The sequence below is a fragment of the Marinomonas sp. ef1 genome (assembly GCF_002806845.1).
GTDB classification, from domain to species: domain Bacteria; phylum Pseudomonadota; class Gammaproteobacteria; order Pseudomonadales; family Marinomonadaceae; genus Marinomonas; species Marinomonas polaris.
On sequence record NZ_NHTT01000024.1, the window covers coordinates 1 to 40,397 of the forward strand.

Annotated in this window: 41 protein-coding genes; 29 read left to right on the forward strand and 12 right to left on the reverse strand. The window is 42.0% G+C overall.

Features of this window, described 5'->3' with window-relative positions; translation table 11 throughout:
- The first annotated feature begins 109 nt into the window (after nucleotides 1-109).
- Both CCS02_RS21040 and CCS02_RS21045 read left to right on the forward strand, forming a co-directional pair.
- On the forward strand, nucleotides 110-970 hold the full coding sequence (locus CCS02_RS21040; RefSeq protein WP_100186014.1) for an efflux RND transporter periplasmic adaptor subunit: 861 nt from the start codon (nucleotides 110-112) through the stop codon (nucleotides 968-970).
- A 19-nt stretch (nucleotides 971-989) separates the two neighbouring features.
- The gene (locus CCS02_RS21045) at nucleotides 990-3,029 is read left to right on the forward strand and encodes an FUSC family protein (protein WP_232728942.1); all 2,040 of its coding nucleotides are present in this window, start codon (nucleotides 990-992) and stop codon (nucleotides 3,027-3,029) included.
- 48 nt (nucleotides 3,030-3,077) lie between these two features.
- Here the strand turns inward: CCS02_RS21045 and CCS02_RS21050 are convergent, their stop codons facing one another.
- The gene (locus CCS02_RS21050; RefSeq protein ID WP_100186016.1) at nucleotides 3,078-3,758 is read right to left on the reverse strand and encodes an AAA family ATPase; all 681 of its coding nucleotides are present in this window, start codon (nucleotides 3,756-3,758) and stop codon (nucleotides 3,078-3,080) included.
- Between the two features lie 127 nt (nucleotides 3,759-3,885).
- Between CCS02_RS21050 and CCS02_RS21055 the strand changes: the two genes are divergently transcribed.
- Nucleotides 3,886-4,182, forward strand: coding sequence for a DUF6482 family protein (locus tag CCS02_RS21055; RefSeq protein ID WP_072839654.1), 297 nt, complete (start codon nucleotides 3,886-3,888; stop codon nucleotides 4,180-4,182).
- On the opposite strand, the gene CCS02_RS21060 is transcribed toward CCS02_RS21055, so the two are convergent.
- A complete protein-coding gene (locus CCS02_RS21060; RefSeq protein WP_100186017.1) occupies nucleotides 4,179-4,904 on the reverse strand; it encodes a GntR family transcriptional regulator in 726 nt (241 codons plus the stop codon). The two genes, CCS02_RS21055 and CCS02_RS21060, sit on opposite strands and share 4 nt — an antisense overlap.
- A gap of 238 nt (nucleotides 4,905-5,142) precedes the next feature.
- On the opposite strand from CCS02_RS21060, the gene CCS02_RS21065 reads away from it, so the two are divergent.
- The 13 genes from CCS02_RS21065 (at nucleotide 5,143) to rpoS (ending at nucleotide 17,565) form a co-directional block, all read left to right on the forward strand.
- Nucleotides 5,143-6,246 (forward strand): aromatic ring-hydroxylating dioxygenase subunit alpha, encoded by a 1,104-nt coding sequence (locus CCS02_RS21065; protein ID WP_100186018.1) that lies wholly within the window; start codon nucleotides 5,143-5,145, stop codon nucleotides 6,244-6,246.
- A gap of 71 nt (nucleotides 6,247-6,317) precedes the next feature.
- Nucleotides 6,318-7,274: a PDR/VanB family oxidoreductase gene (locus CCS02_RS21070; protein ID WP_100637626.1), complete on the forward strand. Its 957-nt coding sequence runs from the start codon at nucleotides 6,318-6,320 to the stop codon at nucleotides 7,272-7,274.
- Between the two features lie 197 nt (nucleotides 7,275-7,471).
- The gene (locus tag CCS02_RS21075) at nucleotides 7,472-9,106 is read left to right on the forward strand and encodes a CTP synthase (RefSeq protein WP_072839658.1); all 1,635 of its coding nucleotides are present in this window, start codon (nucleotides 7,472-7,474) and stop codon (nucleotides 9,104-9,106) included.
- Nucleotides 9,107-9,300: 194 nt separating this feature from the next.
- Nucleotides 9,301-10,602 carry a phosphopyruvate hydratase gene (eno, locus tag CCS02_RS21080; RefSeq protein ID WP_100637627.1) on the forward strand — a complete coding sequence of 434 codons (1,302 nt, stop codon included), beginning with the start codon at nucleotides 9,301-9,303 and terminating at the stop codon, nucleotides 10,600-10,602.
- 110 nt (nucleotides 10,603-10,712) lie between these two features.
- On the forward strand, nucleotides 10,713-10,991 hold the full coding sequence (locus tag CCS02_RS21085; protein ID WP_012069014.1) for a septum formation initiator family protein: 279 nt from the start codon (nucleotides 10,713-10,715) through the stop codon (nucleotides 10,989-10,991).
- Nucleotides 10,988-11,707: a 2-C-methyl-D-erythritol 4-phosphate cytidylyltransferase gene (gene ispD, locus CCS02_RS21090; RefSeq protein WP_100637628.1), complete on the forward strand. Its 720-nt coding sequence runs from the start codon at nucleotides 10,988-10,990 to the stop codon at nucleotides 11,705-11,707. Before CCS02_RS21085 ends, ispD begins: the two co-directional genes overlap by 4 nt.
- 16 nt (nucleotides 11,708-11,723) lie before the next feature.
- Entirely contained in the window at nucleotides 11,724-12,218 is a 495-nt protein-coding gene (ispF, locus tag CCS02_RS21095; protein WP_100637629.1) for a 2-C-methyl-D-erythritol 2,4-cyclodiphosphate synthase, read from the forward strand.
- A gap of 23 nt (nucleotides 12,219-12,241) precedes the next feature.
- On the forward strand, nucleotides 12,242-13,333 hold the full coding sequence (gene truD, locus CCS02_RS21100) for a tRNA pseudouridine(13) synthase TruD (protein WP_100637630.1): 1,092 nt from the start codon (nucleotides 12,242-12,244) through the stop codon (nucleotides 13,331-13,333).
- Nucleotides 13,314-14,060 carry a 5'/3'-nucleotidase SurE gene (surE, locus tag CCS02_RS21105; RefSeq protein ID WP_100186023.1) on the forward strand — a complete coding sequence of 249 codons (747 nt, stop codon included), beginning with the start codon at nucleotides 13,314-13,316 and terminating at the stop codon, nucleotides 14,058-14,060. The genes truD and surE overlap by 20 nt, the downstream gene beginning before the upstream one ends.
- On the forward strand, nucleotides 14,057-14,722 hold the full coding sequence (locus CCS02_RS21110; RefSeq protein ID WP_072839664.1) for a protein-L-isoaspartate(D-aspartate) O-methyltransferase: 666 nt from the start codon (nucleotides 14,057-14,059) through the stop codon (nucleotides 14,720-14,722). The genes surE and CCS02_RS21110 overlap by 4 nt, the downstream gene beginning before the upstream one ends.
- Complete coding sequence (locus CCS02_RS21115) at nucleotides 14,715-15,644, forward strand: DUF368 domain-containing protein (protein WP_100186025.1); 930 nt, start codon at nucleotides 14,715-14,717, stop codon at nucleotides 15,642-15,644. The genes CCS02_RS21110 and CCS02_RS21115 overlap by 8 nt, the downstream gene beginning before the upstream one ends.
- Before the next feature lie 109 nt (nucleotides 15,645-15,753).
- A complete protein-coding gene (locus tag CCS02_RS21120) occupies nucleotides 15,754-16,521 on the forward strand; it encodes a peptidoglycan DD-metalloendopeptidase family protein (RefSeq protein ID WP_232728940.1) in 768 nt (255 codons plus the stop codon).
- 27 nt (nucleotides 16,522-16,548) lie between these two features.
- A complete protein-coding gene (gene rpoS / locus CCS02_RS21125) occupies nucleotides 16,549-17,565 on the forward strand; it encodes an RNA polymerase sigma factor RpoS (protein WP_072839667.1) in 1,017 nt (338 codons plus the stop codon).
- Nucleotides 17,566-17,630: 65 nt separating this feature from the next.
- Here rpoS and CCS02_RS21130 read toward each other — a convergent pair whose 3' ends face one another.
- Nucleotides 17,631-19,073 carry an AhpA/YtjB family protein gene (locus CCS02_RS21130; RefSeq protein ID WP_100186027.1) on the reverse strand — a complete coding sequence of 481 codons (1,443 nt, stop codon included), beginning with the start codon at nucleotides 19,071-19,073 and terminating at the stop codon, nucleotides 17,631-17,633.
- 146 nt (nucleotides 19,074-19,219) lie between these two features.
- On the opposite strand from CCS02_RS21130, the gene serB reads away from it, so the two are divergent.
- Together serB and CCS02_RS21140 are read left to right on the forward strand one after the other, a co-directional pair.
- Nucleotides 19,220-20,131, forward strand: coding sequence for a phosphoserine phosphatase SerB (serB, locus tag CCS02_RS21135; RefSeq protein ID WP_072839669.1), 912 nt, complete (start codon nucleotides 19,220-19,222; stop codon nucleotides 20,129-20,131).
- Between the two features lie 100 nt (nucleotides 20,132-20,231).
- Nucleotides 20,232-21,197, forward strand: coding sequence for a LysR family transcriptional regulator (locus CCS02_RS21140; protein WP_100186028.1), 966 nt, complete (start codon nucleotides 20,232-20,234; stop codon nucleotides 21,195-21,197).
- Between the two features lie 19 nt (nucleotides 21,198-21,216).
- On the opposite strand, the gene CCS02_RS21145 is transcribed toward CCS02_RS21140, so the two are convergent.
- The 4 genes from CCS02_RS21145 to moaA all read right to left on the reverse strand — a co-directional run bounded on the left by CCS02_RS21145 (nucleotide 21,217) and on the right by moaA (nucleotide 24,538).
- The gene (locus tag CCS02_RS21145; RefSeq protein ID WP_072839670.1) at nucleotides 21,217-21,642 is read right to left on the reverse strand and encodes a HepT-like ribonuclease domain-containing protein; all 426 of its coding nucleotides are present in this window, start codon (nucleotides 21,640-21,642) and stop codon (nucleotides 21,217-21,219) included.
- 118 nt (nucleotides 21,643-21,760) lie between these two features.
- The gene (locus tag CCS02_RS21150) at nucleotides 21,761-22,954 is read right to left on the reverse strand and encodes a molybdopterin molybdotransferase MoeA (protein ID WP_100637632.1); all 1,194 of its coding nucleotides are present in this window, start codon (nucleotides 22,952-22,954) and stop codon (nucleotides 21,761-21,763) included.
- A 5-nt stretch (nucleotides 22,955-22,959) separates the two neighbouring features.
- Complete coding sequence (gene moaB, locus CCS02_RS21155) at nucleotides 22,960-23,499, reverse strand: molybdenum cofactor biosynthesis protein B (protein WP_072839672.1); 540 nt, start codon at nucleotides 23,497-23,499, stop codon at nucleotides 22,960-22,962.
- Nucleotides 23,500-23,512: 13 nt separating this feature from the next.
- Entirely contained in the window at nucleotides 23,513-24,538 is a 1,026-nt protein-coding gene (moaA, locus tag CCS02_RS21160) for a GTP 3',8-cyclase MoaA (protein ID WP_100637633.1), read from the reverse strand.
- A gap of 178 nt (nucleotides 24,539-24,716) precedes the next feature.
- Here moaA and CCS02_RS21165 point away from each other — a divergent pair, with 178 nt between their 5' ends.
- Entirely contained in the window at nucleotides 24,717-25,574 is an 858-nt protein-coding gene (locus tag CCS02_RS21165; protein WP_100637634.1) for an acyl-CoA thioesterase, read from the forward strand.
- 22 nt (nucleotides 25,575-25,596) lie between these two features.
- Here the strand turns inward: CCS02_RS21165 and queG are convergent, their stop codons facing one another.
- The gene (gene queG / locus CCS02_RS21170) at nucleotides 25,597-26,670 is read right to left on the reverse strand and encodes a tRNA epoxyqueuosine(34) reductase QueG (RefSeq protein ID WP_100637635.1); all 1,074 of its coding nucleotides are present in this window, start codon (nucleotides 26,668-26,670) and stop codon (nucleotides 25,597-25,599) included.
- A gap of 59 nt (nucleotides 26,671-26,729) precedes the next feature.
- Entirely contained in the window at nucleotides 26,730-26,990 is a 261-nt protein-coding gene (locus CCS02_RS21175) for a hypothetical protein (RefSeq protein WP_012069032.1), read from the reverse strand.
- A 438-nt stretch (nucleotides 26,991-27,428) separates the two neighbouring features.
- Here CCS02_RS21175 and CCS02_RS21180 point away from each other — a divergent pair, with 438 nt between their 5' ends.
- From CCS02_RS21180 to CCS02_RS21190, 3 genes are all read left to right on the forward strand, one after another.
- Nucleotides 27,429-29,141, forward strand: a complete 1,713-nt coding sequence (locus CCS02_RS21180; RefSeq protein WP_072839676.1) for an acetolactate synthase 3 large subunit — start codon at nucleotides 27,429-27,431, stop codon at nucleotides 29,139-29,141.
- A 1-nt stretch (nucleotide 29,142) separates the two neighbouring features.
- Complete coding sequence (gene ilvN / locus CCS02_RS21185; protein ID WP_012069034.1) at nucleotides 29,143-29,634, forward strand: acetolactate synthase small subunit; 492 nt, start codon at nucleotides 29,143-29,145, stop codon at nucleotides 29,632-29,634.
- 100 nt (nucleotides 29,635-29,734) lie between these two features.
- Nucleotides 29,735-30,181, forward strand: coding sequence for an Lrp/AsnC family transcriptional regulator (locus tag CCS02_RS21190; RefSeq protein ID WP_100637636.1), 447 nt, complete (start codon nucleotides 29,735-29,737; stop codon nucleotides 30,179-30,181).
- Here the strand turns inward: CCS02_RS21190 and CCS02_RS21195 are convergent.
- Entirely contained in the window at nucleotides 30,178-31,053 is an 876-nt protein-coding gene (locus tag CCS02_RS21195) for a DMT family transporter (RefSeq protein WP_100637637.1), read from the reverse strand. The two genes, CCS02_RS21190 and CCS02_RS21195, sit on opposite strands and share 4 nt — an antisense overlap.
- A 312-nt stretch (nucleotides 31,054-31,365) precedes the next feature.
- Between CCS02_RS21195 and CCS02_RS21200 the strand changes: the two genes are divergently transcribed.
- Nucleotides 31,366-32,001 (forward strand): LysE family translocator, encoded by a 636-nt coding sequence (locus CCS02_RS21200; protein ID WP_072839679.1) that lies wholly within the window; start codon nucleotides 31,366-31,368, stop codon nucleotides 31,999-32,001.
- A 90-nt stretch (nucleotides 32,002-32,091) separates the two neighbouring features.
- Here CCS02_RS21200 and luxS read toward each other — a convergent pair whose 3' ends face one another.
- A complete protein-coding gene (gene luxS / locus CCS02_RS21205) occupies nucleotides 32,092-32,604 on the reverse strand; it encodes an S-ribosylhomocysteine lyase (RefSeq protein WP_012069038.1) in 513 nt (170 codons plus the stop codon).
- 64 nt (nucleotides 32,605-32,668) lie between these two features.
- Complete coding sequence (yjeH, locus tag CCS02_RS21210) at nucleotides 32,669-33,946, reverse strand: L-methionine/branched-chain amino acid transporter (protein ID WP_100637638.1); 1,278 nt, start codon at nucleotides 33,944-33,946, stop codon at nucleotides 32,669-32,671.
- Between the two features lie 157 nt (nucleotides 33,947-34,103).
- On the opposite strand from yjeH, the gene CCS02_RS21215 reads away from it, so the two are divergent.
- The 6 genes from CCS02_RS21215 to CCS02_RS21240 all read left to right on the forward strand — a co-directional run bounded on the left by CCS02_RS21215 (nucleotide 34,104) and on the right by CCS02_RS21240 (nucleotide 40,281).
- Complete coding sequence (locus CCS02_RS21215; protein WP_100637639.1) at nucleotides 34,104-34,532, forward strand: Lrp/AsnC family transcriptional regulator; 429 nt, start codon at nucleotides 34,104-34,106, stop codon at nucleotides 34,530-34,532.
- 223 nt (nucleotides 34,533-34,755) lie between these two features.
- Complete coding sequence (locus CCS02_RS21220) at nucleotides 34,756-36,372, forward strand: chloride channel protein (protein ID WP_232728941.1); 1,617 nt, start codon at nucleotides 34,756-34,758, stop codon at nucleotides 36,370-36,372.
- A 125-nt stretch (nucleotides 36,373-36,497) separates the two neighbouring features.
- A complete protein-coding gene (hemL, locus tag CCS02_RS21225; protein WP_100637641.1) occupies nucleotides 36,498-37,781 on the forward strand; it encodes a glutamate-1-semialdehyde 2,1-aminomutase in 1,284 nt (427 codons plus the stop codon).
- Between the two features lie 28 nt (nucleotides 37,782-37,809).
- Nucleotides 37,810-38,580, forward strand: coding sequence for a CDP-diacylglycerol--serine O-phosphatidyltransferase (gene pssA, locus CCS02_RS21230; protein WP_072839685.1), 771 nt, complete (start codon nucleotides 37,810-37,812; stop codon nucleotides 38,578-38,580).
- A 101-nt stretch (nucleotides 38,581-38,681) separates the two neighbouring features.
- On the forward strand, nucleotides 38,682-39,674 hold the full coding sequence (gene msrP / locus CCS02_RS21235; RefSeq protein ID WP_100637642.1) for a protein-methionine-sulfoxide reductase catalytic subunit MsrP: 993 nt from the start codon (nucleotides 38,682-38,684) through the stop codon (nucleotides 39,672-39,674).
- Between the two features lies 1 nt (nucleotide 39,675).
- Nucleotides 39,676-40,281 (forward strand): sulfite oxidase heme-binding subunit YedZ, encoded by a 606-nt coding sequence (locus CCS02_RS21240; protein WP_232617060.1) that lies wholly within the window; start codon nucleotides 39,676-39,678, stop codon nucleotides 40,279-40,281.
- The last annotated feature ends 116 nt before the right edge of the window (nucleotides 40,282-40,397 follow it).

Below are 40,397 nucleotides of genomic sequence, written 5' to 3' on the forward strand. Positions count from 1 at the left end.
CATCGCTTGGACTGGCACGATCGTATTTGGCGAGTGGCTTGGTTTGAAGTGTCATTATTTGTTTGTTACTTGGCACTAACTGTTTATTTATTAGGTGGAAGATAAATCAATGGCGAAATATCTACGTATTCTTTTGACTGTGTTGGTTGTTGTGGCTGCTATTTTTGCTGGACGCTGGGTGTGGAATGATTATATGCATTCCCCTTGGACTCGTGATGGCCGTATTCGTGCAGACATAGTGACGGTTGCTCCTGATGTGTCTGGTTGGGTAACGAATCTGAATATCACCAATGATCAGGCCGTTAAAGAAGGTGATTTACTGTTCAGTGTTGATCAAAAGCGTTATCAAGCGGCATTTAATCAAAGTAAAGCCAACACAGAAAATGCTTTGTATTCTTGGCAGTTGGCAAAACATAAGTACGAACGACGTACTGCATTGCTTAGTCAAAAAGCCATTAGCGCTGAAGATTTAGAGTCTTCTCGTATCAGTACTGAAATCGCCAAAGCAAATTATGATTTGGCTGTAGCCCAGCAAGCGACAGCTCAGCTTAATTTAGACCGAACTCAAGTGCGTGCACCTGTGTCAGGTCATATTATTAACTTGAATTTACGTCAGGGAAATTATGTCGGCCAAGGAGCCTCGGTTTTTGCCATTGTTCAGTCAGATTCCTTTTATGTAACTGGCTATTTTGAGGAAACCAAAATACCCTTGGTTCATTTGAATCAACAAGCAAAAATAACCTTATTGAGCGGTGGTAAGCCATTAACGGGTCATGTTGTGAGTATTGGTAAAGCCATAGCGAATACCAATACTCAGAGTAATGGTCAGCTTTTGCCGCAGGTTCAGCAAACCTTTAACTGGGTGCGCTTATCGCAACGCATTCCGGTAGATATCAAGTTAGATCCGTTAGCAGAAGAAACACAATTGAGCGCTGGTATGACGGCCACTATTCATCTTACTAAGCAGTAAGGAGATAGCCTTGGGAATCGTGCTTCGTAATCTGTTTTTACCTGAAAAGCAGGCGGTTATTTTTGCGCTCAAAGGCGTTATTGCAATGGCGATGGCGTTAACGATTGCTCTCTCTTTGAATCTCGATCGGCCTTATTGGGCGTTAGTTTCCGCTGTCTTTTTGCAAATGCGTCCTGAAAGTGGCTTAGTCGTTGAGAAAGCCATTTGCCAAATTGTCGGCACTATTATAGGTGGCTTATTTGGCATTTTATTATTAACTCAATTTATGCCATACCCCTATTTGGCTTTGGGTGTCTTGGCGTTATGGCTGGGTTTGAATTCCGCCTTATCCGCTCTGGTGCGACAAGCTAATTTCGTTTATGCATTTGCCATGGCTGCGGTAACGTCAGAAATCATTGTTTTGATGGTGATGGTGAGCCCGTCAACTGCAGACAGTCAGGCAGTGTTTAATATTGCTCAAGCTCGTGTAAGCGAAATTGTTATCGGGTCCATTTGTGCGGGTGTTGTCAGTCATATGTTCTGGCCAGTCAAAGTGAAAGATAGTCTGCAAATGCAGGCAAGATCTGTCATTAATCAAACGCTACAGTATCTAGTCACAGAGCTGGACAGGTCAGGTAGCCATGAAACTCGTCATAAGCAAATAGATGGAATTATGGCGACACTAGGTATGGTGAGCGAAGATTCTAGTGCCGCCAGTTATGAAGGGCCAAAGGGGCCAGGGCGAACAAGAGCAGCCAATCAATTGGCCCAGAAAGTACTGTCTCTATTGGCTTTGGTGCAGATTTTTGGTCGTTTGCAGCGCCGTCATGCGGAATTAATAACGCCTACCTTAAATCAGTTGCTTGATCAATTACGTGAGGCATTTGATCGTATTGCTGAGTCTAGTGATTTTGACTATTGCTTGGATCAGGTTAAAACATTACGTCGTGATCTTGCTGATTATCGCGCTAAAAATAACTCAGATTCACCTTTTGAATCTCACATGCTAAATGTTGGTGCGGAAATCACGTCAGAGTTGACTGTCTTACTACGAGCTTATCGAGCATTAGAGGAGCGTGATAGCACCTTGTTGAATGCACCCAGTATGTTGAGTTATCGAGATCCATTAGCTGGATTGATTATTGGGGTACGAACCACTGTAGTGTTCTTGATTGGTGCTTGTATCTGGGTAAGTACTGGTTCTACAGCAGCATTAATGATCATGATTTTGCCGGTGATTTTTTCAATCATGCTGGCCCGATTGCCTTTGATGGTTCTAAAAGTTGTTCTAAAAAGGTTATTGATTGGTGTTGTCGCTGCGGTAGTTGTGGCGGTTTTTTTCGCGCTTAATTTATTGTCACAAAGTTCCGGGCAATTAGAGATTTTATTGCTTGTACTAGCTGCTCCATATTTTATCGGTTTATTGCTTCTTGCGGATCGGCAAACTCTGCCTTATGGCTTGGGCTTCTGTATTCCTTTTTCCATTCTAGTTAGTCCAAGTAGGGACATGAGTCGGGCTTTTTCTATCGATTACACAATAAGCTCTGCCATGGCAATTTTTGCAGGCGTGTGCATTTTATTTTGGGTGTTTCATCTGATTACTGGGCCAAGTGTTCAGTTATTAGTTCATCGTATCTTTAAAACAACTTACCAAGATTTATTGGAAATTGATCAACATACCAGCCCAGCTGCTTGGTATAACCGCCGTATGGCGGATCGGTTGTTACGTTTAACAAACTATGATCAAGGCTCTAAATCGCGTGCAATTACTGATTTAGCATTGACCGCTTTAAATCTTGGGCATGTTTCTATTCGATTGCGCTCGATCTGTGAAAGCTTGGCTGGAAAACAGCCGTTGTACTCATTGGAAAATTGGCAGACCGCCTTAGCAAATGCTTTTTTATTGGCAAGTAAAGGTCGGTGTGATGATGGCTTTGAAAAAGCCTGTAAGTCTTTATATGATGAGTTGATTAGTCTTGTAGGGGATTCTAATCAGGTTGAAGCCATTCAAGGTATGTTCTTACGGATCAACCTGACATTTGAAAGAAGCGCTGAAGCTATTGCAGCCCAAAGAGCGTAGCGACATGAAGTCTCAAAAAAATATAAAAATTAAGAGTCTAGATAAGCTTTAGACTCTTAATAACCAATCGGCCTGATTTTTGTATGTTGCAACTAATTCTGCGTTCAAACCGTCACTCTGATTGATTCTATCCATAGCTTGTTCGTGACTGAAGCCCCAAGCTTTCATGTGTCGCTTTGCTAGTCGTTCTATTGCGATTTCGACAGGAATGTCTAAAAACCAATGCTCATCGAACAAGTCTTTAGATTCTTGCCAACCATCTTGCTGATGTAGCAAATATAATCCTTCGACGAGTATGACCCTTGTTTCTTTTTTTATCGATAAATCATCTTCAATAGGGTCACCCAAAGCGTGGTCAAAGCTTGGCCATAAAATATCGTCTTGTTGGTAACCTTGTTGAATCTTCTTAACTTGCTCTACAAAGGCCGTGCTATCAAATGTCCAAGGTGCACCTCGTCTAGCGAAGGCTTCTTCCGAGTTAGGTAGAGCTTGGAGTTGGGCTTTATACAGGTGAAAACCATCCATTGAAAGGCAAACAACTTGCGAGTTTTGTTGCTTTGTAAAATGATCGAGCAAATAGTCAGCTAGGGTGCTTTTACCCGAACCTGGTCCACCGGTTAAACCGATTAAAGTGCGACCTGGCTTGTCCATATAAGCTTGGATTTTATCAAATGCAGTTTGCACATCTGCTGAATTTTTATAGCTGCTGTTAATATCAAGGAGTGTCATGGTTTTTCCTGTTCTTATTATTCATCGCAGTACTTTAGCATGAACTTATCACGGCGATTCGCAATTTTATGTGAACTGAGTAATGGCTAAATGCGTATCTAAATAAAAACAGCAAAGGTGCATTGTCATGCTATTAAAAGAGCTTAAAAAGATTTCTCATGTCGATAAGGTAAAGCTTCATTCTTTGGAGTCAAACTTGTATCAGCTGTCGGTGGTGATCGGAGACAAAGAAGAATATATACAAACGGAACAAGGGCGTTTTCTTACTAGTCATAATAAGCTAGATCTGCAAGCTTTGTTCAAAGGCAAGAATGTTGGCGCTATGGTGCTTTGTCATCAAAGTGCTTATGACGAAATGGTTGGGCAACCTATTGGTATTAGTAACGCCTTAGAAGTGCCGCTTGGTAATACTGATTTGTCTTAGTCTAGCGAGCCTATATTATTCAGAACGTGCATTTTCTCTCCGTTTTCTTCCATTTGGGAAAATATTTTCGCATAGCTGTGTGTGGCATTAGCGTGCTCACGCATGATTGCTTCAGCGCGGCTTCCTTGTCCGTGGCTGATAGCATCAAATACCGCATGGTGTTGCATGTGAGCAAAGTTAAAACGCCGATATTCTTGGGCTAGATTATTACGATCAAATGCCAGAGCACTAACAGATGCAAAAGGCAGATGCTCGTTACGACTTAAGGCTTCAGCTATGGCTGGGTTTAAACTGGCTTCTATAATGATTTGATGAAAACGCTGGTTCATGTCGTGGTATATGGCGAGGTCTTGTTCGTTGATGCAACCTTTAGCAAACAATTCATCGCCTTGTTTTAATAGTTGTAACAATTCATTGCTCTGCGCTTTTGATAGTGCATTTTCAGCCGCTTGTCTTGCCGCCAAACCCTCCAACACGCCTCGTACCTCAATAGAACCGCTAATCTCTGCTTGCGTCACTTGGCGAACAATGTAGCCACGTCCTGATAATTTGGTCAGTAAGCCTTCTTGTTCTAGGGTTCGAAAGGCAATACGCACTGGCGTGCGTGACACGCTAAGTTGTTCTGCGGTTGGAATTTCAGCAAGGCGTTGTCCTGACTCTAGTTCGCCAGACAAAATCATTTGTCGCAATCGACTGATTACTTGTTGTCCAGGTTTACTCATTGGAAAGTACTCATTGCTCTTGCCTCAGCGTTTTTCGTAAAAAATAATCATAACGTAAATATGGGGGAAAAAGGAATAATTGGATCCAATGGGGAAGCTTTTATTTATCAATTGCTTAGGGTGGAGACTATTATTCATTATGTATTAAATGGATCCAATTAATGCATAAATATATTGTTTTTTGATTTATTTTGTCTATATTGGATCCAATAAATAAAAATAAAAGCAGGAGAATTTCATGAGTCAGCAAACTTTCCCTAAAAATACGTGGTATGTCGCGGCTATGTCTGAAGAGGTTGCGGGCAGCAAACCTCTTGGTCGTAAAATTTGCGGTGAAAGCATCGCTTTTTACCGTTCCCACGATAACGAAATTGCTGCGGTATTGGATTTTTGTCCACACCGCGGAGCCGCTTTGTCTTTAGGCTATGTCGAAGAAGGTCTTTTGGTTTGTGGTTACCATGGTTTAAAAATGGGTGCTGATGGCAAAACTAAAGAAATGCCATTGCAGCGTGTAAAAGGCTTTCCTTGCATGAAGTCCTATGCGGTTGAAGAGCGCTATGGTTTTATTTGGGTGTGGCCGGGCGATCAATCTCAAGCCGATAAAGCCTTGATTCCTCATTTAGAATGGGCTGTAAACCCAGAATGGGCTTATGGTGGTGGCTTGTATCATATCAACTGTGATTACCGTTTGATGGTCGATAACCTGATGGATCTGACCCATGAGACTTATGTGCATGCTGGCAGTATTGGTCAGAAAGAAATCGATGAGTCTCCTGTCTCTACTACGGTGGATGGCGATAAGGTCATTACCAGCCGTTTTATGGAAAACATTATGGCGCCACCATTTTGGCAATCGGCGCTACGAGGTAATGGTTTGGCTGACGACGTTTTAGTGGATCGTTGGCAGATTTGTCGTTTCAGTCCGCCTTCTCATGTGATGATTGATGTTGGCGTTGCTCATGCTGGAAATGGTGGGTTTGATGCGCCTGCGGATAAAAAAGCCAGCAGCACTGTAGTGGATTTCATTACACCTGAAACTGAAACTTCTATTTGGTATTTCTGGGGTATGGCACGTAATTTCAAACCAGAAGATCAGGCATTAACCGATACTATTCGTGAAGGGCAGGGCAAAATTTTTGCTGAAGATTTGGACGTGCTTGAACGTCAACAGCAAAACTTATTGGCTTTTCCAGACTATGATTTATTGAAGCTTGATATTGATGCTGGTGGCGTTCAGTCAAGACGAGTGATTGACCGAATTATTGCGAAAGAGCAGGCGGCTAAACAGCAGCCTAAAGCGTCCTCGTCGTCAAATGCGCCGCTTCAAACCGCTTCTTTCTAACAAAGGCGCTGACAAGAGAGTTGCTCTAGTTGCTCTTTTGTCAAATAAGAATAATAAATTAGGAGTACTTGATGATTCAGGTAGTAGTAAGAAATGTGGTGACTGAAGCGCTAGGTGTGGTTCGATTGGTTTTAGGTTCCGTGGATTGTTCTGATTTGCCAAGTTTTGAACCCGGAGCTCATATTGATGTTCATTTGCCTAGTGGTTTGGTTCGACAATATTCTTTGTGTCGTATGCAATCTGAAGGGCAGTATTATGAAATAGCAGTGTTAAAAGACCCTCAATCAAGAGGTGGTTCAGAGGAAGTGCACCGCTTGCAGATAGGCGACGAATTATCAATTAGTGCCCCTAAAAACCACTTTCCTTTGATGGATGTAGCGCGTCACAGTGTCTTGATTGCTGGTGGTATTGGTGTAACGCCGATATTGCCAATGGCGCAGCAATTGCAAAAAAAAGGTTTATCCTTTGAATTTCATTATTGTGCCCGATCTCCAGAAACAGCCGCTTTTGCATCGGCATTAGAAAATGCTTCTTTTGCTGATAAAATGCACTTTCACTACAGTGAAGTGGCAGGATCTAGTCAAATGGACGTGGTGAGTGTTTTGTCTCGTCACGCGAACGATTCTGAATTGTATATTTGTGGCCCTGCAAGCTTTATTGATTACGTGTTATTGCAAGCAAAAATGTTAGGTTGGCCTGAAGACCGTTTGCACCGAGAGTTCTTTGCAGCGCCGGTACTCGATGAAAATGTAAGTGAAAATACCGCATTTAAAGTCAAAATCCACAGTACTGGCAAGGTCTTTGATGTTGGAGTCGATCAAAGTATTTTTGAGGCTTTAGATGAAAACGGTATTTTTCTTGCTGTGTCTTGCGAATCTGGCGTATGTGGTACCTGTCAAACAGGTGTTATAGATGGCGTTCCTGATCACAGAGATGTCTTTTTAACGGATAAAGAACATGCTCAAGGCAAGTTGATTATGCCTTGCTGTTCTCGCTCTAAAACCCCAGTCTTAGAGTTAGACTTATAGTTCTGCTTTAACTGGCCTCTTCTTTCTTAGCTTTGTTCAAAGCTCTCTTGGTATAGATCTTTCACTCAATGTAAAACAACTGTGTTTTACATTGAGTGAAATGCCTTCCGATGTTATTATTTTCCCCCGTCCTGAAGGTATATTGTTATGTGCTTTCAAATCTCATTTTTTTATATTTTAAGGCGGGTTAAACACTCATGGCGACACGATATATTTTCGTTACAGGTGGTGTAGTTTCATCTCTTGGTAAAGGTTTGGCAGCAGCATCTTTGGCCGCAATCCTTGAATCTCGTGGTCTAAAAGTCACCATGCTAAAGCTAGATCCATACATCAACGTGGATCCAGGCACCATGAGTCCTTTCCAGCACGGCGAAGTATATGTCACAGAAGACGGCGCTGAAACTGATCTAGATCTTGGTCACTACGAGCGTTTCATCTCCACTAAAATGGGCAAACGCAATAACTTTACCAGTGGTCGTGTTTATCAACATGTTCTTAAAAAAGAGCGTCGTGGTGAATACCTTGGTGGAACCGTTCAAGTAATTCCACATATTACAGATGAAATCAAACGCCGCGTGATCTCTGGTGCTGAAGGCGCAGATGTTGCTTTGGTTGAAATCGGCGGTACAGTTGGTGATATTGAATCACAACCTTTCTTAGAAGCTATTCGCCAATTAAAAGTAGAATTGGGCCCACGTCGCGCATTATTCATGCATTTGACTTTGGTTCCTTATATTCGTACTGCTGGCGAAACCAAAACCAAGCCTACTCAGCATTCCGTAAAAGAGCTTCGCTCTATCGGTATTCAACCTGACATTCTTATCTGTCGTTCTGAAGTGTCTATTGAAGCGCCAGAGCGTAAGAAAATTGCTTTGTTTACTAGCGTTGAAGAACGTGCGGTTATCTCTCTTCCTGACGCCGACACTATTTACCGCATTCCACAAATGTTGAATGACCAAGGGTTAGATAGCCTGATCGTTGAATATTTCAATCTAGATTGCGATATGCCAAATCTAGATATCTGGAACAAAGTAACTCAGGCTAAATTGAACCCTGAGAAGCAAATCAATATCGCCATGGTTGGTAAATACATGGAGTTGTTGGATGCGTATAAATCGTTGATTGAAGCAATGGATCACGCTGGTATTCATGCTCGTACAAAAGTGAAATTGCACTACATCGACTCTGAAAGTATTGAAGAAAAAGGTACGGAAGTACTAAAAGGAATGGACGCAATTCTCGTTCCTGGTGGTTTCGGTGAGCGCGGTGTTGAAGGTAAGATATTGACGGCTCAGTATGCTCGTGAAAATAAAGTACCTTACTTAGGTATTTGTTTGGGTATGCAAGTAGCGGTAATCGAATTTGCTCGTAATGTGGCAAATTTAGCCGGTGCACACAGCACCGAGTTTAATTTAAAAGCAGAGAACCCAGTTGTTGGTCTGATTACAGAATGGACTAATGCAGAGGGTTCCAAAGAAATCCGGTCAGAGGAATCCGATCTAGGTGGCACTATGCGTCTTGGCGCGCAGAACTGTAATCTTACTGAAGGCACAAAAGCCTTTGATGCTTACGGTAAAGCAGTCATTAAAGAGCGTCATCGCCATCGTTATGAAGTAAACAACTTTTATGTTGATGCGTTGGAAGCAGCAGGTTTGACGATTTCAGGTCGTTCAGAAGACAATTCCTTAGTAGAGATGATCGAAATTGCTGATCATCCTTGGTTTGTTGCTTGTCAGTTTCATCCAGAATTTACTTCAACACCTAGATATGGACACGGCCTGTTCAGTGCCTTTGTACATGCGGCACTAAAATACGCAGGAAAAGAAAAATAAATAGAGCCCCTCGCACGACTACTGTGCTTGCCAATACTTTGTTAAAAATAGACTAAAATGCTCATTTATAATTTATAAACTCCGCTTTTTCGTCTATTTTTGCCTCGTCTTGGCTTCGCTCGTAACATCGTGCAAAGGACTCAGTCGTGCAAACAGGCAGTTTGTGATTTTTCATTTATTTTAAGAGGTTTGTTATGAGTCAAATCGTTGATATTAAAGCCAGAGAAGTTTTAGATTCTCGTGGTAATCCTACCGTTGAAGCTGATGTTTTTTTGGCAGACGGCTCCGTAGGTTCAGCGTGCGCACCTTCTGGTGCCTCTACCGGTTCTCGTGAAGCTTTAGAATTGCGTGATGGCGACAAAAGTCGTTACCTAGGCAAAGGCGTATTAAAAGCGGTTGCAGCGGTTAACGGTCCAATCCGTGACGCTTTAATCGGCAAAGATGCCCTTGCTCAAGCTGAACTTGATCACATTATGATTGATCTTGATGGCACAGAAAACAAATCTACTTTTGGTGCTAACGCTATTTTGTCGGTTTCTTTGGCAGCGGCGAAAGCAGCGGCAATTTCTAAAAAAGTACCATTATATGCTCACATTGCAGACATCAATGGTACTCCAGGTGTTTACTCAATGCCTGTACCTATGATGAACATCATCAATGGTGGTGAGCACGCAGATAACAACGTTGATATTCAAGAGTTCATGATTCAACCAGTTGGTGCGCCAAACTTCCGTGAAGCTTTGCGTTACGGTGCTGAAATCTTCCATGCACTGAAAAAAGTATTGAGCGATCGCGGCTTAAGCACTGCGGTTGGTGATGAGGGTGGTTTTGCGCCTGATTTGTCATCTAATGCTGAAGCATTGGCTGTTATCAAAGAAGCGGTTGCAGCAGCAGGGTACGAGCTAGGTAAAGACATCACTTTGGCGATGGATTGTGCTGCCTCTGAGTTTTACGACAAAGAAGCAAATATCTATGACCTTAAAGGTGAAGGTAAAAAATTCACCTCAGAAGAGTTCAACTTCTTCTTACAAGACCTTACTAAGCAATATCCAATTGTTTCTATCGAAGATGGTCTTGACGAGTCTGACTGGGATGGTTTCGCACACCAAACTAAACTAATGGGTGATAAAATCCAATTAGTGGGTGATGATCTGTTCGTTACTAACACCAAGATTTTGAAGCGTGGTATCGATAACGGTATTGCGAATTCAATATTAATCAAGTTTAACCAAATCGGTTCTTTAACTGAGACGTTGGCCGCTATTAAAATGGCAAAAGACGCTGGTTTTACAGTTGTTATCTCTCACCGTTCTGGTGAAACAGAAGACGCGACTATTGCAGATCTTGCAGTTGGTACAGCGGCTGGTCAAATTAAAACGGGTTCTCTATGCCGTTCTGACCGTGTTGCTAAGTACAACCAATTACTACGTATTGAAGAGCAATTAGGTGGCAAAGCACCTTATAAAGGTCGTTCTGAGATCAAAGGTCAGGCTTAATATCGCCTGATTTAATAAAGGGAGAACTTGGTTCTCCCTTTTTTTATTTTTTTTTGCTTCGATTCCTTTGATAATGAGGGATATGTTTTTTTAGATGTTGAGGGTGTTATATGGCACGTTTGTTAATTTTCTTCTTTGTCTGTGCCGTGGGCTATCAATCTTATCATTTGTATTTTGGTGAGCAGGGCGTTAAGCGACAAGAAGAACTAGCAAAGCAGATCGCCTATCAAGAGCGTATTAACTTACGTCTGAAGCACCGTAATCAAGCCCTTAGAGCGCAAGTGCATGATCTCCGCCTTGGAGAAGAGGCTGTAGAGGAGCATGTTCGTAGCGAACTTCAGTATATAAAAGATGGTGAAGTGTTTTATCGCATGGTGAATAAAAAATGATAAAGCCTTTGTGGGTTATTATTCCTGCCGCAGGTGTTGGCCAGCGTATGCAAGCGAATTGCCCAAAACAATATTTACCTCTTGCCGGACAGACCATTCTAGATCGCACTATAGATATTTTCATTTCGCATCCGCTTATTGCTGGTGTGCTCGTTGGTGTGGGGGAGAATGATGCCTATTGGTCTGACTCGAAATGGCAGCAACACGATTTAGTTCATATGTTTGTTGGTGGCAAAGAACGCTGTGATACCGTACAGAAAGGTCTGCGTTATTTATTGGATACAGTAGATGTAATGCAGCAAGATGTTTTGGTTCATGATGCCGCGCGTCCTCTGTTAAGCCAAGCTGCACTGAATCGAATTATTCACCATACCTCTGATCAAGGTGCGTTGTTGGCAATGCCAGCGAAAGATACTGTGAAGCTTCAAGTTTTAGGTCAGCCATTGGTTGATGCTACGCTTGACAGAGGTACTATCTGGTTGGCGCAGACGCCACAGAAATTTCCTGCCCAAGCGTTATTAGACGCATTGCAGCAAGCACAAGCGTATGGTGTTGTGGTGACAGATGAATGCTCTGCGATGGAGTTTTCAGGTTGGCATCCAGATCTTGTTATCGGGGAAAGTAGCAATATTAAAATAACCTTACCCGAAGACCTGCTGATTGCTGAGGCGCTTTTTTCTTATATTTTAGGTTCAAACAGTAAGTGCAATTCATAGCACAGGAGTAACTATCATGATGCCTTTTCGTATTGGCCATGGTTTTGATGTTCATAAATTTGGTGAAGGCGATCATATTGTTATTGGTGGCGTTTCTATCCCTTACTCTCAGAGCTTGATTGCCCATTCTGATGGTGATGTCGCATTGCACGCTTTGACCGATGCCTTGTTAGGTGCCGCCGCTTTGGGCGATATAGGAAAGCATTTTCCTGATACTGATGCTGCTTTTGCTGGTGCAGATAGTCGAATTTTATTAAAGCGTGCTTATCAGGAAATACAGGCCCTTGGTTTTAATGTGGGTAATATTGATATCACCATTATTGCTGAAGCACCCAAAATGCGTCCTTATATTGATGCTATGCGTGCAAATATAGCCGAAGATTTGGCAGTAGATATCAGTGTCGTGAATGTGAAAGCAACGACGACGGAAAAGCTTGGCTTTACCGGTCGAAAAGAGGGTATCGCTGTAGAGGCTGTTGCGCTTATTTTTACACAAGCTAATTTTAATTAAGCTCTTTTTAATCAAGGTAATGTATGAATACCGAATGGCGATACGCTTGGTCTAAGCCAACTGTTACTGGGGATTTGAAAACCCATGTACAAGACTTTTACGTCGAAGAGCAGTTAGGTTTTGAGCCTGATGGCAAAGGTGAATTTTGCTTTGTGTTCATTGAAAAGGAAGGGGTGAATACTGATTTCCTTGCTAAACGCTTGGCTCAAATTGTCGGCATTGCTCCGAATAAAGTGACGTATAGTGGCGTGAAAGATCGTCATGCTTGTACGCGTCAGTGGTTCTGTTTGCATGTATTGAATCAAGAACCAGATTTAACGACCATTCAGGAAGCATTTAGAGAGCCGGAAAGTGTTCGAGTAATTGCGCAGTTACGCCATTCGAAAAAGCTTCGCACTGGCGCGCATTTAGCGAATCGCTTTGTTATCCGACTTCGTGACGTTAATGGTGATCTAGACGAGCTAGAAGGGCGTTTGAATCTCATTAAACAAGCTGGTGTACCCAATTATTATGGTCCACAACGCTTTGGTATAAACGGTAATAATTTGCACAACGGCAAAGATTTTGTCCTAAAAGGGCGGCAAAGTCGCCGCAAATTATCAAAGACGGAATCCTTTTGGTTATCGGCTATTCGCTCTTGGTGTTTCAATGAAGCATTAAGCGATCAAGTTGAAAATGGTATGTGGATGCGTTTATGTGATGGTGATATTGCTCAGTTTCAGCATAAAGATGAGCAGTTCCGTGTAAAAGAAGTAGGCGCTTTGATGCACTTAAGCGTGATGCGAGGCAGTATCAGCCCAGTTTTACCTATGATTAGTGAGGGTTGGGAGGCTGGCACCGGGCATCAGCGTGAGCGAGTGATGAAAGACTCTTTGGCGGAAAGTATGGACTTGGTTGATGCTTTGATTGCCTTTGATCTTTCTCGAGACAGCCGACTGGCGCGCCTTGTGCCGATGAATATGGCGTGGGAATTGCTAAGAGAGAAAGAAGGGAATGCGCAATTGATCGTTGAATTCTCCTTACCAAAAGGGTGTTTTGCGACCAGTCTGTTGCGTGAAATGATAGATTATACGGATAAGTCTGCAGAGAAATACCATGAGAATATTGATCGCTAATGATGATGGTCTTGATGCGCTTGGTATACAGACGCTGGCTAAATATTTACAGCGAGAGTACGCCATTTTAGTGGTGGCGCCAGATCGTAATCGTAGTGGTGCTAGTAACTCTTTGACCTTGTCTCGCCCTATACAGCCGATTAAGGTTGCGGAGGGGCAGTATCGTGTTGATGGTACGCCGACAGATTGTGTTAATCTGGCATTGTCAGGAGTAATTGATGGCGATGTGGACTTGGTTGTCTCTGGAATTAATCACGGAGCCAATTTGGGTGACGATGTTATTTATTCCGGCACGGTTGCTGCTGCCATGGAAGCTCGTCATTTAGGGCGCCCCGCGTTAGCAGTGTCCTTAGTTGGGAATCTGCATTTTGATACTGCAGCAAAAGTTATTATGCTGCTTTTGAAGGATTCACATACTCTTGAGTTGCCTGCTGGTATCTTATTGAATATCAATGTCCCTGATGTCCCATATAGCGAGCTCAAAGGGATACAGGTGACACGTCTTGGTTATCGCCATAAGGCACAAGCGCCTATTTCAGCTCAACACCCTAAAGGCATTCCAAGCTTTTGGATTGGTGCTTTGTCTGAGCCTCATGATGTGTCGGAGGGAACAGACTTTTGTGCTGTGAATAAGGGCTATGTTTCTATTACGCCAATTCATACGGATATGACTTGTTATGAAGCAAAATCTCCTCTTACAAAATGGACAGACACAATAACGCTATGAGCCTGCACGATCTCAACTGGTTAGTTTCACATACGGAGCCCAAAGCTTCTAAGATGGTTGATCAGCTTAGAAAACATGGGATTACTCATGAAGAACTATTGGCCCTGATGGGCTCTATTCCTCGTCATGAGTTTGTAGAGCCTGCGTTTTCGCATTTGGCTTATTCAGCAACGCCACTTCCTATCGGTCGAAATCAAACCATTAGTCAGCCGCTTACAGTAGCTAGAATGACCGAATGGCTTTTGGCGCATTCTCGGCTTGGTCGCGTGTTGGAAATTGGTACCGGATCGGGTTATCAGACTCGAATTTTGTCGCATTTTTTTAATAAAGTTCATACCGTTGAGCGTCACGAACCGCTTTATTTACAAGCGAAGAGGCGTTTGTCGTTGATGGGAGTCAGGAATGTTGAGTACTTATTTGGTGATGGGCAGACTGGATGGCCTAATAAAGTTGAGATGGATGCCGTTATTATTACCGCAATGGCAAGTAAAATTCCGTTAGCCTTGACAGATTGTCTGAAACAGCAAGGTATTTTAATTATGCCGATTGATCATCCTAGCCCACAGATAGGCTGTTGGCGTAAAGAAGGTGATCGTTGGAAATGTCTAGGGACAGAACCTGCGTATTTTGTACCCCTATTAGAAGGAATGGAACATGCCTAAATGGCTTAGAGTGTATTTGAGTGGTGTGCTAATGGGCGCCGCAGATGTCGTCCCAGGTGTTTCTGGTGGGACGATTGCTTTTATTTTAGGTGTTTATGATCGACTTATTAATGCATTAAGCGGTGTGAATAAAGCCAGTTTAGTTATGTTGTTTAAAGGTGATTTAAAAGGCTTATGGAAGCATTTTGATGGCGCTTTTTTATTGTCATTGGGGGCGGGTGTTGTCACCAGTATTTTTATGCTTGCAGGCTTGATCACACATCTTTTAGTTGTTTATCCGAGCTATTTGTGGAGTTTCTTTTTTGGGCTGATCTTAGCGTCAGCTTATTTCTTAATTAGTCAGATATCTGGATTTTCTTGGCGGCATTTTGGTGGGCTTATGGTTGGTGTAGCTGTTGGTGCTAGCTTGTCCTTGCTTGTTCCAACTCAGTTAAATACGTCTTACACCATGGTTTTTTGCTCGGGCATGATTGCAATTTGTGCGATGATTTTGCCTGGTATTTCAGGGAGTTTTTTACTACTGATGCTTGGAATGTACGGATTTATTCTTTCGGCAGTTAAAAGTATGGATCTTGCTGTTATTTTGGTTTTTGCAGCGGGTGCTTTGATTGGATTGTTAACCTTTTCTAAAGTTCTTCATTATTTGCTCAATCATGTAAGGTCCATGACTTTGTCATTTCTTACAGGTGTTATGCTGGGAGCTCTAGTTAAAGTATGGCCTTGGAAAGTGACGGATACTTGGAGTGTTATAGGTGATAAAAAACTGCCGTTAGAAGAGCATCTTGTGTTGCCTTGGGAGCTCCTCAATTATTATTGGCCGACTGATTTTTTACTTCCAGTTGTGTTTGTTTTTATAGGGTTTTTGAGTGTGATTCTTATTTCTTACATATTTTTACGAAAATCGACAAATAGTAATAATTAATTTAAATCGGATATTGGGGTAAAGAATTATCTTCCGTTGCGTCCTTAAAAGTCATGATTGTTCATCGCTAGCTTGGTTAATAAGTCGGCTTGTTTTGTTGTGCTTTTTATTGTCAGGATGCTCTTATGAACTGTTGCATTATTCGGCAAAAAACAATCGAACTTACGCCTCAAATAATGCCAGTGTGTCTTCTATTCCTTCCTCTGGTGTTCACCGTGTCCAGAGCGGTGAAACCTTGTTCTCTATTGCTTTCCGCTATGGGTTAGACTATCGCGAACTTGCTAAATCGAATCATATTGATTCCCCTTATACCATTTATCCTAAGCAAAAAATCCGTCTAATTGGCGTCCAAAATACGCCTCCTTCAGTCGCTAATAATTCGACATCTTCTATCCCTTTAATTGTATCAAATACGAAAAATATACCCTCTAAATCTGATCCGATTGTTTCTGTCAAAGTGCCTGAAAAATTGTCTAAAAATGATACGAAAGACGAAAAAATATCGGGTAGTTGGTCTTGGCCTGTTGATGGACAGGTCACTAGGGGGTTTTCAAACGCTGGCGTTAGTAGTAAAGGTATAGATATAAAGGCTGAGCAAGGAGCATTGGTAAAAGCGGCTGCTGATGGAACGGTTGTTTATGCAGGCAGCGGTCTTATTGGTTATGGCAATCTTGTTATCGTGAAGCACAACGATGTATATCTTAGTGCTTATGCTTACAACGAAAGAATATTGGTAAAAGAAAAGCAAAATATTCGAGCAGGTGATTCTCTTGCTGTTATCGGTGGCAAGGGAGATGATAGGCCACTACTTCACTTTGAGGTTCGTCGAGATGGTCAGCCTATTGACCCGTTAGATGTTTTGCCCAAAATGAATTAAGCGAAATTAGCGTTTTAAGGAGGGGACATGAAGTTTGCAAATATGGATAAAGAAGCAGCTAAGGTTTCGAATATTGGAGATTTTGACCTTGATACACTGGATGATGAGCTCATTGGAGATGTGCTTGTTGACGAGGAATTGGTTGATGAAGAGTTTGAGTCGGCTGTAAGTGCTCGTTATGCCGACGCTGATTCTAGTCGTAACCTTGATGTTACTCAGTTGTATTTAAGTGAGATCGGTTTTTCTCCACTGCTTACTGCCGAGGAAGAAGTATATTTTTCTCGCCTTTCACTAAAGGGTGATCAAAAAGCGCGTAAGCGCATGATAGAAAGTAATTTACGTTTGGTTGTTAAGATATCTCGACGTTACCTTAATCGAGGTTTATCTCTGTTGGATTTAATCGAAGAAGGCAATCTTGGCTTGATTAGAGCGGTGGAGAAATTTGACCCAGAGCGTGGATTTCGGTTTTCAACTTATGCTACTTGGTGGATACGGCAAACCATCGAACGTGCGATCATGAATCAGACAAGAACCATTCGCTTGCCGATTCATGTAGTAAAAGAGCTTAACGTATATTTGCGCGCAGCTCGTGAACTGACACAAAAGTTAGATCATGAGCCTAGTGCTGAAGAAATTGCAGAAATGCTAGATTGTCCTGTAGAAGATGTACAAAAGATGCTTGGCCTGAATGAAAAGGTTAGCTCAATTGATGCAACATTCGGAGGGGATAATAATGATAAGAGTTTGGTTGAAATTTTAGCAGATACTCTTCATCAGGGGCCAGAAGCGGATCGTCAAGATGGCGATGTTTTAAATAGTATCGAACTTTGGCTTGATGAGTTGAGCGAAAAGCAGTGTGAGGTCATTACACGTCGTTTTGGTCTGCGAGGACATGAAGCTAGCACATTAGAGCATGTTGGCGCTGAAATTGGTTTAACGCGTGAGCGTGTTCGTCAGATTCAAGTCGAGGCATTACGAAAACTGCGTTTAATTATGGATAAAGAAGGTTTGTCATTAGATGATGTGATTCGGTTTGATGATTAACACATAATTTGAACAAAAAAGACCCGCATGAAAGCGGGTTTTTTTATGTTCAGATTTTGGTAAGCTTATAAAGTATTGTCTTCTTGCTCTTCTGGGCTAGCTATCTCAAGAATATGCTTATGGATTTGTTGTTTGTATTTATCTGACATGCCTTTTACTTCATAAGCTAATATTTCTTTGCCATTATCATCAATCACTTCTGGAAGGCCAGTGAATACGCGATTTTGTATGTGCGATAAGGTAAAAATATCATCACTGATTACTAGTTTGTTAATACTTTCAGACTCACTTAACTGATGAATGCTCGTCAAAAGTGTTTCGATTCGATCTGGCTCAAAGCGATTCTCTTTTACCATGTTGGTAACTTGGGTATTACCTTGATGTAATCCTAAATGAAAGTTTAGTTTAGGGATGTCGGTATAGAGTTCATTTTCCAGTAATTTATCAACCAATCCTAAGAATAGCTGTGCTGTACTAACTGCATTAATATATAAATTATCTTCACAATTGTGTGCGCTGAAAAGTACGATCGCTGAGTCATTTTCGTATTGATGAACTTGACCTAAGTATACTTCGCTTGCTTGAAATATCGCTCGATAGATTGGCGTTAATAAATTAGCTACTTTTAGCGGTGTCATATCTTTGTGCCACTCATCTAAATTAAGAATGTCAAAATAGAGAACACAGCTACGCTGTCTGGATTCTTCAAAGATGGCATCAAAGTTTATTTCAAATTGAGGCTTTGCCACTTGTGAGGCACTTTCTTCTTCTGTCTTGATGGGCTTTTCTATTTCTTCTTTAGGGCGTTCTATGGATTGGATTTTTTCAATCGCTTGGAATAGCGCCTTTGCTTCTTTATATATGGGTTTTGGTAATTCGGTTGGTTTTCGTCCTTTACTATAATTAATGAGAGCAGAAGAGGCATCGTTGATCGGCGCAAAAAGCCATTTTGTGATTAAGATGACCAGCAATAACGCAATGGTACAAGTAAATATAGCTACGCCAATTAACAAATTGTTTAGGTGTTGTAATGTAGCCTGAGCTGGCGTTTTGTCTAGCGTAATTAGTACATGACCAACGATCTCGTCTCTGAATTTTATGCTTGAACTATATACTCTTCGAGTATCACTTGGCCGAAAATCTTGCTCAGATTGCATCCCAGAATTACCACTGTCCGCTTCTGCCAGTAGTTCGTCTTTTTTGTTAAATACTCGAGCACTCAAAATATTGTCATCAACCACTAGACGATTGAGTAACACATTTAAGCTTAATAAATCGTTGTTTAAGATGGACTGAGTGGCATTGAATGCGGCCTGAGTTGCTAAGCTACTGCCTAATACTTCAGTTTGTTGAGATAAATAGTTGCCTAGCGCATGGGTCATTGTGTACCAAAAAATGCACACAGTGAGAATCATAAGCGAGATAAAGGTGGCAACGGTAATGGCTGACGCACTAAGTTTTTTACGTATGAAAGCAGCGATAGCCTTGGTTTTTGGTTGGGTGTCCATTAACTTCCTTTGGGGTAACTCGTAGAACGATGAGTAAAGTATACACATCATAACGGCCGTTTTCTGAATTCTTTAAAGTAGAACAGGTGCTTAGCGAAAAGAAAACGATTTGCTATAGTAGGCGTCTTATTGAATTAGGAGCGTTTATGTCTGCCAGTATTACTCTTATTGGTTCTTTGAACCCTGAATATCTTGATAAATTTAACGCTTGGTTAGAGGCACGTGGTTTACAAGGAGCAATTCGTCTGTTGTCAGATGCTCAAGATGCTATTTCTGTGGCGCAAGTTATGGTTGATGATAGCCTACTTGATCGCGTATCTATTCGTACTGAGCTTTTACGTTTATCTAATGATACTGGTATCGATCATATTTATCAGTCGTCAATGTTAGATATTAAAACACCGGGCGTTGCTGTATTTGACATGGATTCCACGCTTATCAAAGCTGAAGTAATGGATGAATTGGCAGTCGAAGCAGGAATCGGTGAACAAATCTCCGCTGTGACTGCGAGCGCCATGCGCGGTGAAATCGATTTTGTTGAAAGCTTTGTACAGCGCTTAGCTCTGCTAAAAGGTTTGAGTAGCGAGGTTATGGATGGGGTTTATAACAGAATTCAGCATATGGATGGCATTTCAACCTTGATGAAGGTGTTGCATCATTATGGCTGGCATACGGCGATTTTATCTGGCGGCTTTACCTATTTTGCCGACCGAGTCCAAGCTGAATATGGTATGACTGAAGTGCATGCCAATGTGCTAGAAATTAAAAATAATGAATTAACTGGCAAGCATTTAGGCGATATTGTTGATGGTGAGCGTAAGAAGCTTTTGTTGACGAATATTGTTACGACACAAAATGTTGATTGGCAACAGACTATTGCTTGTGGCGATGGTGCCAATGATTTATTGATGCTAAATCATGCTGCTTTAGGTGTAGCTTTGCATGCTAAGCCTTTGGTTCGGGAGCAGGCACCATGTCCGATGAATAATCTTGGTTTAGACGGTATTTTGTATTTGCTGGGTATGACATCTGCACAAATTCGCGAGTTGTCTGCTTAGTCGTTTATTATCAAGCGTTGAAATTTCTGTTTGTTTAGATATTAACGTAATTTTTTGTGCTTGTGATCGAGACTGCTATTGTCACTTCTAAAAGCTTGTTATGATTCCTAATTATAATGATAACAAGCTTGGTTGGGGTGTTGTTTTGTCAGAAATACGTTTGTCTGATATAGATTTGAATTTACTGTATGTTTTTCAAGTTTTGATTGAAGAACTTAATGTCACGAAAGCAGCAACGCGACTTAATGTTTCTCAGCCTGCTGTTAGTCGCTCATTATCGCGATTACGCGATGTATTCGATGATCCTCTGTTTATTCGCACCTCCCATGGTTTATCAGCCACTGCTAAAACTCAAGACTTAGCATCACTTTTAGCGGATACGTTAAAGGGGCTTGAAAGTCTTATTCAGCCTCGTGAATTTACCCCTCAAAGTAGTAAGCGACGGTTTATTTTATCGACTACAGACTTCGGTACATTAACGGTTTTGCCTAAAATTCTTGATCAATTTCGACAAAAAGCGCCGGATGCTATCTTGGATGTAAAATCTTGGAATGAGGATATGGTGGCCGAATTAGATCAAACGAATATTGATGTGGCGGTTGCTGTATTGTCTAAAGAGCCGCCAACAGGTATTCGGGCTATGCGTTTGAAGAGTGACTGTATGGTCTGCTTGGCTCGTAAAGATCATCCAGGTATTCAAGACAAATTAACCTTAGAAAGTTATTTACAGGCAAGCCATGTACAAGTTGTGTTAGGCCGTCGAGAGTATTTCGCGGTTGATCGAGAGCTGGAAAAAATGGGTCATAAGCGTCATGTTGCGGTGCATTTGCCTAATTTCGTACCAGCAGCAAGAGTGGTGATGGACAGTGATTTATTACTGACGGTTCCAAAACTCTTTGCTGAAGATATGGCGGCAACCGTATCTGAAATAGTCGTACACGAGCTGCCTTTTGCTTCACGCGAATTTGATTATTCGATGATTTGGCATGAACGTTTCCAACATGACGCTGCTCATGTCTGGTTTCGTGGGTTATTACGACAGGCTTTTCTCGACGCCTCGGTTTAATCTAAATATTTTATGCTTATCAAGAAGGGCTTGATAAGCGAGTTATCCATTCTTTTGTTAATACTTCCACTAAGCTGTAGCGCCTAAGAGTCATGGCTTCTTCCAAGTCTGCAAAATTTTCGTCAAGGTAGTTGTGGAGAATTTTGTCTCTTAAAATGATTAGCGACCTAATTTGTTCTGCTTGTTCATAAGTGACATCTTTATTCACAATAAGCGCGTTTAACACTTCTTTGCGTGAGGATATCTCGGTTTTGTAGTGATGTTTTAAAACATAGCGAGCAAGGTCCAGCATGGAGGCGACAAGTAGTTGAAAGGAATGTTCGATCACCATTGTTTCATCTTTCGAATATTCGATGGCTTTCGCACCTTTTCTAAAAGCATCGAGTCGCTTGATCATCGCGTGCTGATGTTCATATAGGGATGTTTCCCATTCTACGTCTCTCATTTTCTTCGCCTTTTGTTAGTGCTAATGGTTTTAGTTTTTTTCAAATTAAGAGAACAGCATTCCGATTTTTCAGAACGCTACTCTCTTAGTCTAGGTGAGTTATGAAGAAAGAGGAAAGTTAGAAGGCAGAGAAAGGATAAAAAGGATAAGAGTGGCCATATTCTACTTGAGTGTTTGCTTTGACATGCAAATAGCCTTGGCTTTCAGAAGCAGCTAACAATGCGCCAGAGCTTTGTTGTGGATGCGCATAGGCTAGACCATCCTTTCCAACCGAGACCCTTAAAAACTCATCTCGTTGGATTGTTTTGTTACGGTTGAAGCCTGCGTCTACAAGATAAGATTGGGGTAACTCGGCAATTTGACCGGAACAAATAGACAGCAAAAGACGTGCGAACCAATGATAGGTTACCAAGGTTGAGCTTGGATTTCCTGGCAAGCCAAGAAAAGGGATGCCCTGAAGTGTTGCATGAACAAGGGGTTTACCTGGCTTTATGGCTATCTTCCATAAATGCACTTTCCCTAATTTTTCTAATGCTTCTTTCACATGGTCTTCTTCGCCGACAGAAACACCGCCTGACGACAGAATAACATCGCAGGATTGCATCAAGGTTTTTAGCGCGGCTTTCGTGTCTTCTAAGGTATCTGCTGCGTGAATGCAAAGACTCACATTATGGCCAGCTTGAGTAACAAGAGCGCTCAACATTGGGCCGTTTGAATTATAGATTTGCCCTGCTTTTAGACTTGTACCCGCAGGAATAAGTTCATCGCCTGTTGTTAATATGCCAACATTTAATGGCTTGTAGACAATAACGTCAGTGATACCAAGGCTAGACAAAAGGCCAATATGTATTGGCGTGATTTTTACGCCTGCTTTGATGACTGTTTGGCCTGCCTGCATATCCTGTCCTTGAGGACGAACATTGTCGGCGAGACTTGGTTGTTCATCAAAAACGACCTTATCACCCACAGGTTGAGCATTTTCCTGCATGACCACGGTATCTGCACCAGCTGGGATATTTGCGCCGGTGAAAATACGAGCACAGGTTCCAGGAATCAAAGGCTCTGGATGTCGACCGGCCGCAATTCGTTGGCTCACATTAAAATGTTTTCCAGCGTACCAATCTGCGCAGGCTAGGGCGTAGCCATCCATTGCACTGTTGTCATGGGCGGGAACGGATATTCCTGCGACAACGTCTATAGCAAGGATTCGTCCTACCGCGTTTGTAAGAGTAAGTGTTTGTTGTTCTACACGAACGTTAGCATTGTGCTTAATTTCTTCTAGAGCGTCTTCAAAGGCAAATAAAGTAGACATGTAAGTTATGCCTCGTGCTGGTTTGTTGCATTCGGGCCAATCAGCATGCTGACAAAATTACATGGCCTGTGAGAAGCGTTAAGCTGTTCTTCTAAAATGCCATTCCATGCGGTTTTACAAGCACCGGTGGAACCAGGTAAACAGAACACCAGTGTTTGGTTGGCCAATCCAGCAATGGCGCGTGATTGAATAGTCGATGTACCAATTTCTGTATAAGAGATTTGTCTAAATAGTTCACCAAAACCTTCAATGGTTTTATCAAATAAGGGCGTCATAGCTTCTGGTGTGCTGTCGCGTGAATAAAAGCCGGTTCCGCCAGTAATTAAAACGACGTGGGTTTCTTTGTCAGCAATCCAGTTTGATACGACGGCACGCATTTGGTAAACGTCGTCTTTCACTAATTTTCTTTCATTGAGCGTGTGACCCGCTTTGCTCAGCAATTCAATGAGTGCATCACCTGATGTGTCTTCAGCAATAGATCGAGTATCGGAAACGGTTAGGACGTTGATATTTAGTGGACGGAAAGGTGTTGGTGTTTTAGCCATGGGAATTCCTTTTTTAGCCTCCTGTCGCGCTCATGAAGCGTAGAATTTGAGGGGCTTCATCAAGATTAAAGTGATGTTTTTCAGGTTTGAGTGCTAGTGCTTCAATAATCGCGTTTTCTAGTTCTGTTGAATTATGGTTTTTTGAGCCTAATTCAGTGGAACAATATGAGTTATTGCGAAGCACTGTTTTTAAATCTTTTGAATGATCATTGCCTAGGCAGAGTAATAAGCGACCTTCGGCTGTTAGCCTGACACGATTGCAGGTATCGCAAAAATTGTGGCTATGAGGTGAAATAACGCCGATTTTATGGTCATAGCCTGCTACCTGATAATAGCGTGTTGGGCCGCTGGTGGTTAATGAGCTCGGCGTGAGTTCATATTGTTTGCTAAGCGTATCGATGACATTGTCGCTAGATAAATACGTTGTTGCACGATTATGGTCAGTAATAATACCAAGCGGCATCTCTTCAATAAAACTGATGTCCATTTTGCGATCTAAGGCAAATTGAGCAAGATCAAATAGCTCATCATCGTTATGATTCTTGAGCATAACGCTGTTAATTTTTAAGCGTTTAAATGGCAGCTTACTGGCGGCTTCTATACCGTCGACAACTTGTTGAAATTTATCTCTGCGAGTTAAGGCGTAAAATCGATCTGCTTTTAGCGTGTCGAGGCTGATGTTAATACGTGATACGCCAGCGTTGAGTAAGCTTTGTGCCATTTTATAAAGTTGTGAACCGTTGGTGGTAATGGTGAGTTCTTCTAATCCCTTAGTGTTGGCTATTTGCTCAATTGCCCAAAGAATATTTTTGCGCACCAAAGGCTCGCCACCTGTAATTCTAATGCGTTTGGTGCCCATAGATATAAAGGTTTTTGCCACATGAACAATTTCTTCTAAAGACAATATATGATCTCTAGGCATAAAAGTGACATCTTCATCCATACAATAGGTACAGCGAAAATCACATCGGTCGGTGACGGAAATGCGTAAGTAGTCTATTTTTCGACCAAATGGATCGATTAAAGCAGATGTTACCAAGAAAAAATTACCTCATGAGTTAGGTGTCCATCAAAGCAAAAAAATGCCTATTTAGCAAAGTGCTAAAAAAGATTTCGACAATATTCTTGGTGTTTTTGTATTTTATGAGTTTTTTTGTTCAGGCTGGAGCCGAAAAAGCGGCATAATATGGATAATCATATTGCATAGGAGGATAACGGTGAATCAAGTCGTTAATCATCTCATCGGTTTATTACAGTTAGAGCGTGTGTCGTCTACCCAGTTTATTGGTCGTAGTCAGGATATAGGTTTTCCCAAGTTATTTGGTGGTCAAGTTATTGGGCAAGGTTTGAGTGCAGCCACTCAGACGGTTGAAGGGCGATTCCCTCATTCTCTGCATTGTTACTTCTTACGCCCTGGGGATTCATCTCACCCTATTGAGTACGAGGTAGAAACGGTTCGAGATGGAAGAAGCTTTAGTGTTCGACGGGTGATTGCCTCGCAATTTGGTAAAAGTATTTTAGCGATGACGGTATCTTTTCATATCGAGGAAGAGGGTTTAGCTCATCAAGATGCTATGCCTAATGTCCCAGGACCTGAGTCATTTAAGTCGGAATTATCACTCTATCGAGAACATGCTAATGAGATTCCGTCTAAAGTACGGGATTTATTTACCGCAGATCGGCCTATTGAATATCGAATCGTAGAAAATCAGAATCCATTTCGCCCTCGTCCAGGTATTGCGAAGCGCCATATGTGGATTCGTAGTGTGTCAGCTCTGCCTGATGACGCGTTAATTCATCAATCCATGCTTGCCTACACGACAGATTATGGTTTTATTGAAACAGCCTTGATGCCTCATGGCATTTCAATTGGCAGCCCTTATCTTACTGCTGCCAGCTTAGATCATGCTATTTGGTTTCACCGTCCATTTAGATTGGATGAATGGTTGCTTTATGTGGCTGATTCTCCATCGGCTAATTCGGGTAGAGGATTTGTTCGCGGACAAATTTTTAATCAGAAAGGGGAGTTAGTAGCTTCAACCGCTCAGGAAGGTTTGTTGCGCTATTCGCGTTAATCTTTGCTGTATAGCCGTTTTGTCAAAGATCGTGCTGTTTTAATGCCCAGACGATGTGCTCTTTCACTAGCTCAGAAGAATCAGAGAGCGCATTTTCTAAGCTTTGAATAGTGGCTGAATTAGTTGGTGCATTACCAAGTGCGACAGCAATGTTTCTACGCCAGTTTTCAAAACCAGTTCGACGAATAGGGGAGCCTTCGGTATTTTTTAAGAAGGCTTCTTCGTTCCACTCAAATAATTCAACTAGATCCGCTGAATCCAGATTGTGTCTTGGCTGGAAATCATCTTCTTCGGTGTATTTTGCGAACTTGGTCCAAGGGCAAACTAGCTGACAATCGTCACAACCGAAAATCCGGTTGCCCATTTTACTGCGCAGTTCTTCTGGAATGGGGCCTTTATGCTCAATCGTTAGATAAGAAATGCACTTTCCTGCATCAAGAACCCAAGGCTCCACAAAAGCATCGGTTGGACACTGAGTTAGGCAGGCGGTACAGCTTCCACAATGTCTTGTTTCAGTAGGTTTGTCGACAGGAAGTGGCAAGTTAGTAAATATTTCACCGAGCAAAAACCAGCTGCCTGCCTTTGGTGTTAGCAAAAGAGTATTTTTGCCAATCCAGCCCATGCCAGCTTGTTCGGCAATTTGTCTTTCCAGAATTGGCGCGCTATCGACAAAAGCTCTATAGCCATGATCACCGACTTTTTGCTCTATTTTCTTGGCTAATTGAGTAAGGCGTTTACGAATTAATTTATGATAATCTCGCCCCAAGGCATAACGTGCAATATAGGCTTTGTCTTTGGTTTTTAGTCTTTCGACTGTTTCGACCGATTGGGGAAGGTAATGCATACGAAGTGAGATGACTCGGCGAGTCCCTGGATGCAGCTGCTCGGGATAAAAACGCATGTCGCCATGATTGGCAAGATAATCCATACCGGCATGGTATTGGTTATTAAGCCATTCGTTAAATTCGTCTTTGTATTGCGCAAGATCAGGTTTGACGATACGAGCTTCGGCAAACCCCAATTCAACTGCCCACGATTTAATCTCATCAGCAAGTTGGTTTAATTCTTCTGGACTGGATAAAGACGAAGGAAGCAAGTGAGTACCAAAACATTAGACGCTAGGCTAAAAAACAGCCTAGCGTGAAGAACAAGAAATTAATAAAGCTGAGAGTCGCCTTTAACAACATCCATCAATAGCTTGATGAACTTACGATCGGCTTCCGTGTGTTCCTCTTGGATTTTAATCGTTGTTTGGTTTGACACTTCTTCTGCAATACGTTGATAAGCATTTGGCTGGTTGATATTTTCTTTAGCAATACGGACTAATTCTCCAGCGAGTTCTGGATCCATAAGCATCTTACGAAAACAGCGCAAAAATTCATCAATAACTCGTTGTTGGTTAAGCTCATTAGCCATGGTAAAACTCCTAATCAATTTATGCCGCTATGACACCATGAAGCGTAGGTTAGAGCAAGTTTTTATACGCTATGTGTTGACAAATCTTAGGCGCAAAGACAAAATGAGACGCTATATAATTCGACGACACCCTGTCGATGACTCCTTTTTATGGGCCACTAGCTCATCTCAGTCAGATTTGTTCTGATAAGCACAAGTGTAGAATGACGCAATATTGTTGTCCTATACTTCTCCTCGCGAAAAGACGCGGGCAGTGTAAAAACTGCGATTTATTGCGTTTGAGTGTTTCTTACTTTTATATAAATGTTCCTTATTTTTAAAAGTTGCCTCAGTTAGTTTAGCAAACTTCGTTCTATCAACTTTAATCTGCTTGTCTTATGCGGTTACAATAGCTGCACTAAAATTAAAAGACAGATAAATACTATAGAGGGTAACAAGGTGGAGTTATTATCCGGTGGTGAAATGATCGCCCGCTTCCTCAAAGATGAGGGAGTTGAATATATCTATGGTTATCCAGGTGGAGCCGCACTTCATATTTACGATGCTTTGCATCGTCAGTCTGACGTAAAGCATATTCTGGTTAGGCATGAACAAGCTGCAACGCATATGGCTGATGGCTATGCACGCGCCACGGGCAAAGCTGGTACGGTTCTCGTAACGTCGGGTCCAGGTGCAACCAATACTGTTACAGGTATTGCGACGGCTTATATGGACTCTATTCCCATGGTCATTATTTGTGGTCAGGTTATGAGCTACCTGATCGGCGAAGATGCGTTCCAAGAAACCGATATGATTGGTGTGTCACGTCCAATTGTGAAGCATAGCTTTACGGTTAAGCATCCTTCTGAAATTCCTATGATCATGAAAAAAGCATATCACATTGCCAGCACAGGTCGTCCAGGCCCTGTTGTGATTGATGTGCCAAAAGATATGACCATGCCAGGTGATAAGTACGAATACAAATACCCTGAATCTGTTTCTATTCGTTCTTATACTCCGCCAACCAAAGGCCACAGTGGTCAGATTAAAAAAGCAGTTGATTTGTTGTTAGCTGCTAAACGTCCAGTTATCTATGCAGGTGGCGGTGTTATTATGGGCGGTGCATCTGATTTGCTAGTCAAATTGGCTAAGTCTTTGAACGTGCCTGTTACCAATACTTTGATGGGCTTGGGCGGATACCCAGGAACAGACAAGCAATTTGTTGGTATGTTGGGTATGCATGGCGCATACGAAGCGAATATGACAATGCATCACAGTGATGTGATTTTAGCAGTTGGCGCTCGCTTCGATGATCGTGTGACGAATGATCCTGATAAGTTTTGCCCTGGCGCAAAAATTATCCATATTGATATTGATCCTGCTGCTATTTCTAAAACTATTCGTTCAGATGTGCCTATTGTTGGTCCTGTTAGTCAGGTTCTGGAAGAAATGCTGTCTTTGGTTGAAGGTCAAAGTTCAAACACTGAAGCGCTTGTTGGTTGGTGGAAGCAAATCAATGAATGGCGTTTGGTACATGGTGGTCGTTATGACACTAGCAGCGAAAAAATTAAGCCTCAAGCCGCGATTGAAGCTTGCTGGCGCGCCACTAAAGGCGATGCTTATGTGGCGTCTGATGTAGGTCAGCACCAAATGTTTGCTGCTCAGTATTATAAATTTGATAAGCCAAATCGTTGGGTTAACTCCGGCGGTTTAGGCACGATGGGATTTGGTCTTCCTGCTGCAATGGGCGTGAAGATGAATTTTCCTAAAGAAACCGTAGTTTGTGTGACGGGTGAAGGCAGTATTCAGATGAATATTCAAGAGCTTTCTACCTGCTTGCAATACGGTTTGCCGGTTAAGATTTTGTGTTTGAACAACGGTTATTTGGGCATGGTTCGCCAGTGGCAAGACATGAACTATGAAGGTCGTTACTCAAATTCTTACATGGATTCATTGCCTGATTTCAAAATACTGATGGACGCTTACCGTCACAAGTATGTTGAAATTCGAACTAAAGATGAACTCGATGCCAAGATGGAAGAAGCGTTTGCAATGACAGATCAATTGGTCTTCATTAACTGTTACGTGGATCCAGAAGAGCATGTATATCCGATGCAAGTGCCTCGCGGCTCTATGCGCGATATGTTCTTGAGCAAGACGGAGCGTACCTAATATGCGACATATTATTTCTGTATTGATGGAAAACGAGCCGGGTGCTTTGTCGCGAGTAGTTGGTTTGTTCTCTCAGCGTAACTTTAACATCGAATCATTGAACGTAGCGGCAACAGATGATCCAACCTTGTCTCGTCTTACACTGACGACATTTGGTTCAGATCAGGTGGTAGAGCAAATCACTAAACAACTAAATAAGTTGATTGATGTGGTGAAGCTGGTGGACTTGACTGAAGGTCAGCACATTGAACGTGAATTGATGCTGGTTAAGGTTCGTGCTACTGGTGCTCAGCGTGCTGAAGTGAAACGTACTGTTGATATCTTCCGCGGCAACATTGTTGATATGACGCCGTCTATTTATACGATTCAAATCGTTGGCGAGTCAGATAAACTAGATGGATTCCTACAAGCGTTGGGCGGTGCTCACTTGCTTGAAGTAGTTCGAACTGGTGTATCTGGTATCGCTCGTGGTGAAAAGACACTGTCTTTGTAATCGTCTGCTATTTTTGTAGTGGTCTTGTAGATAGACTGAAAAAGCCGCGCTTGCCCGCGGCTTTTTTATGCGTAAATGATGGGTGCTAAGTGAGGGTTAAATGGATAAAACGAATTGGAAACTGCTCAAGTTGCTAGAACAGAATGGCCGTTTGACCTACGCAGAATTGGGTAAAATGGTTCATCTGACTGCACCTGCGGTCGCGGAGCGAGTACGCAAATTAGAAGAGTCTGGCGTGATTACTGGCTACAGTGTCCAAGTCAACTTAGAAAAAGCAGGGATACCGATTACTGCCTTGGTAGAATGTCAGGTTTATCGTACCAAAGAGCGAGAATTTAAAGCACTCGTTATGGGCTTAGATGAAGTGATTGAATGCTACAACGTAACAGGGCCTTATGCTTTTGTACTCAAAGTAGGAGTGAGATCTATGTCTAAGCTTGATGTGCTATTAGAACGATTAATTGATTTGAGCGATACCAACACCATGATGATAATGACAACACCAGTCAAGCGTATCATGCCATTAAATATCGCTCAAGAAGATTAGTTTACCACTACTTTTGCCGTGATAGGTTTACGTGGCCACTGGCTAATAATCATCCCTGTCATAATGAAGCCACAACCAACCAGAGCACGAGTTGAAAGGATTTCCTCCATAAATATCCAACCGCCTAATACGGCAAATACCGCTTCAGATGAGAGAATAAGAGCACTGATACTAGGTGAAACATTTTTTTGTCCTAAAGTTTGTAATGTAAACGCAATACCAGATGAGGCGACGCCAGCATAGACCAGCGGCCACCAAGCTATTTTAATGCCTTCAAGCGTTGGTGTTTCTAATGTGAAAGCGGTGATAGAGGCTAATAGCGTTGCTACGAAAAACTGAACAATAGAAAGTGGCAAGGCGGATACATATCGAGACAAATATCCTATTAGCAATACATGTCCTGTCCAAAAAAGAGTGCCTAGTAGTTCTATCGCATCGCCTTTGTTTATGGACAGGTTTGGCCCAACGGTCAGGCTGTAAAGACCAATTAGCGCTAGAGCAACTCCAATCCAGGTATGTCTTTCGGTTTTATGGCCGAGCATAAGTCCCAGTATCGGCACGAACACAATGTACATGCTAGTGATAAAACCTGCGTTACCTGCTGTTGTGTATTGCAAACCAATTTGTTGACATGTAAAGCCCAAAAATAAACAGCTTCCAGCCGCGATACCGCCTAACCAAAGCTTTCGATTATTTTGAGATTGCTTTGGTTTGAAAATAAACAATAAAGGTAACAGCGACAATGTCGCTAATAGAAAACGCATAGCGTTAAAACTGTGTGGTCCAAGGCTTTCCATGCCAACACTTTGGGCGACAAAGGCAAAGCCCCAAATGGCGGCGGTGGCCCATAAAAAAATATGTGCAATAGACATAGCTAATCCCTAATTATTGGTAACGGAGTGGCTATTTTACGGAGTGAGGGTAAGTTTCCACAGATGAAATAAAAGGTTATTCGAGCGCTTGGCTTTGGATAAAAAAGTAAATTTAAGGTTTTTCTTTATTATTGCAGCGGGTAACTAATTGATTTCCAAACATCTTAATATATTCACTTTTGTATTGCGAAAATGGTTGGAAAATAGGCTGACAGGTGGATTATTTGGCTGTAGAGTTGCGCCAAATTTCAGGGTTAACTTTCGCTGTTAATTTAGACCGTTTTTAGCTCAATCTTAAGAGAATTCATTGCTATGACATTTAGTGTTTGGTTAGCAACTGCGCCGTTGTTGATGTTGCTGTCTTTAGGGCCTGGCCCAAATAATTTTACCTCTATGCACAACGGCATTCAGGTTGGCGCGACTAAAGCTGTTATTGCTGTGGTTGGTCGAAATCTAGCTTTTAGCATCTTGATGTTAATTTCCGCGCTAGGTTTAGGGGCTATTATTGTTTCTTCTAGCTTTTGGTTTAGTGTTATCAAATGGTTCGGTGTCGCTTATTTGTTTTATGTTGGCATCAAAACCTGGCGCAGTGCGGCTATGGTGCTTGAGGAGCATGAAAGCGAAGTGGGAACCAAGGCGAAACGTGGACACCTTGCGAGAATGCGCCAAGAGTTTTTAGTAGCGATCGGCAACCCTAAAGCTGTATTACTTTTTACTGCTATTTTTCCGCAGTTATTGGATCTTAGTCAGCCTGTTCCTATGCAGTTTTTCTGGATGGGATTAACCTTTTGCTGTACGGAGTTTATTGCGGCTTATGTTTATGCAATGAGTGGCAAGCAAATTCGCCGTTTGATTCGAAGCCCTAAGGGTATGAAAAACCTCAATCGCGGCATGGGAAGTGTGTTTGTTTTAGCGAGTGCTTTTTTAGCAACGGCAACACGTTCTTAAAAGGTTCGTAGTTTTAAGCTCAAATAAAAAAGGTGACGCTAGGTCACCTTTTTTATTTTTTACATTTTGTGTTTTAGCTTAAATAACTTTTTAGCTGTGTTCTTTTAAGAACTCTTCGCTTAGGTAAAGCTCTTCGTTACTGTTTACTTTCACATCACGGTCTAGAATCATTTTCGCGATTTCTTGCGCTTCTTCTAGGGAATGCATTTCGTAAGTGCCACATTGGTATTCGTTCAACTCTGGAATGTCAGATTTGGCTTTTACTTTCAATACGTCTTCCATTGCAGCTTTCCAAGAAGCCGCAACAGTTTCTTCTGAAGGTGTGCCGATCAAACTCATGTAGAAACCAGTACGACAACCCATTGGCGAAATATCGATAATTTCGACGTTGTTACTGTTTAGATGGTCACGCATGAAACCAGCAAACAAATGTTCTAGTGTGTGAATTCCTTTCTCAGAAAGGATCTCTTCATTTGGCACGCAGAAACGTAGATCAAAAACTGTGATGTCATCACCTTTAGGTGTGGACATGGATTTAGCTACACGTACTGCTGGTGCATCCATACGAGTGTGGTCGACACGAAAACTGTCTAATAATGGCATAAAAACTCTCCTACTGAACTCAACGGAATCATCGTTGCTTTATAAATGGTGATATCAATTGCCGTTATTGTACATGAAGTTTTGAACCTTTGATCGGACTTTTTGGTGATCGTAAATATTCATAACTGAGAGCTAAGCAGAAAGCGATAATAGCAAACAGCATGCTTTGACCAATGAAAAACACCATGAAGCTACAGCTTATTAAGGCAACGATAGCCAATAGTTGGGCAGCACGATTGACCAGTTTGAAAGCAGCAACACAGGTTAATGTGTAAATAAGCAAAAAACTGCCGTTGGTCATTTCAATAAACCATGACATTTTCCAGCCTGAGACCTCTGAAAATACAATCGAAAATAGAGTGATTAAACCAACCAGTAATACTGCTTTTTCAGGCGCGCCGTTTTTATTAAGCCCGATAAAGGTTTTAGGTAATGCGCCTTGCTGTGCCATAGATTGCACCATACGGGAGAAGCCTAAGATATAAATTGCCACGTTGGCGAAGGCGATGATATAAGCCCCAACAGCAAAGAATCGGCTGCTGGTTTCGCCCATTAGTTTACTAACTAAAAGTGCTAAAGATTGGCTGTTGGTAACTTCGTCGCCGTAAGTGTGATGCCAAGCAATGAGCAGTACTAAACTTAGATAAGCAAGAATAACTATAGTGATGCCACCCAGTAATGCGATTGGGAAATCCCTAGTGGGATTTTTGAACTCAGCGCCCATATGGGCCATGACTTCAATGCCTAAGAAACACCAAAATATTACGCCTGTGGCGTACAGTGTTTGTTGCCACTCAACTGTGGTTAATGGTGCTTCAATGACTTGGCGACTGTCTAAAATATCACCAATGTAGCAAAGCCACAAAATAGCGCCAATCATCACGATGACAATACCGGTTTGAAACCTAGCTGAGGTTTGCATACCTACAATGGCAAAGAAAAGCATGCCAGCAAGGGTTAATAGACTAAAGGCAAGAATCCATTCATCAGATGTTTTAAAAATAATGGTCAAATATGCCGCTGCGACTTTTATAGCAACAGCAGGGCCAACCAATAAAATACTTAAAAACAACCAGCCAACCGCTTTTTCATAACGCGACCCGAACGCTCGTCCAATATAGTGTGATGCTCCGCCAGCGGAAGGGTACTTGGAGCCAAGTAACGCAAAAATAAATGCAATTGGGATAATCATTGTGGCGGTAATTAACCAAGCATAAAAAGCAAAGGACCCTGCCTGAGCAACAGACATGGCTGGTAATATCATCAGGCCAGTACCAATAAAGGTAGTCACCGTCATTGCTATGCCTTGTAGAGGGCCAAGAGTTTTTTGATATTGGGTCATTTGTTTGCCTTTACTTGTTAAATTCTGTAGCTGTTATTTGTTGTCGCTAAGGATAAAATACTTATATTAGCAATACGCTATACAAGTTGACCCCATTAAGGCGCATTTTGCCGGAATGACCGTCAAGTTGAATGACTAATAATAAAAGGGGGTTTGGGTGGCCGATCATTACGATCAAAAAATATTAGCTTTACTGGTAGACGATGCTCGGCTTTCTGTTTCAGACATTAGTCGGCAAGTTAATTTATCTCGCTCTGCGGTGACCGAGCGCATTCGTCGCATGGAAGATAATCGAACCATTACGGGCTATCACGCGCATACTTCGGTTTCAAAAGAAGACGGCATTACTGCTTATTTAGCCTTAACTTTTAGGCCTTTGTCTTGCGATCTTGTGCAACCTCTCATTGAGGCCATCCCAGAGGTAAAGCTCGCCCATTCTATTAGTGGTGATTTGGACTTGTTGCTATTAGTTCAAGCAAGCTCCATGGCGCGTTTAAATACGATTCGTAGTGAGATGGACCGCTGGCCGAACCTTCATAAAATAGTGACACACATGTGCTTATCAAATCGCTTGGATCGCTGGTAAGTGATCGTTGGTGAGTTGCATATTCGTGACTCTTTCAGCGCAATTGCGAATTTATCTGATAACTGATTGAATGATGTACAAAATCTGCCCGCGTTAAAAGTGAGGTCCTGCTCTGAAAAGGTTAAATTTAAGAGAAAGGTGGTCTAGTAAGGCAAAGTCTTATGATGACTTATTGGTCTTAGCTATACTTGGCGCCTTGTGTGGGTTACTGAGCGGGCTTTTGATGGCGTTTTTTTATGCCGTCATTTACTTACCTACTCGATACCTTATTGATGCTGATTTTGATTCTTTTGAATCCTTAGCTGTTGAATGGCGTGTTGGACTTTCTTTTACAGCCTGTGTTGTTTTGGCACTGATTTTTATCTTGTTGCCTAATCGATTACATAAAGTAGGTGTTCCTTATGTAGTTGAACGTCTAAATTATCATCATGGTAATTTGCCTGTGTGGAACGCGGTGGTGCAGTTTTTTTCGGCGGCAATAGGTTTAGCTGGTGGTCTTTCAATCGGTAAGGAAGGTCCTGCTGTGCATCTTGGTGCGACACTTGGCGGCTACTTGGCTGAAAAAGCCAAGTTGCCTCAGTATGGCGTCGAGACCTTGTTGGCTTGTGGTGTTGCCGGGGCGATTTCGGCGGTATTTCAAACACCTTTAGCTGGTGTTTTATTCGCCTTTGAAGTGATTTTTCTGGAATATCGACAGCGTTATGTTTTGCCTGTTTTGCTCTCCTCTGTCATTGCCACCTTAGTAAGTCATTACGTTATTGGGCCTTTAGATATATTTAGTATCGAAAGTATCTCTTCTGTACTGCTTTCAACTGACTTATTTATCGCTTGTTTTGTCTTAGTCGTTTTCATCGTATTGCTGTCTGCTTTGTTTCTTCATACGCAAAAGAGTCTTTGGCGATTTAGTGGTATGTCTATTTGGTGGCGTTTTTCCTTGGTGGCAGTAGCCACGTCTTTGGCGGCTATTTATTTGCCGGAATCATTAGGCAGCGGTTACCTCTCTCTCTCTCGCTTGTTGTCTGGTGATTTGATTTTATATTCTCTGCTGTTATTGATTTTAGTTAAAACAGTCTTGACTGCTTTCACTATAGGCTTAGGAATTCCAGGTGGTATGATCGGGCCGACTTTTATCATTGGCGGTTTGGCTGGTGTTCAGGTTGCTTTGGTATTTGATAATAGTGTGGCGGATGTGGCTTTATTCGCTTTGTTAGGAATGGCGGCTATGATGGCGGCCTGTTTTCAGGCGCCATTAACTGCTTTGGTGGCTATTATAGAAATGACCCATTCCTCTGAGGCTATTGTTCCTGCATTGTTTGTTATTGTGTTTGCTTGTTTGTTGATGCGAGTGTTTTTTCATCAGGAATCTGTATTTGTCGAAAGATTAAGTTTTATGGGGATGTCTTCGACTATTAGCCCTTTTCAGCGTTATTTGCGACACCATACGGTTAAACCTGTAGCCGAGGCGGTTTTGCTTCTTCCTAGAGTTATTCCAATTGAGCAGGTGAAGGATTTAGCGTCAAGTATGGTAGACTATGTTGTTTTCGAGATTGAAAATGAGTGGCGCTTGGCTCGCCGAATTGCTGTATTAGATGCGTTGAAAACCTTGGAGCAAGGTCCTCAATTATGGCTTGTTTCAGAGGGCGATCGAGTGAAAATGGATTTATCTTTGGCCTTAGAGTCAACTCTTGTTCCTGTGATTGATGAGCCTTCTTCATTAGAAGCTATGTTGGGTTGGTTTCAGAAAACAGGCATGCCAGAAGTGCTAGTGGCGGTGTCTGATTCTTCTTTTAGTCTGGTTTCTCGCCATCGTCTCGATCAGTTTTTGTTAAAAAGTGATTAGTTGCTAACATTCCTTAGGAATGTCTTTTGCTGCTAGTCCTTGATTAAAGTTTTATGGGTAGTAATGCTTCTTGTATGGAAGTTTGCTTGCTTTTGTAAATTATCAGTTATGGGATTTGAATAAATATGAGTCGTTCAGAAGATCTATACGCACGTGCCCAACACCGTATTCCTGGAGGTGTTAATTCTCCAGTACGAGCTTTCAATGGTGTGGGTGGTACGCCTATTTTTTTCCAACGTGGGGAAGGGGCTTATGTTTATGATGAAGATAAAAAGCGTTATATAGATTATGTGGGTTCTTGGGGGCCGATGATTTTAGGTCATTCGCACCCTGATGTGTTAGACGCAGTTAGAAAGCAGCTTGATTTTGGTTTGAGCTTTGGTGCGCCAACAGAAGTTGAAATCACCATGGCTGAAAAAGTCTGTGAACTTGTCCCTTCTATGGATATGGTACGCATGGTGAACTCGGGTACTGAAGCCACTATGAGTGCGATTCGTTTGGCTCGTGGTTATACCGGACGCGATAAAATCGTCAAGTTTGAAGGCTGTTACCATGGTCATTCAGACTCTTTACTTGTTAAAGCGGGCTCTGGTGCGTTAACGCTTGGTGTTCCTAATTCTCCCGGTGTCCCAGCAGATTTGGCAAAACATACCATTACGTTGCAATATAACGATATTGAAGAAGTTACTCGCTGTTTTGCTGAAATAGGGGATCAAATCGCTTGTATCATTGTCGAACCTGTTGCTGGCAACATGAACTGCATTTTGCCAGTTGAAGGGTTCCTTGAAACCTTACGCAAAGTTTGTGATGAATCTGGCGCTGTGTTGATTTTTGATGAAGTTATGACTGGGTTTCGCGTTGCCCTTGGTGGTGCGCAGGATCACTTTGGCATCGTTCCTGATCTGACAACACTAGGTAAGGTTATTGGAGCTGGTATGCCTGTTGGCGCTTTTGGAGGTAAACGCGCCATCATGGAATGTATTTCACCGTTAGGCCCAGTTTATCAAGCGGGCACTTTGTCTGGTAATCCAGTTGCAATGGTGGCTGGTCTGGCTGTTCTGAACAAAATTAGTGAAGTAGGTTTTCATCAGACTTTAGGCTCTAAAGCTGATCGTCTTGTGACTGGATTGAAAAAAGCGGCAGATGATGCTGGAGTACCATTTTGTGTGGTTAGTGTTGGTGGGATGTTTGGGTTCTTTTTCACTGAAGCTGAAGCAGTTAAGACATTTGCGGATGTACAGAAGTGTGACTTAGGTAAATTTAAAGCGTTCTTTCACTACATGTTGGAAGAGGGAGTGTATTTCGCTCCGGCTGCGTTTGAGGCTGGATTTATCTCTCAAGCTCATACTAAAGAAGATATTGATTATACAATAGAAGCAGCTAAGCGTTCTTTTGCTAAGCTAGTATAAAAACTTGTAAGAAAGGAAGGCTTGTAACATGTCTATTGATGATATTAAAAAATCACCGGTTGATGAAATTGAAGATGTCGATGTCGGTGATGAAAAAAAGCAGCCTCACAAGGGGGTGTATTTGTTGCCCAACTTGTTTACAACAGCGGCACTTTTTTCGGGTTTTTATTCCATTATTGCTGCGATGAATGAAAATTTCACTCATGCTGCCGTCGCGATATTTATTTCGATGATATTTGATGGTCTAGATGGACGTGTTGCTCGTTTGACTCATACTCAAAGTGCATTTGGCGCTGAGTATGATTCCCTTGCTGATATGGTCTCTTTTGGTATTGCGCCTGCGCTTGTTGTATTTACTTGGTCTTTAGCACCACTTGGTAAAATCGGTTGGATTGCAGCATTTATCTATGCTGTTGGAGCGGCACTTCGTTTAGCCCGATTTAATACTATGCTTGGTGTGGAAGAGAAGCGCTATTTTACGGGATTACCAAGTCCTGCTGCCGCAGCTCTTGTGGCGGGTGTTATATGGGCTGCCAATGACAAAGGTGTTTCTGGTGAAAGTATGGCAACGCTGATGGCATTACTGGTTCCTATCGCCGGTTTATTGATGGTTAGCAACGTAAAATATCGCAGTTTTAAAGATCTTAATTTGAAAGGTCGTGTTCCATTTGTTGTGCTTCTTATTGCAGTGTTGGTTTTGGTATTAGTCGCTCTAGAGCCTGCTTTGGTGTTGATGAGTGTTTTTTGCCTTTATGGTTTATGGGGTCCACTCGGGATTGTGTTTAAGCGATTTCGCTAGAAAATGTGGCATAAAAAAGCATTCTTTTTTAATGTGAGTGTTTTTTGGAACTAGTGGTGTGACCCCTTGTCAATAATTCTAATAATAGAAGGGGACATGCTATGCTCATTTTGAATAAAAAAGCGTCTGATTGCTCTGAATCAGAAGTGACTGAAAAATCCGTTTACTTGAATCGTCGGCAATTCATGAAGGCAACAGGAGGGATTGCTCTTGGTGTCGGTGGAATTGGCAATGTTACTGCTGCTCTTCAACAGGGAAATCCTCTATCGCCATCTTCTGCTCTGAAACCATCCTTTGGGAATATAGCTGAAACTTCGTTTGGCAAAGACGATAAAATTTCTCCTTACGACGTAGCTACTTCTTACAATAATTTTTATGAGTTTGGTTATGGTAAAAGTGACCCTAAAGATCGATCCTCTCAGTTTAAAACAACGCCATGGACTATAACAATAGAGGGGGAGGCTGGGAAAACGGGAATTTTTGACCTTGATGATATCATTAAAGAGTCAATGTTAGAGGAGCGTATCTATCGTCTTCGTTGTGTAGAAGCTTGGTCTATGGTTATCCCTTGGGTTGGAATTTCTCTTGCGACAGTTTTAAGACGGTTCGAACCAACATCAAAAGCAAAATATGTTTACTTCGAAACATTGTATGACCCTAAGCAAATGTCAGGTCAACGTGGTGGCGGGCTGGATTGGCCATATCGAGAAGGCTTGCGTATTGATGAAGCGATGAATCCTTTGGCATTTCTTGCTGTAGGTATGTACGGGAGTATATTGCCCAATCAAAATGGTGCGCCTGTGAGGCTAGTTCTGCCTTGGAAATACGGTTTTAAAAGTATTAAATCTATTGTGAAAATTCGCTTTGTTGAAACTATGCCTGAAACCACATGGAATATGTTGGCTCCTAATGAATATGGTTTTTACGCTAATGTGAACCCTAATGTAGATCATCCTCGTTGGTCTCAAGGTCAAGAGCGTCGATTGCCGGGTGGTGTGCTCTTTCCAAATGTCATTCAAACTAAAATGTTTAATGGCTATGAAGAAGAAGTTGCGAGTCTATACAGTGGGATGGATTTGAAAAGGAACTACTAGCGTGACGACATTTTGGGATAGAAAAGAAAAGCCGTACGTCCTCTTCCTGTTTTGTTTGCCATTTATCTGGATGTTTGTCTCATTGTTGATGGGGCAGTATTTTCCAGATCCTGGCAAATTATTGATGAGATTAAGTGGTATTTGGGCTTCCGTCTCTGTGGTTGCTGTCATGGCAATGACATTGATTAGTAAACTAAAGTCGCTGAAGTTTGTTAATAGATATCGTCGCTTTATTGGCTTGACGGCCTTCTTTTATGCATTGCTTCACTTTGTTATTTATTTAGTTCTATTTGCGGGATTGAGTTGGACTTGGATAAGTTCTGATTTGGTTGAGAAACCCTATATCTATGTTGGTACTTTAGCTCTGGTTATTTTAGCTATATTGGCGTTAACAAGCACAAAGGCAATGATGCGTAGGCTGGGGAAAAAATGGAAATCTCTTCATCGCTTAATGTATCTTGCGGCTGTTGGTGTTGTTGCTCATCTATGGTGGCAGGTTAAAGATGATATTTCTCTGGCTGTTTATTTTTCCGTATTTTTAGTGCCCTTATTATTAGTGAAAATACCCACACTTCCGGTTTATAAGAAACTTTTCAAGAAAACTTAAAAAAAGAGCTTGCATAGAAAATTTGTGGATGTATTATACGCACCCACTGACACGGACAACGACGCAAACAAGAGTTTGCGACTTACTTAGGTAAGTGAGTTGAATGTAGAATCAGA

Excerpts from the sequence above, each read along its gene's own strand:
- CCS02_RS21040 (WP_100186014.1), top strand. The coding sequence starts at position 110 with ATGGCGAAATATCTACGTATTCTTTTGACTGTGTTGGTTGTTGTGGCT.
- CCS02_RS21050 (WP_100186016.1), bottom strand. The coding sequence starts at position 3,758 with ATGACACTCCTTGATATTAACAGCAGCTATAAAAATTCAGCAGATGTG.
- CCS02_RS21055 (WP_072839654.1), top strand. The coding sequence starts at position 3,886 with ATGCTATTAAAAGAGCTTAAAAAGATTTCTCATGTCGATAAGGTAAAG.
- CCS02_RS21060 (WP_100186017.1), bottom strand. The coding sequence starts at position 4,904 with ATGAGTAAACCTGGACAACAAGTAATCAGTCGATTGCGACAAATGATT.
- CCS02_RS21065 (WP_100186018.1), top strand. The coding sequence starts at position 5,143 with ATGAGTCAGCAAACTTTCCCTAAAAATACGTGGTATGTCGCGGCTATG.
- CCS02_RS21070 (WP_100637626.1), top strand. The coding sequence starts at position 6,318 with ATGATTCAGGTAGTAGTAAGAAATGTGGTGACTGAAGCGCTAGGTGTG.
- CCS02_RS21075 (WP_072839658.1), top strand. The coding sequence starts at position 7,472 with ATGGCGACACGATATATTTTCGTTACAGGTGGTGTAGTTTCATCTCTT.
- eno (WP_100637627.1), top strand. The coding sequence starts at position 9,301 with ATGAGTCAAATCGTTGATATTAAAGCCAGAGAAGTTTTAGATTCTCGT.
- CCS02_RS21085 (WP_012069014.1), top strand. The coding sequence starts at position 10,713 with ATGGCACGTTTGTTAATTTTCTTCTTTGTCTGTGCCGTGGGCTATCAA.
- ispD (WP_100637628.1), top strand. The coding sequence starts at position 10,988 with ATGATAAAGCCTTTGTGGGTTATTATTCCTGCCGCAGGTGTTGGCCAG.
- ispF (WP_100637629.1), top strand. The coding sequence starts at position 11,724 with ATGATGCCTTTTCGTATTGGCCATGGTTTTGATGTTCATAAATTTGGT.
- truD (WP_100637630.1), top strand. The coding sequence starts at position 12,242 with ATGAATACCGAATGGCGATACGCTTGGTCTAAGCCAACTGTTACTGGG.
- surE (WP_100186023.1), top strand. The coding sequence starts at position 13,314 with ATGAGAATATTGATCGCTAATGATGATGGTCTTGATGCGCTTGGTATA.
- CCS02_RS21110 (WP_072839664.1), top strand. The coding sequence starts at position 14,057 with ATGAGCCTGCACGATCTCAACTGGTTAGTTTCACATACGGAGCCCAAA.
- CCS02_RS21115 (WP_100186025.1), top strand. The coding sequence starts at position 14,715 with ATGCCTAAATGGCTTAGAGTGTATTTGAGTGGTGTGCTAATGGGCGCC.
- rpoS (WP_072839667.1), top strand. The coding sequence starts at position 16,549 with ATGAAGTTTGCAAATATGGATAAAGAAGCAGCTAAGGTTTCGAATATT.
- CCS02_RS21130 (WP_100186027.1), bottom strand. The coding sequence starts at position 19,073 with ATGGACACCCAACCAAAAACCAAGGCTATCGCTGCTTTCATACGTAAA.
- serB (WP_072839669.1), top strand. The coding sequence starts at position 19,220 with ATGTCTGCCAGTATTACTCTTATTGGTTCTTTGAACCCTGAATATCTT.
- CCS02_RS21140 (WP_100186028.1), top strand. The coding sequence starts at position 20,232 with ATGATTCCTAATTATAATGATAACAAGCTTGGTTGGGGTGTTGTTTTG.
- CCS02_RS21145 (WP_072839670.1), bottom strand. The coding sequence starts at position 21,642 with ATGAGAGACGTAGAATGGGAAACATCCCTATATGAACATCAGCACGCG.
- CCS02_RS21150 (WP_100637632.1), bottom strand. The coding sequence starts at position 22,954 with ATGTCTACTTTATTTGCCTTTGAAGACGCTCTAGAAGAAATTAAGCAC.
- moaB (WP_072839672.1), bottom strand. The coding sequence starts at position 23,499 with ATGGCTAAAACACCAACACCTTTCCGTCCACTAAATATCAACGTCCTA.
- CCS02_RS21175 (WP_012069032.1), bottom strand. The coding sequence starts at position 26,990 with ATGGCTAATGAGCTTAACCAACAACGAGTTATTGATGAATTTTTGCGC.
- ilvN (WP_012069034.1), top strand. The coding sequence starts at position 29,143 with ATGCGACATATTATTTCTGTATTGATGGAAAACGAGCCGGGTGCTTTG.
- CCS02_RS21190 (WP_100637636.1), top strand. The coding sequence starts at position 29,735 with ATGGATAAAACGAATTGGAAACTGCTCAAGTTGCTAGAACAGAATGGC.
- CCS02_RS21195 (WP_100637637.1), bottom strand. The coding sequence starts at position 31,053 with ATGTCTATTGCACATATTTTTTTATGGGCCACCGCCGCCATTTGGGGC.
- CCS02_RS21200 (WP_072839679.1), top strand. The coding sequence starts at position 31,366 with ATGACATTTAGTGTTTGGTTAGCAACTGCGCCGTTGTTGATGTTGCTG.
- luxS (WP_012069038.1), bottom strand. The coding sequence starts at position 32,604 with ATGCCATTATTAGACAGTTTTCGTGTCGACCACACTCGTATGGATGCA.
- yjeH (WP_100637638.1), bottom strand. The coding sequence starts at position 33,946 with ATGACCCAATATCAAAAAACTCTTGGCCCTCTACAAGGCATAGCAATG.
- CCS02_RS21220 (WP_232728941.1), top strand. The coding sequence starts at position 34,756 with ATGGCGTTTTTTTATGCCGTCATTTACTTACCTACTCGATACCTTATT.
- hemL (WP_100637641.1), top strand. The coding sequence starts at position 36,498 with ATGAGTCGTTCAGAAGATCTATACGCACGTGCCCAACACCGTATTCCT.
- pssA (WP_072839685.1), top strand. The coding sequence starts at position 37,810 with ATGTCTATTGATGATATTAAAAAATCACCGGTTGATGAAATTGAAGAT.
- msrP (WP_100637642.1), top strand. The coding sequence starts at position 38,682 with ATGCTCATTTTGAATAAAAAAGCGTCTGATTGCTCTGAATCAGAAGTG.